Below are 57,671 nucleotides of genomic sequence, written 5' to 3'. Positions count from 1 at the left end.
CACCAGCGGTCCCAGGCGCAAGCATTTTTCAGTGCTGGAAAGAGGGCGGATATTGCTGGTGCCAGTAGCCGAAGTGCTGTTCTTGAAGGCAGAACAAAAATACGTGACCCTGCATACAGCGCAACGTGAATATCTGCTGGAAGAGTCGCTGACTTCGATAGAGGTGGAATTGGGAGACTTGCTGGTCAGGGTGCACAGGAATGCCCTGGTCGCACGTAGCGCCATTAATGGCGTAGAGCGGGCAGTGCAAGTGGTGGATGCTGACAATAATCAGGAAAAAGTATCTGACTCCTGGCAAATCATTGTCAGTGGATGCGCTGAACGTTTGCCAATTTCACGCAGGCAGTGGCCAGTTATTAAAGCCCTGGTGCGGGTTTGATTTGTGTTTTTGTGTTTTTGTGTGCTCAGTTGCGTTCAGTTGCGCTCAGCGCCAGACAGGCAAGCCGGTCAGGTCTGTGTTGTCATCGTGTACCCAGGCTGGCAGACCGGTGCGGTCGGTGGGCCCGAGTACATCCAGAAGATCAAGCTGTTCCTGTTTTTTACCGCGCGGACGTGGGGCAGGTACTGGTTTTCTGGTTTCTGGCAATAAAAATGCTGGTTCGCCAAAGCCGGGTAATTCCAGGGTAGCGTGATCTTTATTGTCTTTCATCAGTTGAGCTTGATCAATGTTGATGTGTGGCGATGCCTGGTAAAGCTTAAGCAAAAAAGCAAAATAAACCGCCTCTGACAATTGCTTGCCAGAAGAAAAATAGTGCCCGGTAAATTTGTGCGAATGCACCAGAACAAAGAAACTTGGTTGCGGGGGCAGGATTTGAACCTACGACCTTCGGGTTATGAGCCCGACGAGCTGCCAGACTGCTCCACCCCGCGTCTGAAGGAGGCGAATTGTACATGGCGAAGGCGCGATATACAATCATTTATAGAAATATTTTTATATCGGTCTTAAATTGACGGCCCGGCGACACTGCAATTTGCCATTCTTCACAATACAAATGTGGCAAATAGTGCTGCTGATGCAACCCGCGCAATAAATTGCATGCATAATGGAAGCATAGAGAAGCACGCTGATGCTGCTTTGCAGGCATCAGCCGGAAATTATTTTCAGGAGTGAAAAAGCAGTTATGGAATTCGAAGTTATCGACACGCAAATTTCGCCAGGCGGCCGTATGGAAGTTTTGTCCAAGGCTGAGGTCGTGCAATTGCTCGACAATAGTCATGGCGGTTTGTACCAGGTGTTTCGTAGTTGTGCACTGGCGGTCTTGAATTGCGGCAGTGGCCTCGACGATGGCAAGGAATTGCTGGAGCGTTACAAGAGCTTTGACATCAGCATCATCCAGCGCGAACGCGGCATCAAGCTTGATGTCAAGGGCGCGCCAGCCAGTGCTTTTGTGGATGGCGTGATGATCAAAGGCATACAGGAACACTTGTTTGCCGTATTACGCGATATCCTGTTCATCAAGGCCGCGATCGAAGATGACCGCAAGTTTGATCTGGCGACCACAGAAGGTATCAGTGATGCGGTTTTTCACGTCATGCGTAACGCCAATCTGCTCAAGCCTCAGGTCAATCCGAATATGGTGGTGTGCTGGGGCGGGCATTCGATTTCCAGCGAAGAATATGACTACACCAAGCATGTAGGGTATCAACTGGGTTTGCGTGGCATGGATATCTGCACAGGGTGCGGCCCAGGTGCCATGAAAGGCCCGATGAAGGGCGCCACCATAGGTCATGCCAAACAAAGGATTACCACAGGCCGTTATCTGGGCATTACTGAACCGGGCATTATCGCCGCCGAAGCGCCGAATCCCATCGTCAACGACCTGGTGATCTTGCCGGATATAGAAAAACGTCTTGAAGCTTTTGTGCGCATGGGCCATGCCGTCATCGTCTTCCCTGGTGGGGCAGGCACGGCAGAAGAAATTTTGTACTTGCTGGGTATCTTGCTGCATCCTGATAATGCAGAGTTGCCTTTCCCCCTGATCTTTACCGGGCCGGAAAGTGCGGCAGATTACTTCCGTCAGATCGATCAGTTCATTGCCGCAACGCTGGGTCCTGAGGCACAGCAGAACTACAAGATCATCGTCAATGACCCTGTGCGCGTAGCGCAGGAAGTGCAGGCTGGTATCAAGGGAGTGCGTGAATTCCGCAAAGCCAAGGGCGATGCGTATTATTTCAACTGGTTGTTGAAGATAGATGCAGAGTTCCAGAAGCCGTTTGAGCCCACGCATGAGAACATGCGCAACCTGGCCTTGCACAAGAAGCAGGATACGCATCTGCTGGCAGCAAATCTGCGTCGTGCTTTTTCAGGCGTGGTGGCGGGCAACGTCAAAAATCAGGGCATACGTGCAATAGAAAAACATGGACATTTTGAAATTCGCGGCGATAGTGAAATAATGGCATCAATGGATACCTTGCTGACATCTTTTGTTGCTCAGAATCGCATGAAATTGCCTGGTAAGGCTTATACCCCTTGCTACCGTGTAATAAAGTAATTGCGTTGCAGTAAAACCGTAGGATAATGTTGCAATCCTGTTCCATCACGATGAGGAAAACAGACATGAGTTCCGTACAACAAGAAGTCGATGAACGTACCAACCTGACAGCGTCCAACAAGTTTGAATTGTTGCTGTTCCGTCTGGGGACAGATGGCAACAGCGACAGGTCTGAATTGTTTGGCATTAATGTTTTCAAGGTGCGAGAGATAGTCGCCATGCCAACGATTACCGGTATGGCGGGCGCGATGCCCCACATGCTGGGCGTGGTCAATTTGCGTGGACAGATTATTCCTGTCATCGACTTGCCTTCGGTGGTCGGGCTCAAACCGAAAACTGGCCTGAACATCATGCTGGTCACTGAATATGCGCGCACCACCCAGGGTTTTGCGGTTGAATCGGTAGAAGAAATCGTGCGCCTGGACTGGAACCAGGTCTTGTCGGCTGAAAGCAGTGCAGCGGGTGGCATGGTCACCAGTATCGCCCGTCTTGATGGTGATACTGAAGATACACGTTTGGCTCAGGTGCTGGACGTGGAGCAAATTTTGCGTCAGATCACGCCGTCTGATACCAAGGATGTCGATCCAGACACCATCGGTGCCAAGCTGCAGATGATTCCTGGCTCCGCCATTCTGGCAGCAGATGATTCGGCAGTTGCCCGCGGTTTGATTGAGCAGGCGCTAACAGCCATGGGTGCTCAGTTCATCATGACCAAGACTGGCAAGGAAGCCTGGGAGAAATTACAATCCCTTGCGACTGCAGCCCAGGCTGAAGGCAAGGGCGTGCGCGACAAGGTATCCATGGTGCTGACTGATCTGGAAATGCCGGAAATGGATGGCTTTACCCTGACACGTAAGATCAAGAACGATGACCGCTTCAAGTTTTTGCCGGTGGTGATTCATTCATCGTTGTCAGGTGCAACCAATGAAGACCATATCAAGACCGTGGGTGCCGACGCCTATGTTGCCAAATTCGTGGCTGAAGAACTGGCGGCAACAATACGGTCTGTATTGGCAAAATAAAATACCGCCGTAGAAACTGAAAACTGAAGCTTGTAAAAAAGGGTGCAATTATTTCATTAATTGCACCCTTTTTGTATCTGGCCTGGCCGCGCTTATCTGGCTTGTGCCGGAACACGTTCCCAGCCACCAGGACAAGACTTGATCGCCGGGTAAAAGCCGTCTGGCTGATGGCAATACAGCCAATCCTTGCCCGCCGTAGATTGCCGGGCAGGATTGGGCTGGCTGATGATATTGCCGTCATCAACATAGCTTTGAGTATAGGTCGTATATGTAGGGTAATTGTCCGTATAAACCACATTGCCGGTGCTGACGACAGGCGTCACATAGGTGACGGCTGGGGCGATGACCACACTGGGGTAATAACGCCAGGAATAATCGTAAGGATAGTAGGCAGACACATAGCTATGCCGGTTGCCATAATTGAAATATAGCGGCGGAATGGAAACGCCTATGCTTACCCTGGGATGGAAATGATGGCCGCCAGGGCGAGCCCATGCCGAGCCGGATAGTGCCAGCAGAGCCAGCGTGACAGCAAATATTCTGAGTGATTTCATGGTATTTCCGCAATAAAATATTTGTTTGATGCCTATTTATCAGTTTAGGTCGAAATCTGGAAACTTATTGAGAAAAATTTACTCTTTAGGATTCGCGGCGATTCACTACGCCAGACCTGGTTTGCAAGCATTTTAACCAGAATAAATAAAACAATAGCGCGTTATCTTAAGGGGAATTATGAAATTCGTGATTAAAAAATGTGCAGCCTTGTGCGCTCTTGCCTTGATGGCCAATCTGCCAGTGTATGCTGTCGAAGCCGTCATGGCTGATGCACCTGAAGCTGCCAAACCTAGCATACGCGAACAATACACCAAATATGAATACCAGATTCCCATGCGTGATGGTACACGGCTTTTTACCGTGGTGTATGTTCCCAAAGATAGCAGCAAGTCTTATCCCTTCCTGATGACCCGTTCACCCTATGGCAGCGGCGTCTATGAGGGTGGGCAGTCGCACTATGGCGTGGATTTCTACCCGCAATCACTCGGTCCATCCAAGGAATTCGACCAAAGTGGCTATATCTTCGTCAAGCAAGACGTGCGTGGCCGTTATATGTCTGAGGGCGTCTGGCAAGAAATGACGCCGCATATCAAGGCCAGCAGGCTGGCGGGCGAGGGTGTCGAAAGCCAGGACATGCATGACACCGTCGAATGGCTGTTGAAAAACGTCAAGGGCAATAACGGCAAGGTCGGCATCTGGGGTATTTCCTACCCTGGCTTTTATGCCTCGGCCAGTATTATAGACTCACATCCGGCGATCAAGGCCGCTTCACCGCAGGCCCCCGTCACCGATCTGTTCATGGGGGATGATTCCTATCACGGCGGTGCCTTCATGCTGGCAGCCAATTTTGGGTTCTTTTCCAATTTTACGGTAGAAAAAAATCCTACGACCTTGCCCAAACGATGGGAAGAGTTTGATTTTGGCACCTCCGATGGCTATCAATATTTTCTCAAGTATAAAACCCTGAAAAACATTACTGCCCAACTATCAGATAAACAGCGTGAATTGCTGATGCCTACCATTGAGCATAGCACCTATGATGAATTTTGGAAGAGCCGCAATATCGCCGCGCATCTGAAGAACATCAAGGCAGCCGTGTTGACTGTTGGTGGCTGGTATGACGCAGAAGATCCTCAAGGCCCATTCACGACGTATCACAGCATCAAAAATAATAACAAGGGTTATTACAATGGCCTGGTCATGGGGCCCTGGTCGCATGGCGGCTGGGCGGGTGCCGAGGGTAAATCATTGGGGAATGTGAGTTTCGATGTCAAAACGGGCGACTATTACCGCAAGAATATCGTTTTCCCTTTCTTTGAACAGCATTTGAAGGGCGCCACTGGCAAGGCTTTGCCGGAAGTGACCGTATTTGAAACCGGCACCAATGTCTGGCGTGAATACCCAAGCTGGCCACCGCAACAGGCACAAAAACGCACCCTGTATTTTGGCAAGGATGGTAGCTTGAGCTGGAAGGAGCCGCAGGCAGAATTCAATACCTTTGACGAATATGTCAGCGACCCCAACAAGCCCGTGCCTTTTATCTCTTACGTCGCCACTGGTGCGCCGCGCGAATATGTGGTCTCTGACCAGCGCTTTGCTTCCACACGGCCAGATGTGCTGGTTTATCAGACTGAACCTCTGGAAGAAGACGTGACTATCGTCGGGCCAGTCAATCCCAAATTGTTTGTGTCAACCTCTGGAACGGATGCTGATTGGGTCGTCAAACTGATTGATGTTTATCCATCGGCTTATCCGGATAAACAGGTGGTGCGCGAACGTGCCAATGATGTGCCGCCACCTTCTGTCGCCATGGCTGGTTATCAGCAACTGGTCAGGGGCGAGCCTTTGCGGGGCAAGTTCCGCAACAGCTTTGAAAAACCTGAACCTTTTGTACCTGGCAAAGTGGCGGCCATCAGCTATAACATGCCGGATATCCAGCACACCTTCCGCCGAGGTCATCGGATCATGGTACAGGTGCAAAGTAGCTGGTTCCCGCTGGTGGATTTGAATCCGCAAAAATTCATGGATATTCCCAAGGCCAATCCCGAAGACTTCCAGAAGGCCACACAAAGAGTATATCGCTCACCCGGACAATATTCAGGTATAGCCGTGCAAGTAATGCCGTAAAAATCAAGAGACAGGGGCAAAAAAATGAAAACAAAAAATATCTTCAAACGCAGCGTGCTGGCCAGCCTGGTTAGCGTGGCATGTATGGGTAATGCAGTATTTGCTCAGACCGCGACTTCAAACCAGCTTGTACTCGAATCCATGACCATGGATAAAAAGGCGGATCCCTGCACAGATTTCTTCCAGTATTCAAATGGCGAATGGCTGAAGGCCAATCCCATTCCTTCCGACCGTGCACGTTTCAGTGCTTATGACGAAGTGACTGAACGAAATCTGACAGCTTTGAAACTCATTGCAGAAACAGCCGCAAAAGGCGAGGGCAAGAGCAAGGCAGCACAACTGGTCGGTGCTTTTTATGCCAGTGGCATGAATGAAGCGCAGATAGAAAAAGAAGGTATCAAACCGCTGGAGCCGCAGTTTGCGCAAATCAATGGCATCAAGGATAGTACGCAATTGCTGGCTGTGATCGCTGGTTTGCACAAGCAAGGTGTCTCACCTTTGTTTGGCTTTACTGTAGATCAGGATGCCAAAAACACGACCCGCTACATTCCGCAAATCATGCAGGGTGGCCTGGGCTTGCCAGACCGCGATTATTACCTGAAGACCGATACCAAGACCAAGGATATCCGTAACAAGTACGTCGCCTATGTCACTCAGATTTTTACTTTGCTCGGTGATACTACTGACCAGGCAAAGAAAAATGCTGCCGTCGTGATGGCGTTGGAAACCAGACTGGCCAAGGCATCCTTGACCAAGGTTGAATTGCGCGACCCGCAAGCCAGCTACCACTTGTCTGACTTGAATGCCTTGCAAAAGACAGACAAGAAAACTGCCTGGTCCACCTATTTCAATGAACTGGGACTGGCACAACCTGGACAATTCAATCTTGCCCATCCAAAATTCATTGTAGAAGCAGGGCGCATGGTCAATGCCGTCAGTCTTGATCAATGGAAAACTTATTTGCGCTGGCAATTGGCAAACGCGCGTGCGAAGGATTTGAGTTCAGCCTTCGTCAATGCCAGCTTTGATTTTTATGGCAAGACCCTGGCAGGCACCAAGGAATTGCAACCACGCTGGAAGCGTGTTCTGGGGTCTATTGATGCCATGGCAGGCGAAGCCATGGGTGAATTGTATGTCGCCAAATTCTTTGGTCCTGAAGCCAAGGCAGGCGTACTGGAAATGGTGGATAACATCAAACTGGCTATGCGTGAAAGTATAGGTAAGCTGGAATGGATGTCAGACACGACCAAACAGCAAGCCTATAAAAAGCTTGATACCATCCTGGTGAAAATAGGTTACCCCGATGTATGGCGTGATTACAGCAGCCTGCAAATCGATACAGGTCCCTATGCTGCCAACATGGCACGCGCCGCTGAATTGGAATTCAAACGCAATCTGGCCAAGCTGGGCAAGCCGATAGACAGGAATGAATGGGGCATGACGCCACAAACCGTGAATGCCTATTACAACCCCACCATGAATGAAATGGTGTTCCCGGCAGGCATACTGCAACCGCCTCTGTACCATGTGAATGCTGACCCTGCCGCCAACTACGGTAATACCGGTGCAACTATAGGCCATGAACTGACGCATGCCTTTGATGATGAAGGTCGCCAATTTGATGCCCAGGGCAATCTCAAAAGCTGGTGGACCAAGGACGATGAGAAAAAATTCCTGGTCCGCGTCAAAGCCATAGAAAAGCAATTTGATGAGTTTAATCCTATCGACAAATTGCACATCAATGGCAAGCTGACTGCTGGTGAAAATATTGCTGATCTTGGCGGTATGAAGATTGCCCTGCAGGCTTTGCACAAATCGCTGGAGCGCAAGCCTCAGGCCAGGGAAATTGATGGCCTGACGGTGGATCAGCGCTTCTTTGTCGCCAATGCGCAAAGCTTCCGCAGTCTTATCCGTGATGAAATGTTGCGTATGAAACTGGCAACTGATCCTCATTCACCAGACAAATATCGTGTCATTGCGCCATTGGCAAATATGTCGGAATTTTCTGATGCTTTCCAGTGCAAGGGTGATCGTTCGCCCCTGCGCCCAACAGCGACGCGGGTAAATATCTGGTAACAGCGTATACTATGGCTTGAAATGCAGTAGTGGATGCAGGCTAAAGGGGCACTGGATGCAAATCTGGCAATCCCAGGCCTGCCAATATTTCTTGTCATCAGAGTGCATGCCAGCATGTACTCTATGCACTCCAGATATGTAGGGCTATATGGAAACCAAAGTTGTCGAATTTGAACGTCCACAGATGGATGTGGGTAGTAGCTGTACCGCCAATGCCTGGGCGCGCATTCCTGATGCGCCTTCAGCAATAGAAAAGCTGGAACTCAAAGCCAGAATACGCCAGCTCTTGAAAGAAAAGCAGGCTGTACTGGTAGCGCATTATTATGTCGATGCCGAATTGCAAGACCTGGCAGAAGAAACCGGTGGCTGTGTTTCTGACTCGCTGGAAATGGCGCGCTTTGGCCGCGATCATCCCGCCAAGACTCTGGTTGTGGCCGGCGTCAAGTTCATGGGCGAAACAGCCAAAATACTCAGTCCAGAAAAAACCATTTTAATGCCTGACCTGGATGCGACCTGCTCGCTGGACCTAGGTTGCCCGGCAGATGAGTTTGCGGCTTTTTGCGATGCCCATCCTGACCGCACCGTAGTCGTGTATGCCAATACCAGCGCAGCGGTCAAGGCAAGAGCTGACTGGATGGTGACGTCCAGCATCGGCCTGGATATAGTCGCGCACTTGCATGCACAAGGCAAAAAAATACTCTGGGCACCCGATAAACATCTGGGTGGTTATATACAGAAGCAGACAGGTGCAGACATGTTGCTATGGCAGGGTTCCTGCCTGGTACACGATGAATTCAAGGGCATAGAGCTGGATGTACTCAAGGCTGAGCACCCCAATGCCAAAGTCCTGGTTCATCCTGAATCACCAGCTGCTGTCGTGGCATTGGCTGACGTAGTTGGCTCGACTTCGCAAATGATCCATGCAGCACAAACGCTGGATGCAGATGAATTCATCGTCGCTACCGACAATGGCATCCTGCACAAAATGCAAATGGCAGCGCCGACCAAACGCTTCATCGTTGCTCCAACTGCGGGTAATAGCGCGACTTGCAAGAGCTGTGCACACTGCCCATGGATGGCCATGAACGGTTTGCGCAATCTGGTACAGGTACTGGAAAACGGCAATAATGAAATCCAGGTTGATCCGGCAGTAGGGCAAAAGGCCAAAGTATGTATAGATCGCATGCTGGATTTTGCGGCAGCCAAAAAAGCCAATGTGCGCCCTTCAGGTGATCTGGCGAAAGAGGCCAAACTATTCTCCGGCATAGGCCCGGCCTGAGAACCTGTTACGATCTTACTGCTCGAGCGTGATCGGGGCTCATGCGCTGCTCAAAATGCTCATGTACTAGAAGTACATTCCGCTTTTTGCGCTGCGTTTTTGTTACCCTGACCCCGCTGACGCACGCTCGCTACAGATCGTAAGCAGGTTCTGAATGCTGCGCAAGCTCCACCCAATTACACACGAGGTTATCTGGACATGTCTGGTAATTTAAAGAATACGCAATTCCCTTTTGATGCAGATTTACAAAAAGCTCTTGAACGCAATATCAGCGATGCACTGGCTGAAGATGTCGGTGCTGCTGACCTGACTGGCTTGCTGGTGCCTGCAGATGAAGTCGTGCAGGCACAAGTCATTGTGCGTGAAGATGCCGTTCTGTGTGGTGCTCCATGGTTCGACGCCGTTATGACGGCACTGGATGCTACCATCGTCGTGGATTGGCAATATGCCGAAGGCGAGCAGATGAAGGCAAATACTGTCGTCTGCAAAATCAAGGCACCTGCCAGAGCCTTGCTGACAGCCGAACGTTCTGCGCTGAATTTCCTGCAATTGCTATCTGCTGTCGCGACCGCCACCAGCAAATATGTCTCCATCATCGCAGGCACAAAAGCAGCCATACTCGATACCCGCAAAACCTTGCCCGGCCTGCGTCTGGCGCAAAAATATGCGGTGCGCGTGGGTGGTGGCAAGAACCAGCGCCTTGCCTTGTATGACGGTATTCTTATTAAGGAAAACCATATCGCGGCAGCAGGTGGCGTGGCTGAGGCCATGCAAAAAGCCCTGAGCCTGAATGCCTGCGTGAGCATACAGATAGAAGTCGAAACCCTGGAACAATTAAAGACAGCACTGGACGCTGGTGCTACCTCCATCCTGCTTGATAATTTTAATACCGGCATGATGCGTGAAGCAGTAGCTATCACGGCAGGCCGTGCCTTGCTGGAAGCCTCTGGCGGTATAGATCATGCATCGGTGCGAGCGATTTCCGAGACAGGAGTCGATAGGATATCCATAGGCAGCCTGACCAAGGATATCAAGGCGACGGATTATTCTTTGCGGATAGTTTAATTCCTGCATGTCATATGCTGTTTGAAAACCAAAACTTTACATCCAGGTTGAAGAAGCCAGTCAGCCTGGATGAGCATGTTTTTCGCTACTGTGAGTTTTCAGATATTCAATTTGAAGGGGGAGACATCTCATCTGCTTTTCTGGCTTGCAGCTTTACCGGCTGCGGATGGTACTGGGGTTTGTTCAATACCTGCATCCTTGTTGATGTGAAGTTCATCAATTGTATTTTTCGGGGAACGACATTTTCTGGGGCCAGGTTTGTTAACTGCGAATTTGAAAACTGCGAATTCTTGAAGGACAATCTTGGCAGAAATTGTACATTCGATGAGGTGAGCTGGTTTGCTTGCGCGCAGGAAAATTGCACGGGATTGGAGAGTGAATTTCGTACAAGGGATAAAGATCGAAGTTATACCCCTTAATTTTGACCTGCTTGTAAGTAAATCACTAATCCTGAAGTCATAATTTCTGATCGCGATGAAATGATTTATTCTGTGTACCTCAAAACCAGAACATGCTGTAATTCATTATTTCGTTCACTCACTGTTTTTATCCAGACCACAGCTTTTTCACCATAGAGCCTGAGCAGTAATTCTGCCATGCTGCTCATCTGGACTGGGTTCAAGGCTGCTTCCCGGATGAGTGCCAGATAAGATGCACCAATGCCTATGAGCTTGTAGCCGTAATTCTCCCGGAGTTGCTTGCATAAAGCATGGTTCTCAAAGGGGTTGAGGTCTGAATCAAAATAGCCGTTAGGGAAGGCAGCCAGACTATCTTCGGGTTGATTGACGATGGCCCTGAACGCATAAATGGTATCGTCAATGATGGATAGCCAGTTTTCTTGTGCCAGCAGTAGTTCTGCCAGAGATTCATCATTCAGTAGCAGGTTTTTTTCTTGAAAAATCTGTTCCAGTGAGGTTACTCTGCAATGTTTTAAAAAATTTGCGTACCGGATAAAAAACTCAGATGCCGTGCTCAGGTAGCCGACATGCTCGCCATCTTCAAAGCATGCCGCATCAAGCGCACTCAAGTCATAGCCTTCTGTCTCGTCGAGATCGTGAGAACCTGAGCTATGCATGGACGTGTATTGTGCCTGACCGAGGTCATCCAATGTCAGCAGCAAATGTGAGTCAGGAAATTTGCTGCTTAATTCTTTCCAGTCCTGGATTAATTCTTCCTGATTTGCAAATTTATCCGCTACGTATACTTCGCACAAATACTCAAACTTTGTATCTGATAAAGGCTCAAATCTCATTTTCTGCGTGTTCAAAATGGCGGATAAATTTTTTGCTTGCTAGAGTAATCCCGCATTCCGTTTTGCAAACCAGCGCATCAAAAAGGGAATGGCGCAAATCATGCCGAATAGCATAAACAGGCCGGCGCCACCCAATTTCAGCTTGTCACTCAGGCTAAGTCCGAAGGCCAGTAGTGCGACAAACAGCCAGATTCGTAGCACTTGCATGATCTCCAGAGGAATATCTGCTTCGACTACTTCAAAACTGGAACTGCTTTCTTCTATGAAGCGATAACTGGCCAATGGAACAATGGGAATATAGACCAATACCACCCACTTGGTAGTGATGAAGGACTGATCCGGATGAAATTTGCATTTGCCGTAAAAAGTCGTGCCTATGCCATTGATAGTTCTTGCCATGATGTCGTGTATGAAAAGTGATTCGGATTGTAGGAGTAATCAGGGCCAGGTAGCTAAGCTGGCGAGCGATCAATGCATCGGCCAGCGCCTGATTATCCCGCATCAACCATCTGTACGTAAAGCCGCAATTGGATCCAATGCTGCGGCCTGTCGTGCCGGGAATACACCAAAACCCAGCCCGACTGCTATGCAGGAACTGACCGCAATCAACAGGCTCAGCGGTGACCAGGCAACAGACCAGCCCGCCAGCGCGGCGATGCTGTATGCGGCTATTGCGCCCAGCAATACGCCGAGCAAGGCGCCGCTGAACGCAATCACCAGGGCTTCTGCCAGGAACTGTTCTATGACATCACGCCTGCGTGCACCCAGTGCGCGCTTGAGGCCGATTTCGCGGCGGCGTTCCAGTACATTGGCCAGCATAATATTCATGATGCCTATGCCGCCCACCAACAGGGAGACCGCAGCGATGGAACTCATGACGATGGTAAAGATGCGCTGGGTTTGCTGGTTCTGGCGATACAGACCCATGGGTACGATGAGGTTGGTGTCATCAGCACCGGCATGCCTTTGCTCTATGAGGTTTTGCAGCACACGGGCCGCAATATCAGGTGCTGTCTGGCCGTCCAGGCGCAGACTCATGCTATCGACCTCGTTTTCCAGCGCAGTGAAACGGAAACGGGCGCGCCCGGCGAGCCAGGGGACGAACAGGCGCTCGTCATCCAGGCCCAGTTTGACGCCTTCGAATTCGGATTTGGAGAGGGCGCGGTCAGCCAGCACGCCAACTACTTCAAGCCAGGCGTGATTGAGCTTGATGTGCTCGCCAACAGGCTTTTTGTCACCAAAGAGTTGATGGGCAAGGCGCGGGCCTATCACGCAGACAGGGGCGAGGGTGGCATCATCCTGCTGGCTTAACCAGCGCCCCTGGCCGATTTGCAGGCCACCGAGTTCGGCATACGAATCAGATACGGCAAAGGCGCGGGCAGGGACGACATTGCTGCCGCTGACCAGTTGATCTACCTTGATCTCTTTTTTTAGTGCCACTGCCTTGGCGCCAGGTACAACGGACAATGCAGCATCTGCGTCAGCAGCCGACAAGCCCAGTGAGCGTGTACGTATTTCTTTGAGTCGTTTGTCGTCAATATTCTTGCTGTCTATGATGACATTGTCCAGGCCCAGTTCGGCGACCAGGCGCAAAGCTTCGCGGCGGCTGCCTTCACCCACGGCCAGCATGGCAACGATGGCTGCCACACCAAAAATCATGCCTAACAGGGTCAGGCCAGTACGCAGCTTGCGCCTTTGCAGCTCATTGACTGCTTCCAGTATCAGGGCGCGGTTCATGAATGGGTATCCTTGCTTTTTTCTTTGTCTTTTACTTCTGGCAACAGGACTACCTGATTGCCCTGGCTGATACCTGATTTGATTTCACTGCGCACCGGGCCACGCTGCCCCAGTACTACCGCCTGGCGCTTGAGTTGGTCGCCATCCTTGATATATGCAGCAAAATTACTCCCGTCCTGTATCAGGGCGATATTCGGTACCGTCATTGCTTTGGCCTGGTTGATGAGGCTGACCGTGCCTATCAATGCCTGGCCAGGTTTGAGTGCCAGGCTTTGTGCCTGCGCCTTATTGAAAGCGGCTTCGAAGGTGATGAATTTGACTGGCGACTCCCGTGAAGTGACGCTGGCGCTATTGCCAACCTTGGTAATGCTCAATTCAATTTCCTGGCCGTTACCAGCCAGACGTACCTTGACTGGCAGACCTACTTTCAAGCCAAAGGTGCGGCCTTCTTCTATATTGAAACTGGCGACCAGTTGATCAAGGTCTGGCAGTGAGCCAAATTCTTCCCTGGGGCGGAAGCTTGAGCCAACCAGAGGTTTGGCACCATCCCAGTTTGCCTGCAACAAAAATACGCCATCGTGCGGGGCCAGCAATTCCAGTGCATCCAGGTTCTTCTTGTGCTGGCTGGCATTCAGGCTGACACTTTCTTTCTGCGAGCTTAATACTGCCTGCTCTGCTGCACTGCGTGCCTGTACCTGCCCGGTTTTCCAATTCAGGTAGCCGCGTTTGTTCTTCAGAAATCCGCTGTCCTGCAATTCATCCAGTATTTTATTGCGTGAGAAAATAGCCAGATCGGCGTTGGCATAGCGTTCGCTGAGTCGCAAATCTGTCTGTACTTTGGCGCTGTCCGCAGACAGGGCAGAGCGGCTGCTGGCATCACTGGCCTGTATGGTCTCTGCGGCCAGTTCCTTGCGCAATAATTCCATTTCTGCCTGCGATAATTCCATGCGTGACTTTGGGGCATCAAAGAGAGCAATGACCTGGTCTTTTTTTACCAGGCTGCCTTCTGGCAGCATCTTTATCAGGGTGCGCGAATCCCAGCCCTGGCCAGGCACAGTCAGCGGGGTTTTGTTGGCGGCAATGATTTCGCCATCGACGACAATATTCTCTTGCCAGTTTCTGGGCAAGAAGGTTTCAGTTGCATGCTGGGTTTGTTCAGTCTTGTTGCCGCAGCCTGTGCTGCTGAGCGCCAGTGTTGCACAGATGAGGAGTAGCCTTGATTTCATTTATTTGCTGTTCCTGTCGTCGCCGTCTCTATTCCCGATGAGGCTAAAATTGCCTGCACTGCCGCACCGGGTTTGAGCCCTTTGGGCATCTGATCAAATTCCAGCTCTATATCCCGCACGATGATGGGTTGTGAGCTTGATTTGCTATGGAATACGTTGCCAAGTCCGGTAACGCGCGCAGGCACCGTCATATTGGCACCAGGTATGGTGATGCGGGCACTTTGGCCAACTTTGATCGTAGTCGATTGGGCTTCGGGCACTTTGGCAGAAACAAATAATTTGTCTGGGTCTGCCACACTGGCGATGGATAAGCCCATCCAGACCTGGCTGCCAGCAGCAAATTTCTCGCCCTCGAAATTGCTTTTGTAGATCATCATGCCTGGTTTGCTTGCTGTCACAGTCAGGGCTTTTTGCCCTTTGTTCAGTACGTCGATTTTCCCTTGCAGCATGGCGATTTCTGTTTCTAATCCCGTTTTTTCTGCCTTACGGGCACGTGCCTGGGTAATGCGCATACGCAGGGACATGGCAGCCAAGTCGCTATTCAGAGATTTCTCTATCACCAGCTTGTCATAGTCAACACGCCGTATCAATTCTTTGGGCATGGTGGCTTTGCGTGCAGCTTTCTCCGCATTGCTTTGTGCTTCTGCTACAGCCAGATCCGCAGCTTTTTCTGCTTCTGTCTGTTCCAGCTTCAGTTTTTCCAATGCCCTCAGTTTCTCATTGAGCTGGCTTTTTTGACTGGCAAGCTGGTTGGGAACTTCTGCTGCCTGGAACATGGCAAGCATGTCACCTGTTTTGACGGCGCTGCCCTCGGGTGCGATCTGTGCCAAGGTATATTGCCAGATGTAGGGGATGGATGGTGGCCCTATGGACGTGATACTGCGTGACTGTATTTCACCTTCCAGTGTCAACTCCTTGCTTTGGGAGGCAGATTTTTCGCTGTTTTTCTTACTGGCCTGAGCAGGTTCAATCAGCACGCTCATACCAGGTATCAGTTTGAGATTTGACTGCGCTGGTAATTTGATATCGACACGAAAATATCTGCCATAACCCCATATGTTGTGTTCTTCAGGTGCGTTGGAAATACTGTCTATATTGGCCATTACTTCAGTGCCGGGCAGGGCATCAAATCTCAGACCGACAGTTTGCCCTTCCTTCAAATAAATCCTGTCTGCTTCCAGGGCCCATGCCCTGACTTCCATTTGGCCTGAGCCTATGACCTGTCCCGCATTATTGCCGGGAAAAGCGCTTGAACCTTCTTCGAGACGCTCACTACGCCAGTTGCTGTAACCATGAACGACATAGCCATCCTGGCTGGCTCTGACCTCAGAGCGGGTCAATTGCGTTTTGAGGTAATTGATGTTGATCTCTTGTTTTTTTAACTCAAGGTCAGCATCCGATTTTTTCCTGTTGATGGAGGCATAAGCATCGTCAAATGCCAGTTGTTTGACTTGCAGATCACGTTCTGATCTTTCTTTTTCTGCCTGATATTTATCAAATTCCAGCGCAGCAATTTGGGTTTTGGGTAGAGCAGCATCAACCAGGGACTTGGCTAATGCAGCTTTGGCTGTGAGCAGATTTTTTTCCGCATCCAGTGCAGTGACCTCAAGTTTGGCCAGTTCGGCATCGGCTTTTGCCCGGGTTTGTTGCATGCTGATTTCCAGTTGCTCCAGGTTGGACGCATTTGGCGTTTCTATGCGCAACACCAGGTCGCCTTTTTTGACCTGGCTACCCTCGGCAACGAAATTGCGTAAGACTACTGGTGAAGAATTGGATGGCGGTACCAGGATGGCTTGCGAGTCTTTTGCAATGACTTCACCAGTTAATAATACCGGGCGGTTTTTTGCAGGCCAGCTAGTGTTGGCTGTGTTGACAGCGTTGGACGGTGTTGCCGACGAAGCCGGTGCAAGTGCAGGTATGCTGGCGCATGCAGTGAATATGCAGACGCTGAGCTTCGATAAGCTTACGTGTTTGGATAAACTGTGTTTCATGCTGTTATCTCCGCGACCTTGCCGTCAGCCAGGTGTATGGTTCTTTGCGCCCTGGCAGCAACTGCAGGGTCATGCGTGACCAGCACCAGGGTTTGTCCACCTGCATGCAATTCACCCAACAAGCCAAGCACATCGGCAGCGCTTTTGGAATCGAGATTGCCGGTAGGTTCATCAGCCAGCAGCAAGGCGGGCTGATTCAACAGGGCGCGGGCGATGGCAGCACGCTGCAACTGGCCACCAGACAATTCACCTGGCTTGTGATCGATACGTTGTGCCAGGCCTATGCGTTCGAGCAGCTGGCGGGCGCGAGTTTCGGCCTGCGCATCAGGCGAATTGCTATAGCGCTGAGGGAGCAGTACATTTTCCAGCACGCTAAGACGTGGTAATAAATGAAAAGACTGAAAAACAAAGCCTATGCTGCGATTGCGTATGTCTGAGGCTGCATCGTCATTCATGGCGCTGATCTCTTCCTGATTCAGTAGATAGCGACCATGATCGGGGCGGTCAAGCGCACCGAGTACATTCAATAGGGTGGACTTGCCAGAACCTGAGGGACCCATGATGGCAACGAACTCACCACTGGCAATATGTAAATCGATACCATCAAGCGCCCGGATTTCATTGCCGCCTTGCTTGTAGGTCTTGCGTATCTGACTGAGTTTTATCATGCCAATTTTTTTCTGGTTTTAGTGAGGCTGCGCCGGAAAAAATTGGTGCTGATATTGCCCGGCAAGCAAGCTGGGTAGTATCACTGTGATAATTTATTTTGTCAAATGGCTACGAAAAAAATAGATGGAAAATTTGATTCTTGTTACTGCTTATTTGACGGCGTATGAACTGCTTATTTTACTGCTTATCTTCCTGATCAATGTGAATAAACCAATCAAGATGCCAGCATCGTGAACAATGCTGGCGGAAGTACTTATTTTTTACGCTTGGGTGACAAGACGGTAGGCAGAGCTTTGGGCAAAGTGTCAGGATAATCGCGGCTGAAATGCAGGCCACGGCTTTCGCGGCGCGATAATGCGCTGTTGACGATCAGTGAGGCGACTTCCACCAGATTGCGCAGTTCCAGTAAATTATTCGAGATGCGGAAGTTGGCATAGTATTCGTCTATCTCTTCCTTCAGCAGGCGTATGCGATGCTTGGCGCGCTCCAGGCGTTTGGTGGTGCGGACGATACCAACATAATTCCACATGAAACGACGCAGCTCATCCCAGTTGTTGGCGATGACGACTTCTTCATCTGCATCTGAAACACGGCTTTCATCCCAGTCGGGCAGGGCAATGACGCTGACACGTTCCTGGGCTTCTATATGTTTGGCTGTTGCTCGGCCTACGACCAGGCATTCCAGCAGTGAATTACTGGCGAGGCGATTGGCACCATGCAAGCCGGTGTAGGCGGTTTCGCCAACGGCATATAGGCCGGGTAAATCAGTGCGGCCATCCGTATCTGTCACGATGCCTCCACAAGTGAAATGCACGGCGGGCACGACTGGTATGGCTTGTTTGGTGATGTCTATACCGAGCTCAAGGCAGCGCGCATAAATAGTAGGGAAATGTTCTTTCAAGAATTCTGGCGTCTGATGGCTGATGTCAAGTTCAACAAAATCCAGGCCACGTTTTTTCATTTCAAAGTCAATTGCACGGGCGACCACATCACGTGGTGCCAGTTCCATGCGGTCATCATGGCTAGTCATGAAGCGTTTGCCGGCAGAAGCGCCGGCCTCGGCTGGCAGTTTCAGAATGCCGCCTTCGCCACGCACTGCTTCAGTGATCAAGAATGATTTGGCAAATGGGTGGTATAGGCAGGTAGGGTGAAACTGTATGAATTCCATATTGCCGATGCGGCAGCCAGCACGCCAGGCCATGGCGATACCATCACCAGTAGCAGTGTCGGGATTGGTAGTATATAGATAAACTTTACCAGCACCGCCAGTTGCCATCACTGTGTGTTGCGCGGCAAAAGTATCTACCTTGCCAGTTTTTACGTCCTGCACATACAGACCCAGGCAGCGTGGAGTCGGCGAGGTGTCACCGATCTTGGCCGAGGTAATGACATCAATTGCATAGTGATGCTCAAATAGCGTGATGTTGGGATGGTTGCGTACTTTCTGTTCCAGCGTGACTTGCACTGCATGGCCGGTGGCATCTGCCGCATGAATAATGCGGCGCTGGCTGTGGCCACCTTCGCGTGTCAGATGAAAGCCCAATTCTGCATCTTCATCGCGGGTGAAGGGAACGCCTTGTTCTATCAGCCAGTCTATGGCTTCGCGGCCATGTTCTATGATGTAGCGGGTGGCACCTTCATCACACAGGCCACCGCCTGCGATCAGGGTGTCTGAAATATGTTGTTCATGACTGTCATGGGAATCCAGTACGGCAGCGATGCCGCCTTGTGCCCAGTTGCTGGCACCGTCAAGTAATTCACGCTTGGAAATGATGGCGACTTTGCGTGTTTGCGCCAGATGCAGGGCGACAGATAAGCCAGCCAGTCCACTACCTACGATTGCTACGTCAAAATTCTTCATTGTCTTCCGTGTGTGTCTTTATTTGTTTTCGGTTGATCCCGCTTACGGTAGCTCGTCATCTTTTTGCTTGATCCCTTACGGCTTCCTATAACTTAAAGCCATACCAAATGGTGAATCAGGAATGGTCTTGCTGTGTGCGTCGGGCTGTGACAGACATCTTATGATGCCTCGCTTTTTGATGTGGGCTTGTCACATTCTAATTCAGGATGCAAAAGAGGGTGGCTTTTCCATATAGCAAAAATGCGCAGCTACCTGATTTTTTGCACAGTAGCTGTCAGCTTGAAAGGTGGAAAAAACGAATAAGCAAATCACAAATCAGCAAACTTGTCCTTAAAGCTTGCAAACCGCTTGACATAAGGCTTTGCGGCTTGCTCTAATACCGGATGCAGATTTCCTGCTTGCCGTGATAGATGGACGACCAATAAAATAATCGAATACATCATCGCGAAATTCAAATTTTTGTGAGGGGGCTATAAGTGAATAAGACTGAGTTGATCGATCATATTGCGAAAACAGCGGATATTTCCAAAGCGGCTTCGTCCCGTGCGCTGGATGCTGTGATCGGTGCCGTAAAAACCACATTGAAAAAAAATGGCACGGTAACACTGGTTGGTTTTGGTACCTTCTCAGTTGCCAAACGTGCTGCCAGGGCGGGTCGTAATCCTAAGACTGGCGAGCCAATCAAGATCAAATCTGCCAAGGTTCCTAAATTTAAACCTGGCAAAGCATTGAAAGATGCGGTAAACTAACGCACTTTCGTGGCTCAGGACATGGGTCGCGGGGTTTGTTTGTATGCGTGGGGCGCTTAGCTCAGTTGGTAGAGCGGAGCCCTTACAAGGCTTAGGTCGGGAGTTCGAGCCTCTCAGCGCCCACCAGTAGCAAGCAAGCTGTAGTGCCAGGAAGTACAAAAGAAACAAAAGGAGTGGTAGTTCAGTTGGTTAGAATACCGGCCTGTCACGCCGGGGGTCGCGGGTTCGAGCCCCGTCCGCTCCGCCAGAAAATCGAGAAGGCGAACGAAAGTTCGCCTTTTTTTGTATTCGTCAAATTGTTATTGTGATACTTAGCCACGTGATTGGTTGAACATGTTTGAATTTATTCGTACCCATCAGCGCTTAATGCAAATTTTGCTAGCTGTTCTTATCTTGCCGTCATTTGTTCTGTTCGGTAATACTGATGCTTTGCGTTCTATAGGCAAAGAGGCAGGTATCGCAACTGTTGCGGGAGCATCGATTACCCAGGGTGAGTTTGATCAGGCCCTGCGTGACCAACTGGACCGCATGCGTCAGATGTATGGACCACAGTTTGACGCAAAAATGCTCAATACACCTGAAGCAAGGCAAAGTATTCTCGATGAGCTGATTGCTCGCAAGGCGATGGCTGGCGAGATTGCTGTAAAAAAACTGGCTATTTCAGACGCTACTTTGCAAGACAATATTGCCAAGATGCCTGGTCTGGTCAAAGACGGCAAATTTGACAATGCAGAATATACCCGCCTGCTGGCACAGCAAGGCATGACGCCTGCCATGTTTGAGCAACGTTTGCGCCAGGATATGGTATTGCAACAATTGCTTGGCCCAATCCAGGCAAGTGCATTTGTTCCCAAGACGGTGGCAGAGCGTCTTTCTGCCATCAATGAGCAAGAGCGTGAAGTGCAGATGTTGATGTTCAAGCCGGAAGACTTTGCGGCGCGCGTCAAAGTGACGGATGAAATGCTGAAGGCCTATTATGAAAAAAATGCGGCCCAGTTTGAAATTCCCGAGCAAATCAATGCTGAATATGTCGTGTTGAATAGTGAAGTGCTGGCAGAGCAGATCACAGTAGCGGACGCGGATGTCCAAGCTTACTATAAGGCCAATGAGAAATCCTATACGACAGAAGAGCAGCGTCGTGCCAGCCATATCCTGATTGCTGCAGGCAAAGACAGTAGTGATGCTGACAAAGCCAAGGCAAAGGCCAAGGCTGCAGACATACTGGCACAATTGCGCAAGAAGCCTGAAGATTTCGCCAAGCTGGCAAAGGAAAATTCTGAAGACCCGGGTTCTAAAGAAAAGGGCGGTGATCTGGATTTCTTTGGCAAGGGCATGATGGTGCCGCAGTTTGATGAAAGTGTATTCAAGCTCAAACAAGGTGAAATCAGTGAACTGGTGCAGTCCGACTATGGTTTTCATATCATCACTTTGACTGCTATCAGACCTGCCGGCGTAAAAACCCTGGATGAAGTCAAGGCGCAAATTGCAGCAGACATCAAAAAGCAAAAAGCAGCCAAGGCGTATACTGAGGCGGCAGAGACTTTTGGCAATGTCTTGTATGAGCAGGGTGAGAGTCTGAAGCCTGCGGCAGAAAAGCTGAAGTTGAAGATTCAGACAGTGAATGGCTTGACGCGTAACAGCAAGCCTGGGGTGCCAGCAACAGTAGAAACCAATAATCCTAAATTCCTGAAGGCGATCTTCTCTGATGATGTGGTCAAGAAAAAACACAACACAGAGGCGGTAGAGGTTGCCCCAAATACCTTGATTGCTGGCCGTATCCTTGAATACAAGCCTGCATCCAAGCGTCCGTTTGAAGAAGTGAAGGCTGCAATTCAGGCGCAGGTCACTGCGACGGAAGCCGCAGCCCTGGCTGAAAAAGAGGGTATAGCCAAGCTGGCAGCACTGAAAACGGCTGATTCTACGACTGGATTTGCAGAAGCCAAAGTAGTATCACGTTTAAAAAATCAGGACATCCCTGCTGTGGCTCTGGTAGATCTGATGCGCGCTGATGTACAGAAGTTGCCTGCCTTTGTCGGCACGCATCTGGGCAATGCTGGCTATGTTATTTTCCGTATAGGCAAGGTAACTGCTGGTACGCCGGATGCAGCGCGTCGTGCTTCAGAAGCGCAACAACTGACAAGTATGCAGTCTGCTCAAAATCTGTATTCTTATATTGAATTGTTGAAGCAAAAGTCGAAAGTGACTGTCAATAAAGCAGCGGTAACAGCGCCGGTAACAGCCGCGCCGTAATCGAGCTGATTACAACTAGGGTGCGCATTAAGTTATGTAGTCAGCCGCGCAGTTAAAAAAGACATCCTCAGGGATGTCTTTTTTTTTGTGTTTTTGAAAAATTAGTTTTGCTGATTCCTGGACATGTTGTCTTTCACCAGCAATTGCATTGAAACTGGCTGCGTTTGATTTGTATCAATGTAGCTGGGCAAGGTGATTGTTATTCTGGCGGTGTATTTTTACAACAGAGTGAGATCATGACAATAACTAAAGAAAACACATACAACTACCGGGTTGTACGGCAATTTTCTGTCATGGCAGTGGTTTGGGGTATCGTCGGCATGCTCGTGGGCGTGGTGATTGCAACCCAGCTTGCCTGGCCAGAATTTCTTGGGGGGATACCGTGGCTCAGCTATGGACGCTTGCGTCCCTTGCATACCAATGCCGTGATTTTTGCCTTTGGTGGTTGCGCCTTGTTTGCAACTTCCTATTATGTCGTCCAGCGCACATCGAATGTGAGACTGTTTGCAGAAGGTCTTGCTGAATTCACTTTCTGGGGCTGGCAACTGGTCATCGTGGCAGCCGCCATCAGTTTGCCATTGGGTTTTACCCAAGGCAAAGAATATGCTGAGCTGGAATGGCCAATTGACTTGCTCATCGCTGTCGTATGGGTGTCGTATGCCATCGTATTTTTTGGCACGCTGGTAAAGCGCAAGGTGGAGCACATTTATGTTGCCAACTGGTTTTATGGTGCCTTCATCATCGCAGTAGCAGTTTTGCATATCGTGAATAGTGCGGCCATTCCCGTGTCTTTCATGAAGTCTTATTCTGCGTATGCTGGTGTGCAGGATGCGATGGTGCAATGGTGGTATGGGCATAATGCCGTGGGCTTCTTTTTGACGGCGGGCTTCCTGGGCATGATGTATTACTTCATCCCAAAACAAATCGAGCGCCCAGTTTATTCTTATCGTCTGTCCATCGTCCACTTCTGGGCCCTGATCTTCACTTACATGTGGGCGGGTCCGCATCACCTGCACTACACTGCCTTGCCTGACTGGGCGCAATCCATAGGCATGTTGTTCTCACTGATTTTGCTGGCTCCATCCTGGGGTGGCATGGTCAATGGCATCATGACGCTGTCCGGAGCATGGAGCAAGTTGCGCTCTGATCCTATCCTGCGTTTCCTGATCGTGTCGCTGTCTTTCTACGGCATGTCTACGTTCGAAGGTCCAATGATGGCGATCAAGACCGTGAATGCCTTGTCGCACTACACAGACTGGACTGTAGGTCACGTGCACTCTGGCGCTTTGGGCTGGGTGGGTTTCATTACTATCGGCAGCCTTTACTATCTGATTCCGCGACTGTTTGGTCAGACTCAGATGTATAGCAAACGTCTGATTGAAGTGCACTTCTGGGTCGCGACGATAGGCGTGGTTCTGTACATCGCATCCATGTGGATAGCTGGTGTCATGCAGGGCCTGATGTGGCGCGCAGTCAATGAGGATGGCACGCTGACTTACTCTTTTGTTGAAAGCGTCAAGGCAACCTATCCGTATTACGTGATACGCATGCTGGGCGGCTTGCTGTACCTGAGTGGCATGCTGGTAATGGCATATAACGTCGCGAAGACCCTGATGGCTGCCAAGCCTGTCAATAATGCGATCCCGGTTTTGCCTGCAGCCGCAGCGCATGCATAAATCCAAGGAGAATTTGAATGCGTAATTTTACTCATGACCTGATAGAACGGAATGTCGGCCTGTTGCTGGTACTGGTGCTGCTGACCATCAGTGTTGGTGGCCTGGTTGAAATCGTTCCACTGTTCTTTCAAAAATCAACGACGCAGGCAGTGCAGGGCATGCAGCCTTACTCGGCATTGCAACTGGCGGGCCGTGACATTTATCTCAGAGAAGGCTGCTATGGCTGCCATTCGCAAATGATACGTCCTTTCCGTGCCGAGACTGAGCGCTATGGTCACTATTCTGTCGCGGGTGAGTCTGTGTATGACCATCCTTTCCAGTGGGGTAGCAAGCGCACTGGCCCTGACCTTGCAAGGGTGGGCGGGCGCTATAGCGATACCTGGCACAGAGACCATCTGAATGACCCGCGTTCTGTTGTTGTTGAGTCGAATATGCCCGCCTATCCATGGCTGGCGAAGGCCCAGCTCGTGCCTGATGATATCACGCCAAAGCTCAAGGCGATGAAAACTCTGGGCGTGCCATACAGCGATGAGCAAATCAAGGCAGGGCCTGCCGAGCTGGCTAACAAAACTGAGCTCGATGCGGTGATCGCATATTTGCAAGTGTTGGGCACTGCGGTCAAAAACAAGAATTGATTGAAGAAAAAGCCAGCGCCAGACAGTGCCTGAATGGACTGGTTTTTCGGGGAGAAGAAAATGAATTTCACAATACTGAGCAGCATCGTGACGGTCATCAGCCTCATCGTATTTCTTGGCATTATTTACTGGGCTTTCAGTGCCGGTAATAAAGAAAAATTTGAAAAGATGGCACGCTTGCCAATTGATAATGAGAATGGGAAATAGCCATGGCTGACTTTTTTAATGAATGGTGGAGTACTGGTATTGCCATCGTCACGGCCCTGTCCATGCTGGCCTGTGTTTTACTGTTGTGGTCGCAATCCAAGGTCAAGGTCAAAGTCGGTAGCGACGGTAAACCTCTGCCCGCAGAAACCACTGGCCATGTCTGGGATGGCGACTTGATGGAGCAAAACAATCCGCTGCCAAAATGGTGGATGTGGCTGTTTTACCTGACAGTAGTATATAGCGTCGGTTATCTGGTTGTTTACCCGGGCTTTGGTAAATGGCAGGGTACTTTTGGCTGGAGTCAAAAAGGTGCCTATGAGAAGGAAATGAGAGATGGTGAAGCGCAGTATGGTCCCATCTTTAATAAATTCCTTGCCATGGATATCAAGGCGGTTGCCAAAGATGCGCAAGCACATGAGATTGGTCAGCGCCTGTTCCTGAACACTTGCGCGCAATGTCATGGTTCTGATGCACAAGGCGGCAAGGGTTATCCTAACCTGACTGACACTGACTGGTTGTATGGCGGTGATCCGCAAACTATCCTGACTACCATACGCGAAGGTCGTCATGGTCAGATGCCACCGATGGGCGCCGCACTTGGCACTGACGATGATGTCAGGAATGTTGCCAACTATGTGTTGAGTTTGTCCAGTTCTGCACATGATCCTATCAAGGCAGCCTTGGGTAAATCCAAATTTGCCGCTTGTGCTGCCTGTCATGGTGGTGATGGCAAGGGCAACCAGGCCTTGGGTGCACCAAACCTGACAGACAAGGTCTGGTTGTATGGCGGTGGCATTGAAAATGTCATGGAAACCATCAACAAAGGCCGCAATAACCAGATGCCAGCTCACAAGGCAATTTTGACCGAAGGCAAAATACATTTGCTGGCAGCCTATGTCTGGAGCTTGTCAAATAATTCTGCTACTGCGCAGGTAAGTGATGCGGATGTCAGTGCTGTCAAGCAAATTGCCGCCAGCGCTGCTGAAGCTGCACCAGGTAAATAATTAGTTGAAAACCATGAATGTGCCAATCAAACTGAGGGAGGGGAAATGATCATACAGCACGCTCCGCCTGCACTGATTGGCGCTGTCATTTTGTCTTACTAAGAAAAACAGAATCAAGATGAAACACATACCCATAATCCCAGTGCCCATAGAAGAAACTGAACTGGCGCTTTTTGAAGAACGTCGGAAAATTTATCCGCGTTCACAAATTGGCTGGTTCTCTTCCTGGCGCTGGGTGCTGGTGTTTTTTACCCAGGCTTTGTTTTATGGCACAGCCTGGCTGAACTGGAATGACAGGCAAGCAGTTTTATTTGACCTGGTTGCCCGTAAATTTTATATTTTTGGCCTGGTTTTGTGGCCCCAGGATTTTATTTATCTGGCGGTATTGCTGGTCATTTCAGCCTTGAGTTTGTTCTTGTTTACTGCCATCGCAGGTAGGTTATTTTGCGGTTATGCATGCCCGCAAACTGTATACACCGAAATTTTCCTGTGGATAGAACACAAGATAGAAGGTGAGCGCAACGCAAGAATGAAGCTGGATGCCTCACCTATGTCAGCGCGCAAATTCTCGCTCAAGTTCATCAAGCATTTCATCTGGATAGTACTGGCATTGTGGACAGGTTTTACCTTTGTCGGTTATTTCACTCCCATACGTGAGCTGGCGATAGAGGTGGGTAGTTTTACGCTAGGTCCATGGGAGACTTTCTGGTTTCTATTCTACGGTTTTGCCACCTATGGCAATGCAGGTTGGATGCGTGAGCAAGTCTGCAAATACATGTGTCCTTATGCGCGCTTCCAGAGCGCGATGTTTGATAAGGACACGTTGATTGTTACTTACGATACCGCCCGTGGAGATCCACGTGGCTCAAGGAATAAGAAGACTGATCACAAATCCCAGGGCATGGGGGATTGTGTGGATTGCGGCATCTGTGTGCAGGTTTGTCCTACGGGCATTGATATCCGCCAGGGTCTGCAATATGAATGCATCGCCTGTGGGGCCTGTATTGATGGTTGTGATCAGGTCATGGACAAGATGGGCTATGAGCGTGGCTTGATACGCTATACCACTGAACATGCCTTGACTAAAAAGCTGGATGACAAAGCCATGTGGAAACGGGTATTCCGTATGCGTACCCTGATTTATGGTGGCTTGTTGGGCTGTATCATTTTGGTGGCGGCTGTATCCCTTGCAATGCACACTCCCTTGAAAGTTGATGTCATCAAAGACCGTGGCATGCCTAAAATAACTGAAGCGGGTGCAATTGAAAATGTCTATCGTCTGCAAGTCATGAACACCCAGGAATCGGCGCGACATTACAGTGTGGCAGTAGAAGGCGCCGCCGGCGCGGTTATCGTCAACCCTGCGAATCTGGAAGTTGGCTCTGCGAGCACAAAAGCGTTTCCGGTCAGGGTCAGGGTGCCAGCCAATGTATTGGCAAGCGGCTCCAACCGCATACGTTTTATCGTCAAGGATATTGAAACACCAGAAGTAACGGTGACTGAAAAAGCCGTGTTCACTGTTCCACGTTAGGAGAATAAAATGGAAGCCAGTCTGATGCCCCCAAAATCCAGGCGCGATACCTGGTACAAAGAACCCTGGTTACTGCTGGTGGCAGGCGGTCCGGCCTTTGTGGTTTGTGCCAGTCTGTATACTGGCTACATTGCCATGCATGGTGCCGACAAGGTCGTCGCCGAAGATTATTATAAGCAAGGTCTGATGATCAACAAGGATATACAGCGCGACGCCAAGGCCAGGGAGTTGCAACTGAATGCCTATATCAATGCAGACTTCGCCAAAGGCAAGATCGTATTGCAAGTCAGTGGCAAGGGCGATTTGCCCGAAACCATACAACTGAGACTCGCCAGTGCGGCAGTTGGCGGTAATTCGGTCAGCGAGGTGATACGTCGCTTACCGATGAAGCGAACGGCCACCGGTCAATATGAAGGTGACCTCAAACTGATGCCAAATGCCGGAGAGCAAGCTGTAAAACTGTTTCATATCAAACTGGAGACCACAGACTGGCGTCTGACCGGTGACTGGTTTGATCCAGGACAAAAACCAGTACAGCTGAATGCAGCAAAATAAGTTCAATCCCTGAATTTTGCTGACCTGAGGCTGGACAATCACTAGAAGGGGACAGGATTTGGAAAATAGCACTCTCACATCACGTAAACCACAATTGCGTTCTATGTTGATGATCGTTTTGTGGCCAGCGTTTTTGATGGCCTGTGCGGCAACCGGCTTGTTCTTTAGCCTGGTTGACCCGATGGAATTGATTGTGCTGGACAGGCGCCTGCAAATGCATGAAACAGGTGTTTATACCATAGGCTTTTTTGCTTTCTGGTTACTGGGAATTCTGTCTAGTGGTCTGACGGCCTTGCTTGTGCAAAAAGCACATTGAGACCCATCATGAAAATGAACGAACCGGCTGCATTTCCAGCAATAGAAATTCCCGAGGCGCTGATACGCCGTTTCGACAGCCTGGGCCCCCGTTATACGTCTTATCCCACGGCAGACAGATTTGCAGAAACTTTCACGGCAGAGTCTTACATAGGCTATCTGGAAGAGCGCAGCCGTCTGCTGAACAAACCACCACTGTCGCTATATATACATATCCCGTTTTGCGCTTCACTGTGTTATTACTGCGCCTGCAATAAAGTCATCACCAAAGACCATGGGCGTTCGGCCAAGTATCTGGAATACCTGAGCAAGGAATTGAAGTTGGTGACAGCCCATTTGCATGCGCGTGAAACCCTGAGCCAACTGCATCTCGGTGGGGGTACGCCGACCTTTCTCAGCCATGCTGAGTTGCGCCAGTTGATGGACCTGCTGCGCGAGCAATTTGACTTCACTGATGATGCCGAAATCTCCATAGAGATAGATCCACGCACTGTTACTACAGAAACCCTGCAATTACTGGCAGAGCTGGGTTTCAACCGCACCAGTCTCGGTGTGCAGGATTTCAATGAGGAAGTACAAAAGGCAGTGCACCGCATACAGCCTTACGAAATGGTGGCTGCTACAGTTGCAGATAGCCGGGCCTGCGGTTTTCAATCTATCAATTTTGATTTGATCTATGGTTTGCCGAAACAGAATCTGGAAAGTTTTTCGCAGACGCTGGACCAGGTCATTGCACTGTCTCCTGCCCGCATTGCGCTTTACAATTATGCACACCTGCCCACGCGCTTCAAACCTCAGCGCCGGATCGCCGAAGCGGATCTGCCGTCTGCGGAGCAGCGTCTGCAAATTTTCCTGATGTCGATACGGCGCTTGCTGGCTGAGGGTTACGTGTATATAGGCCTCGATCATTTTGCCAAACCGGACGACAGTCTGGCACTGGCGACTCTGGATGGCAGCCTGCACCGGAACTTCCAGGGTTACACGACGCGCGCAGACTGCGATCTCATCGCTCTTGGTTTGTCGGCGATAGGCAAGGTGGGTGCATCTTATAGTCAGAACCTGCGCACCCTGGATGAATACTATGCCAGTCTGGATAAAGGTATATTACCTGTAGAAAAAGGTTATCACCTGGATGTGGATGATATCTTGCGTCGCCAGGTCATCATGAGCCTGATGTGCAGCAATACCCTGAATTTCAAATTCCTTGAAATGCAATATGGCATTTCTTTTCCTGACTATTTTGCTGACGAACTGCAGAGGCTGCAAGACTATGAGCAAGAAGGCATAGTGTTGGTCAATGAAAGTAGTATCAGTATCCCGCCCAAGGGCCGCTTGTTCGTGCGCGCACTGGCGATGGTTTTTGACCGCTATCTGTCGCAGCAATCAGGCGCCAGATATTCCAAACTGATCTGAGATGCTGACCCTTCCTTTGGTCTTTGCTGCAATGACAGCTGGTGCCGTAGGAGGGGTGCATTGCGCTGGCATGTGTGGTGGCATCTCTATGCTACTGACACAGTCCGGGCAAAAGTCTTACGAGAGCGGTGGCAGGATCATTCCTATTGCCTTGGCAGGGCAGCGGGCGGCAAAACAGGCGTCTTTTAGTTTGCCAGTCAGTTTGCAATATCAAGTCATGTTGCAAGGCGGGCGCATTTTTACCTATATGATTGCTGGTGCTGCACTTGGCGGCCTTGGTGCCGCCGGCATATTGTTCAAGCCTTACCTGCCAGTGCAGCAAATCATGTTTGTCATTGGTAACCTGATGTTGATATTACTTGGTTTGCGTATATTGGGGTTGTTGCCACGCCTGGCTATTGTGCAAAACCTGCTGGCAGAGTTGCATGCGAGATTGACTGGCAGACTGCCTTCATTGCGCCAGGTGGCGCGACATCCATTTTTTGTGGGCATGGGCTGGGGATGTCTGCCTTGCGGTCTTTTGTACGGCGTTGCACCGTTCGCCTTATTGTCTGGCGATGCCTGGTCTGGTGCTGTGCTGATGCTGGTGTTTGGCCTGTTTGCCTTGCCACATTTATTGTTGACCCAGACTGTCATGCAACAGGCGCAAAATAAAACCATCATGCGTGGCTTGCGCTACCTGGGCGCAGCAATTCTGTTGGGAATAGGTGGATTTGGACTTTGGTATTTTGATATGAAGGATATGCCATCCTTCCTGTGTTTGGTACCAGCGGCTTAGCTGGCAGGTCCTGCTCAGGCCTTGATGTCGATCAGCGTGCCGAGTAACGCATCTTGCGTTTTGATAATTTTCGCAGACAGGTCAAAGCCTGCCTTGAATTGTATCGATTGCACAATTTCGCTGCTCAGATCAGTGCCGCTCTGTTCTTGTGAAGCCAGACTGCTGCCTTCTTTACTGATATTGGCAATCACACCACCAGCAGGCTGCTCTTGAAAACTGACCTGCTGTGGAATAAAACCTGCCGTACTGGCATTTGCCACATTATGTCCCGAGCTGTCGAGCGCACGAGCGTAAGCCTGGATTCCTGAAAGGCCGCTATTGAGTGCTGAGACTGACATTAAAATGCTCCTGCCGCGATACGATTTTCCGTAAGCTTATACTGGATTCGCCCTGTCTGCACGCATCTTCTGTTTGCTTAACATATTTGCTTGATGTATTTGCCTTAATTTATTGAATTAACTTAATGGCAAATTTATTTTCAGTTGGGTTCCTTCGCCCGGCTGGCTATCAACCAGGAAGTTGCCGTGCATGGCTTTGACGCGCTCACGCATGCCTACCAGGCCAAAGGAACGTGATTTGCGCATCTCATCGGCTTCTATACCTTTGCCATTGTCGGCAATGCGGAAGCTCAGTGTGTCAGGGGTGCGCTCGAAAGAAATTTGCACCTCTGTGGCACCTGCATGCCTGACTACGTTGGTCAGTGATTCCTGGACGATACGGAAGATCGCAGTGCTGCGAGCATCGTCAAGTGCCAGTTGTTCTTCGTTTGCCTGCAAGTCGCAGGCAATACCATGGCGCTGGGAAAAATCTTTTTGCAAAGTCTGCAGCGCAAAATATAGTCCTCCTTCATCCAGTGCACGTGGCCTGAGGTCGGTGGCTATGCGTCTCAGCGTGGTAATTGAAGTCAGCAATAATTGATCCATGCTGTTGATGGTTTGCTGGGTCTTGCCTGTCAAGACACTGTCTCTTTGCAGCAGTGATAAATCCATACGCAGCGCGGCCAGTAACTGACCCAGGTCATCATGCAGTTCACGGGCAATATGCTTACGTTCTTCTTCGCGTATGCTTTGCAGGGCTGCTGATAACTGCGTCAATTCATCGTGATAAAGCGCCATTTTTTCTTTGGCGACCTTGCGTTCGGTAATGTCGCGGAAGATCACAGTATAAAAACGCTTGCCATTTTCTATCTGGCTGGAAATTGAAGCTTCGATGGGAAATTCATCGCCATTGGCTTTGACGCCAGTGACATAAAAATCATCAAAGTTGCCCCCCATTTTCCTGCGGGTTTCGCCAGTTTCACCAAATTGCTGTACATGTTTGCCATGTACCTTGCGGTGGCGCTCTGGTAATACAAGATCAAGTGAAGCCCCCATCAGATCATCGACTTCGTAACCAAAAGTGGCAGCGGCCGCAGGATTGACGAGGATGATGGATTGCGATTCGTTGATGGTGATAATGCCGTCTATGGCGGTATCTATCATACGGCTCAGGCGCTCACGCTCCATGCTGAGTTCGGCTGCGGAGTTGGCCAGGTTCTGGCTGGTTTCTGCCAGACTGGCATACGGGGTATGGATGTTCACCGAGACCATGCCGCGATAAATGGCAATGGCAGCCAGCAACTGAAACACATGGCCGATCGCTACGAAGACATCATTGCCGTCCGTATAGATGGCAAAATACACCTCTGAAGTGGCCAGCAGGGTAGCCGCAAGAAACAGGGGCGCACGTTCTATCTGCAAGCGCTCACCTTGCTTGCCAGGCCCGGCAGACTCTGAAATGGCCTTGCCCCGTTTGTTCAATTGATAGGCGGTGAACAGATTGATGGCGATCAGACCTGCTTCACACGCTATTTTAAAAGAAGTTTGCCCTTCACCCTGGATATAGGTTAGCGGCAGCAGATGCGGTAGTGCAAACACCATTATCATCCACCCGGCTGTGGCTATCAATCCTGCAATCAAGACTAAATAAGCTTGGGTTGGGCTGACTTCTGAGCTCTCAGGTGCCAATGCCAAGCCCAGCAGTGTAGTGGCAATGAATGAGCGTGACAACAGCCAGAACAACAGGGATTTATGCATGTCTGCCGCATCAGGAAAGCCAGGCATGCCCTGAAAGCTGATCGCATGCATGAAACCGAGAATGGCAGTACACAAAAATGCCACGGCGAGGATGACACTGCTCTTTTTTCTGGCGCCGCCAAAGGCATTCCAGCAAACAATGAATACCGATGTGAAAATCACAATGGTGATGGTTTCCAGTACAGTATGTACCGGCAAGGGGGCTGGCATCTGTATGGTGGACAGGGTTGCGTGGTTCAACCATAAAACGATTGATAACAGGGCCAGCAAACCTGCTGTCCATCGTGCTTTTACCATGCCAGGATTATCATGTGCCATATGGTTTAGTTTTATTTAATTTAGACCAGTATTCTAATTCGTAAATGCCCGGTTAAAGCTTGGTCGAATTGCTACAAAAAAGAAAATGGCACTCCTTTTTGCAAGGAGTGCCATTTGCCAGGCCTCAGATTCTGATGAGCAGCCTAGTGCGACATCAGCACTGGCAACGTCATGCTTTGCAAGATGGTTCGGGTGACACCGCCCATGATCATTTCACGGAAGCGTGAATGACCGTAGCCACCCATGACCAGCAAATCATTGTCCTGATCGTGTGATAGTGACAGCAGCGCATTGCCTATGTCAGTCGAAGTTTTATGCACGCCAACTTCTACCTTGATGCCATGTCTTGCCAGGTACAGGGCAATATCGGCACCTGGTTGCTCACCATGGCTGTCTGGTACGGCCTTGGGATTGAAAATCGCCACATGTACAAGCTCTGCGCGGCGCAGCAAGGGAATTGCATCGGTGATGGCACGGGTGGATTCACGGCTGGCATCCCAGGCAATCAAGGGGCGTTTTGCAACTGAAGTGATGTCGCCAACATAAGGAACGATCAGGACAGGGCGGCCTGAATTCATGATCAGATACTCAGGAAAGTCGGGCAAAACCGAAGGTGAGGGTTCGTCACGGTTGGTCTGGCCTATGACCACCAGATCGCTATACCTGGCTTGAAGGCCAACGCCACCACCGGCTTCATCATTGGCGATCATGCTTTCATAGGAATTGACGCCTAAAGCCTGGGCTTGTCGGTTAAAGTTGGCAACAGCTTTTTCTGCGCGTTCGTGCAAATAACTGAGGTGTATGCTCAGATTGGGATCGTTGGTGCTGATATTGCCATCCTGATAGATAAAACGGGAGACACCGGTGACGGCGGTTCCTGTCAGATGCGCTTCGTCAGCCTTGGCAATTTCTGCCGCAACACGGATACGGAAGTTGGAACGTTCAGATTCATCAACATGAACCAGTATGGTTTTGTACGGCATGTTTTACTCCTTGATGTGCAATCCGGGAAAGAAAACAAATACAAGTTCAGCAATCTTTTTGCCTTGGCAAACATGGCAAAAAGATGATGCTACTTGTTAAAGCTTACACTAATTTAAGGTAACAGCAACTTCTTTGCCCCATTGCGGCAGTAAATTCTTACCAACTAAAGCCGACACTTTTTCGCTGACCTTGATACGTGCCTTGGCTGGAGGCAGGCGACGCAGAGTTTTCAGTGCGGGCACATCGTTCAGGGCGATCTGACGCTGATCTACGCTGATCAGCCCCATTTCATTGAAGGCTGACAAGGTACGGCTAACAGTTTCCAAAGTCAGGCCCAGGTAGCTGCCTATTTCATGACGGGTCATGCGTAGATTGAAGGACTTGCCAGAGTAACCCAACTGGCTGAATCGTTCGCCGAGTGTCGTCAGGAAGCGGGCAACCTTGGCTTCTGCACTCAGGGCGCTGAGCATGCCTATCATGATCTGTTCACGTACCAGTTCGCGGCTCATGACGCTGAACATGGCTTGCTCTAGTTCTACATAGGTGCGGCCCAATGCAGAGAATGTCTTATAGGGCAGCAATATGATGTCACAGTCGGACAGGGCCACTGCTTCCGAAGCGTGGTGCTGGTTGTGTATGCCATCTATGCCGAGCAAATCGCCTTTCATGGGGAAGCTCAAGACTTGTTCGTTACCGTATTCGTCAAGCAGCACCGTTTTTAAAAAACCTGAATTGACAATGTAAAGAGTATCAAAATCCTGGCCTATGGTATGGATTCTCTGACCAGCTTTGAAGCGCACATGCTGAAACAGTACTTCTTCATCTGCTGACGCGGCTGGGGTAGGGATGCGCAAGAGTTCGCATACTTCACGCAGATTGGACCAAAGATTGCCATGACAACGCCAGCCAGCCTCATTGGAAATGGCCGGGAAGGCAGTTTTGCTGGCAACTGAAGGCAGGCTGCTGTTACTGGTAATGAAGGCTGCAGTAGTCATGATATTTCCCTTATAAGGTAAGGACATTGATTAATTGATTTGATGATTTGAATCTGGTTGCTGCCAGCGCAGCAGATAATCTTGTAACAGGCTAAAGTCCGTCGATTTATCAAGGAAGCCATCTGCACCAGCCCGCATTGCATGCAGACGGTTGTCTTCGGTCACATGATTTGTCAGTACTACGACTTTAATTCCGGGCTTGCTTTGCTTGATATTTTTCAATAATTGCAGTCCATTACCATCAGCAAGTTGTATGTCGAGTATCAAAGCGTCTGTATCATTGCCTAGCAGTGCCTGATAGGCGCTAACCATATCGCTTGCCACTCCCAGTACATGCATGCCAGGCACTTCTTCGACTATCCGTATCAGGCGGTTCTGAATCAGGACTGAATCTTCAAGGATGTACAGGTTCATTTGTCAATGCTGTGCTTGTTTGCTTAGGCTCTATTATCGTCAGCATTGGCTTTGATTTAAATCAGGAGATGCTGATTTGAACTGTCAGATTTGGCGCTGCCGGGGTAGGAATATTCCTAGAAAGCAATTTGCATGACGTGATACAGCGCCACTATCCCGCCTGGGATGGTGGTGCTGTATCAGAGGTAATTCAGATGTACTGCGGAAGAATGCGGAGGGATGGGCTGCTTACGCCTGTGGCTGCAGGAGATGGTGGGCAATGGCGTACTGCACCAGGTCGGACAAATTACTCATGTTCATCTTTTGCATGATACGGGTCTTGTGCGTGCTGACAGTCTTCACGCTCAGATGCAGGAGTTCACCGATTTCGGTAATCGACTTGCCTTTCACCAGATGAGTGAACACTTCAAATTCACGGTCAGACAGGCTGGTGTGCGGCTGGCTGTCATCCGCAGGCATGGCGCTCATGGCCAGTTGCTCTGCCACTTCTATGCTGATGTATGGGCGGCCAGAAGCAACTTTGCGCAAGGCGGTGACCAATTGTGTACCTGCACTTTCCTTGGTCAGATAACCACGTGCACCAGCGCGTATGGCGCGCACCGCATACTGTTCTTCTTCATGCATGGTCAGTATCAGTATGGGCAGTTTGGGGAATTCATCCTTGATCTGCCGTATCAGATCAACGCCGCTACGGCCAGGCATGGACAAATCCATCAGCAAGACGTCAAATTCAGTAGTCCGTACTTTTTCCAGGGTATCGAAACCATCTACTGCCTCGGCAACTACCTGTATGTCTTCTATGCCATCAAGTATGCGTTTCAATCCTTCACGCATGATGGTGTGGTCGTCAGCAATCAGGATACGGGTCATCGTTGTTGTACAAAGCGTTAGTCATGTTGAAGCTTGTCAGGTGTTGTGCCTGAGCAAGGTGAAACGCTATTGTACTGCAAGCCCCCGCTGGCGCGGGCTTAGTGATCGTCTTCAGTGATGCTTGATACGATGTACCAGTACAGGTATCAGACACAATGACAAGACTTTGGTGGTGACACTGCCGAGTATGAATTGGCCCAGACCGCTGCGGCCATGTGAACCCATGAAGATCAGGTCGCAGGCATATTCTTGCGCAGTGTGGACGATTTCCTTCGCGGTGGAATCGTTGAATTGTATGACTTCCTGATAAGCCAGACCAGCGGCAGCGGCGCCTTCCCTTAAAGGTTGCAGATAACTCTCTGCCAGGGTCTGCATGGCAGCCTGATATTCTTCTTCGGTCGGTCCGTTAGGCGGGAGTATATCTACATACAGCGGATACTGATAATTGCCCGCAACAAAAACAGCAACCACTTCTGCCTGTAATTGCTTGGCAAATTCCAGTCCTGCCGCAACGCAGGCATGTGACAATTCAGAGCCGTCAGTGGGTAACAAGATTCTGGAGTACATATCCTGTGCCTTTCATCGTTGAGCTTGTAACAAGTATGCTTCTTGATTGTTGCACCAGCTTTGATTTCAAACAAGCTATTTGATGAATTATTCAGCAATCATTGCACACTTTTTGCACACCCTATTGCATTACTATTGCGCACTCAAGTGCTGTTTGAGAAACAGCAGCATTTCTTTGTAGGCAAGTTCTTTGGCTGCCGGGTTGCTGCCCGTCGTCACCCCTTGTCCGGGATGCACGCCATTCGGCACATCCATGCGTTTGCGCACTGGCAGGTCTGGGGCATCAAAATCATGATAACTATCGGCAAAGACGCTGACCTTGACAGGCGAAGGCGCGAGCATTTTTTCAAAGCTCACGCAAGGGGCCGCAGGTGTCCAGTCATCTTCTGCGCCTATAAGGATCAACAAAGGTGACGCCAGGCGATAAGCAGGACGTGCTTTCAGGTAGCCCTGGCAGCCTGGGTAAAACGCCACGGCCGCCTTGGGGTAAAGATCATCCTTGCCTGCCGCTTTATGGGCAGTATTCAGGGAGTTCAGCGTGGTAGAACCACCATTCGACCAGCCGAGAAGGGCTATGTTTTTTGCATCAACAGTAGCTTGCTTGCCTACCCATTGCAAGGCGGCTTGCACATCCAGACGGCGGTTGTTGGTGCTGATATCGCGGTTTTTGTAGGCGCTGCTACAGATGCTATTTGTGCCGCGCGGGCGAAAACTGTCAGGCATCAACACGTTGTAGCCGTTCTCCTGCAATAGCCTGGCCATATTGTGATGTCTGGCATTCAGTTCCTGCTCATGTCCCTTGCGGGAGCTATACAAGCCACCACAACCATGCAGGGCAATGACGGTTGGCGCAGTGGCAGCATTGCCCCTGGCATGGAACCAGAAGGCCTCAAGCTGAACAGTCTGGCCGTCTTGCAAGTCCAGGCTGGGGAAGCTGATTTTCTCAGGAGCCTCACCAGCCATTGTCATGGAGCTGGCCAGCAGCAGGCTGATTAATAATGCGTATCGTGGAGACATTTAAATCAGTGCCTCCAACAAAGGTATCAACTCCGCTGAGCTACACCAAGTCAATTGCAAATCATGGCATTCATGCCATATGGCGAATTCGCGCAAAGTTTTTGCCAGGTCAGCCGCCAGGGCTTGAGAAACGCGTACGCCCGGTTCGAGATGCAGGGCCTTGATTTCCAGTATGCCTTCCTTGCGATGGGCTTTGGCGTCCATGCGCCCAATCAGGGCACCCTTGCGCAAGATCGGCAGGGTGAAATAGCCATAACGCCGTTTTGGCGCTGGCGTATAGCATTCAAGTTTATAGTCAAAATCAAACAGGTCTATCGCGCGTTTTCTGTCCCACACCACCGGGTCAAAAGGTGAAAGGATACGGGTGGCGGTAGCTTTCAGTTTGTTTTCGCCTGCCTGTTCCAGCAAATCGAGGCGATCGGGATGCGCATAAAACAGGGCCTCGTGCTGATCAACCGTAACAGGTATCAATAAGCCTTCTTTGACCAGTTGTGTTGTCTGGTTGCTGGCATCGGGTTTGCCCATGCGGAAATAATCGCTGATCCAGTTTGCCTTGCAAATACCAAGCGCACGGACGGATTGCAAGATCTGGGTGCGCTCGCAATGCAGGATAGGTTTCAGATGTTTTTTGTCATTCCATTTGGGATGTACACGTTCGCGTAAATCATAAATGCGCTGGAAATTATGGCGTTTGGCAACCATCAGTTCGCCAGTCGTGAACAACACTTCCAGTGAGCGTTTTTCCGGCTTCCATTCCCACCAGCCACCACTTTTGCCATCGGTGCGTTCAAAGTCTGCCGAACGGCTGGCACCATTTGCATGAATATGCTGGCGCACGGTTTCTACCTGCGCAGCATTTTCCTTGAGCCACTTGTGATTGTATTTCCAGCCCAGACCCTGTGGTGACACCATCTGATGCCGGTATAGACCGTAGTCTTCTATCGGTAAGAAGCAGGCTTCATGAGACCAGTATTCAAACAGATGGCCTTCTTCCAGCAATTCATGCAGCCATGCATGTGGATAATTACCCAGGCGGCTCCACAGCACCAGGTAAGGGCTGCGCGCAACCACGCTGATAGTGTCAATCTGCAATGCCTTCATATTGCGTATGCAGGCCAGCACATCCTGTTTGCCAGCTTTGCGCGGCGAAGGATTTAACAAGCCCTGTGCGGCCAGATGCAGGGCGCGAGCGGAACTGAGTGTCAGATGGAAATCAGTTGCGCTCATAAAATTTTCGCCCAGGATAACAGAGAGAACCGGGGCGAATCCCCCCCCGCAGATCAGAAGTGTTTCAAGCCGATTGCTGCCCTGACTTCATCAGTCGTTTGTGCAGAGATTTCACGTGCCTTGCGTGTGCCTTCTTTCAGTATTTGCAAAACCTGGCCACGGTCTTTGGCAAATTCTTCGCGGCGTTCACGTATCGGTTTCAACATGTCCTGCAAGATACCTTCCAGACGCGCCTTGACGATGCTGTCGCCCAGACCGCCACGGACATAATGGTCTTTCATTTCTTGCAGGCCGGCCTTGTCTTCATCGAAGGCATCGAGGTACATAAAGGCAACATTGCCTTCCAGGTGACCAGGGTCAGCCACGCGCAGATGCAGCGGGTCGGTATAGACATTGCGCACTGCAGCCTTGATTTCGGCGGGTGAAAAATTCAGGTTGATGACATTGCCCAGTGATTTGCTCATCTTGGCCTTGCCATCAACACCAGGCAGGCGGCCAATTTCAGGCACCAGTGCCTGGCATTCCACCAAAATCTCTTTATTTGCCAGACGGTTGAAGCGACGGACGATTTCATTGGTCTGTTCTATCATCGGTATTTGGTCTTCACCGACCGGCACCAGGCTGGCCTTGAAGGCGCTGATATCTGCTGCCTGGCTGACAGGGTATGTCAGGAAGCCGGCAGGAATATCGCGCTCAAAATTGCGCAGGGTGATTTCTTGTTTAATCGTCGGATTGCGTTCAAGGCGCGCTACCGTGACCAGATTGAGGTAGTAGAAAGTTAATTCTGTCAGTTCAGGAATTTGCGACTGGATCAGGATAGTTGATTTGGCCGGATCGATACCAACAGCCAGGTAATCAAGCGCCACTTCCATGACATTGTCATGAACCTTGGCCGGGTTTTCCATATTGTCGGTCAGGGCCTGGGCATCAGCCAGCATGATGTATTGTTCATACTGGTTCTGGAATTTGACGCGGTTGCGCAGGCTGCCTACAAAGTGGCCAAGGTGCAGGGGGCCGGTAGGGCGGTCGCCTGTCAGTATCAGGTGTTTTTTATCTTCGGTACCAGGGAGCATGCTAAATCCAGTTGGGTGATGCGGTGAAAAATAGCTAGTATACGTAAAAAAGCCGCTGAATCATGAGCGGCATGACGTATATCAAGGCGTGTTCTAGGGCTATGATGCCGTTTTCAGGCTGACTATGTCAAGTTTGACCAGGTTTGATGTGCTTCTATCCCCATTTCGCCGCTGCATTTAATTTAATTCACGCAAAACTATCATCTTGTCATCTGAATTACTTATAAAGTCATTTCCTGCAATGATAAAATCGTGCCTGGTTTTTGTATCCAGCTTTTACAGTTGAAAGTAGCCTTATTTTGACATCTTCAAGTTCTAAAAAATTGATTATTGCCTCACGCGAAAGCCGTTTGGCAATGTGGCAAGCCGAACATGTGCGTGACCGCCTGGCTGCACTGTACCCTGATTGGCAGATAGAGATTTTGGGCATGACGACCCGTGGTGACCAGATACTGGACCGCGCTCTGTCCAAAGTGGGAGGCAAAGGCCTGTTCGTCAAGGAGTTGGAGGTCGCCATGGCAGAAGGCCGCGCTGACCTGGCCGTGCACTCTCTCAAGGACGTACCCATGGATTTGCCCGAAGGCTTTACCCTGGCGGCAATTCTGGAACGTGAAGATCCGCGCGATGCCTTTGTTTCGAATGACTATGCTGGTCTGGACAGTTTGCCTGAGGGAGCAGTAGTCGGTACCAGCAGCTTGCGCCGTCAGGCCCTGATTTCCGCCCGTTACCCGCATCTGGTGATACGCCCGCTACGCGGCAATCTTGATACCCGCTTGCGCAAACTTGATAATGGCGAATACGCTGCCATCATCCTGGCTGCAGCGGGTCTCAAACGTCTTGGTGTACCTGAACGCATACGCGCCTGCCTGGCCCCTGAAGAAAGCTTGCCGGCAGCAGGGCAGGGCGCAATGGCAATAGAAATACCCGATAACCGGCCAGAGTTGCGAGCCATGCTGGCGGCCCTGAATCATACTGAGACTGCGCAGGCAGTAACGGCGGAGCGTACAGTATCCAAGGCCTTTGGTGGTAGTTGCCAAATACCGCTGGCAGCTTTTGCGACTGTCAGCCAGGGCCAGATGCAGATCCGGGCTATGGTTGCCACGCCGGATGGCACACGCATCGCCATGGCCGAAGTTGCTGGTGCCGCTGATCAGCCGCATGCACTGGGCCTGAAATTGGCACAAGCGCTATCTGCGCAGGATGCAGAAGCCATACTTGCAGTGTGCAAAGCTGAGATCACTGAGTGATATAGCCAAGACATGCAGAATCAAAAGGTCATACTGACGCGCCCACTCGCACAGGCTCAGGATTTTGCCAGGCAGGTGATAGCCATGGGGCGTGAGGTGGAACATTTCCCTTTGCTGGAGATAGCAGCACTGGAAGACAATACCGCCTTGATTGCACAATTAGGTCAGTTGCAAGACTATGCTCTGATAGCCTTTGTCAGCCCAAATGCCATAGAGGCTTTTTTCCGGCATCTGACGAACTTGCCAGAGAAGCTGACTTTTGCGGTCATGGGTGAAGGCAGCCGGGCAAAACTGGCCGAATATGGCGTGAACGACCAGACCTCGACCATTTTGCGCCCACGTAATCAATTGAAGACAGATTCTGAAACTCTGCTTGCCGAGTTGAATCTTGATGCGCTGCGCGGTCAGAAAGTATTGATCATCCGGGGTGAATCAGGCCGGGAATTATTGGCCGATGCCTTGCGTGCGTATGGTGTGGAAGTGGTGCAGGTAGCTGCTTATCGCAGGGTCAAACCAATATTGAATGATGAAAAAGAAAAGCATTTAACACAATTGCTTGAAACCGGGAATGACTGGGTCATCACCAGTTCTGAGGCTTTGCGCAATTTGTGTGACTATGTAGAGGCGTTGAAATTAAATAGTGGCGTGGCAAAAATGCAACGACAACATTTGCTGGTGCCACACAGCCGTATCGAAGAAACCGCACAATCTCTGGGGTTTCTGCACATAACCTTAACAGCTTCTGGCGACGAACAACTGCTTGTCGCGTTACAATCTCGTCTATGAGTGAACAGCAATCAAATCCCGACGCCGTCGTGACGGCAAATCCTGTCGATGCCCAGGTGCGACAGACCGCCCCAACTTTACCTGCAGAAGCGGCCAGGGAACCAGGCTGGGCCAGTCCGGCCTATCTGGTATCCGGTGTGCTCGCAGTTTTACTGGCAGCTAACTGGTGGTCATCGCAAAACCAGATCAGTGGTTTGCGTGAAGAAGTCGCCAAGAGACTGCAAACTGCCGATACCAATAGCAGTGAAACCAAATTGTTGGCGCGCAATGTGCAAGAGACTGCCAAGGAAATCCAGTCCAAGGTCATTCTGCTGGAAGGCAAACAGTCTGAGGCGCAAAGCCAGCAACTGGCTCTTGAACAGTTGTATCAGGACTTGTCCAAGAATCGCGATGACTGGGCACTGGCCGAGATTGAGCAGGTATTGGCAACGGCGAGCCAGCAATTGCAACTGGCCGGTAATGTGCAAGGTGCCCTGATTGCTTTACAAAATGCTGATGGCCGCCTGGCTAAATCGGACAAGCCGCAATTTATTTCCATACGCCGTGCGATTGCCAAAGACATCGAAAGACTGAAGTCTTTGCCTGCCCTGGATTTGCCTGGTGTCGCATTGCGCCTGGATAGTGTGATTGCCCAGATTGACCATATCCCATTATGGTCGGATGAAAAATCTGTGGTATCAGCAACACCACCAAAAGCGCCATTGCGCGTTTTGCCAAAATCTTCAGTCACTGCAAAAACAGAAAAGAAGACTGTCGATGATGTTGAAGAAATTACCTGGAGCATGCGCCTGCAAGATGGCTGGCAGAGTTTTTCCAGCGAAATGTGGAATGAAGTCAAACAGTTGATACGCGTGCGTAATGTAGAAACGCCGGATGTGCTGTTGCTGACACCATCTCAATCCTATTTCGCCCGCGAAAACCTGAAGCTGCGTCTGTTGAATGCGAGGCTGGCACTGTTGTCCAGGAATGAGAGTATCTTCAGGAGCGACATGATTGCTGCACAGGATGCCATCGGCAAGTATTTTGATACCCGCGCCAAGCAGACGCAGACTGTGCAAGCCTTGTTGCGTCAGGTGCAGGGTAGTAATCTGTCGATAGAAATGCCGACGTTGGGCGAGAGTCTGAATGCGGTACGTAACTATAAAGTGAAGCCATAAGAGTATGCGTATCTTTATCCGGCTTCTGATTCTTTTTGCGCTCGCTGTTGGCCTGGCCGTGGGCGCACGTTATAACCCTGGGAATGTGGTTCTGTTCTTTCCGCCTTACCGGATAGACTTGTCACTGAACTTCTTCCTGTTCCTGTTGCTGCTTACTTTTGTCGTTATTTATCTGGTTATACGCGCCATCGTCACCACCAGAAAAATGCCACGCAAAGTTGCCCTGTACCGTCAAAACAAGCGTGAAAAAGACAGCAACAAGGCCTTGCGTGAAGCCTTGAAGGCCTTGTTTGAAGGTCGCTTTGGTCATGCCGAAAAAGCCGCCATGCGCGCCACTGATTTGCCAGACAATGCTGGCGTTGCTTCACTCATCGGCGCGCGTGCGGCCCATCACATGAGCCAGTATGAGCGGCGTGATTCATGGTTTGCCGGTCTTGAGCAGGATGGCGCATACAAGGTTGCCCGCTTGGTGAGCATGACAGAATTGCTGGTCGATCAGCATCAGGCTGGCAAGGCACTGGAAGCAGTGCGTGAACTGAATGCTAATGGTACACGCCATATTCAGGTCTTGCGTTGGGCCTTGAAAGCCAATCAGCAGGCACAGAAGTGGCAGGAAGTATTGAAGCTGGTGCGCACACTGGACAAGCACCGCGCCCTGCATCCGGCGCTGTCGCAACGTTTGCGTGAGCTGGCTTATGAAGACTTGCTGAAGAACCAGGGGCATGATGCCGAATCCCTGCGCAGGGTCTGGTATGAAATCCCTCAGGCAGAGCGCAAATCGGCTTTTATCGCTAGCACTGCCGCAACCGCGTTCAACTCGCACGGCTTGTTTGACGATGCCCGTGGCATAGTCGAAAAAGCATTGGCAGAAGAATGGGATGATCGCCTCATGCGCGCTTACCGTGATGCCGCAGCATCAGAGGGATCTGCTGCCTTGTTATCACAAATTGAACATTGTGAAAAATGGTCAGAGCAGCATCCGACGGACCCAGAACTGGCACTGACGCTTGGTACACTATGCTTGCGTCAGAAATTATGGGGCAAGGCACAAAGGCATATGGAGCAAGCTCTGTCCGATGCAGTAGATCCGCGCACTGTGCGCGAAGGCAATCTGAAGCTGGCGCAGTTGCATGAGGCGCTGGGTCAGGCAGAAGAAGCTGCCAGCCATTATCGCCAATGTGCGATGGCAACCATGTTATAAGGATGCGGATTGTATAAACAGGCTGAAAGTTAAATTGTCATGCTGCCCTGTTGCGGCGCACAATTTTGCCTTGAAAAACTATATAATCCTGTTCAAACCATTTCTTCTATTGATACTTATACAGAAAGTGCAAGATGAGCTTGAATAAAGTACCAGCAGGTCGTGATCTGCCAAATGACTTCAACGTTATTATCGAAATCCCTATGAATGGCGATCCGATCAAGTATGAAGTCGATAAAGATACTGGCGCCCTTTTTGTCGATCGTTTCATGGGTACTGCCATGCATTATCCTTGCAACTATGGCTATGTCCCACAAACTCTGGCTGGTGATGGCGACCCGGTTGACGTATTGGTAATCACTCCTTTCCCGCTGATCCCTGGCGTGGTAGTGCGTTGCCGTCCTATCGGCATCCTGAAAATGACAGATGAAGCCGGTAACGATGCCAAAGTATTGGCTGTACCAGTAGATAAAATCCTGCCTATCTACACACACTGGCAAAAACCAGAAGACCTGAACGAATTGCGTCTGCGCCAGATCCAGCATTTCTTTGAACACTACAAAGATCTGGAAAAAGGCAAATGGGTTAAAGTTGAAGGTTGGGGCGGTCCTGACGATGCCAGGGCAGAAATTTTGGCCGGTGTAGAAAGTTTCAAAAAAGCTGAAGCCGAAGCTTAAGAGCTAGCAATCAAAAGGTAGTAACTAAGAGCTTTAGAATTAAAAAAAGGTGCGATTTGATCGCACCTTTTTTGTTTTTTACTGACTCATTCCGCGTGCATCACCACCATGCTCATATCCTGTGTATCAGATAAGCTGCCACACCGACGACGGCAGCGATCAGCGCGGCCCAACTCAACCAGGAACCAACGTGCGGACTATCGTCATTGGAATAGTCGCTGGTATCACTACCTTGCTTCTGACGCTTGCGCTTCAGTTTTCTGTCGCGCTCAAGAAATTTCTCTAATGCCAAAGACATTTCAGCGGCACTTTCATAACGTGCTGCAGGGTCTTTCTGCATCGCCTTCATGACAATTTTGGATAATGAATCCGGTATGCCAGGGCGAATTTCTGAGGGATATTTCGCTACTTTATTTACAATCTGTTGCAATAATTTGTCAACATCTTGCGACTGAAATGGCTTTTGGCCAGTCAGCATTTCATACATGACCGTGCCCAGCGAATACACATCCGTCAAGGCATTGACAGGTTTGCCATTAGCCTGCTCTGGTGACATGTAGTTGGGTGTGCCCAGAATATTATTGTTGAACAGGGTGTGGGCTTGTTCCCTGGTTTCATCCAATACGCGATTTGGTGCGCGGGCGATACCAAAATCCACCACCTTGGGTTGCTGGTTGGGTAAAACAAAGATATTCGCAGGCTTGATGTCGCGGTGTATCACGCCATTGCTATGGGCGTAGGCAAGAGCCTCGGCAATTTTTTGTATGATATTCGCGGTCTCTATGATGTCGAATTGCTTGCCGTCTGCCAGGATATGTCGCAAATCCTTGCCCTGCAGAAATTCCATCGCGATAAATGTCGTACCACCCTCACTGGAAGCATCGAATATCGTCACGATATTTGGGTGGGATAACCTGCCAGCTGCGCGTGCCTCATTGATAAATTGCTGCTCGCGTTGCTTCTTGTCGGCAGCATTATTGCCTGCACTAAATATTTTAATGGCAACATCCCGGTCTATGACAGGATCGTGTCCCAGATACACGGCACCATTTGATCCCATGCCCAGACGCTCGCTAAGGTAAAAGCGTCCGACGCGTTTGCTTGGCAATGCAGCAGGTGGTGCATTCGGTGTCGAGAGAAAGTTATTTTGCATGGCGACAGGATGCCTTGAACGAAGCAAAATTTCAAGTAGCGCTTACTCCATTGTGTTTCAGCGCTTTATATGGTGTGTGTTGATGTAACTCATCTAAATATAGCTCAATATCTTGTGTTTCACGTACAAGGAAATTTGATACTGCGTCAAAAAATTCTGGATGACTCAAGTAATGTGCCGACCAGGTCGTGGTTGGCAGAAAACCACGTGCCATTTTGTGCTCGCCTTGTGCCCCACCTTCGAAAATCGCAATTTTTTCCTGTATGCAAAAATCGATGGATTGGTAATAAGCGGTTTCAAAATGCAGGCAGGGATGTGTTTCCAGGCAACCCCAATAGCGGCCATACACGCGCTGCTGATCATGAATGAGTAGGGATGCAGCGATCTTATTGCCGTCTCGCAATGCAATAACAAGATGGATGTTTTCTGGCATGGCACGACCTATGCGCAAGAAAAAATCCAGATTCAAATATGGCGTTGAGTGATGTTCTTCATAAGTCTGGTCATAACAGCTTTTGAAAAAGCGCCAATCGTCTTCTTGTATGTCTTTGCCGCGCACATGCTGGAACTGTATGCCGGCATCCTGCACTTTCCTGCGCTCAGCACGAATATTTTTGCGTTTTTTCTTGTCCAGTGTATCCAGAAAATCATCAAAACATTGGTAGCCCTGGTTTTTCCAGTGAAATTGCACGCCTTTGCGCAAAAGATAGCCTTCTTCACTGAGCATGCGCGCCTGATCTTCCGGCAAGAACAGCAAATGGCTGGAAGAATATTCACCGGCATCTCGTAGCTCCTGCAGGGCAGCGATCAATGCCCCTTGTGCTGCCGTATTGCGTGCCAGCAGGCGGCTGCCCGTGATGGGAGAGAAAGGGATGGCGGACAACAGCTTGGGATAATAGTCATGGCCATGCCGCTCAAACGCCCTGGCCCATGCCCAGTCAAACACATACTCGCCATAGGAATGGCTTTTTTCATACAGTGGCATCGCAGCTTCAAGCTGCTCTCCATCCCAGATGGTAATAAAGCAGCTTTGCCAGCCAGTTTTTTCAGTGGCAGAACCTGACTCTTCCATGGCGCTCAAGAATGCATACGATAGAAATGGATTGGCAAGCGTCTGATCTGCAATCAGGCTATCCCATGATGATTGCGCTATCTCGCTCAGTGAAGTGACGATACGCATGCGATAATGTGGGGCTGGAGATTCAGATTTCATTTTCGATTTAATACAGATTTGCAAATATGACCGTAAAAGTTGCCATTGCCCAGATGAATAGCGTTGTCGGTGATCTTGCCGGCAATGCTGCCCAGATCGCAGAATATGCCCGCCGTGCCGCAGAGCAGGGAGCAGACATACTCGTCACACCGGAATTGTCCCTGGTAGGTTATCCACCAGAGGATTTATTGCTGCGCCACGCGTTTTATCATGATACCGCTGTCGCACTCGATACCTTAAAGAAACAGCTTACGCTATTTCCCGGCATTGCGGTTTTGGTCGGTCATCCGGGTGAGGCCGATGGTAAACGGTATAATGCTGTTTCTGTGCTGCAAGGTGGTGTGGTATTAGCAAGTTATTTTAAGCGTGATTTGCCAAATGATATGGTGTTTGATGAAAAACGCTATTTTTCATCAGGTAATCAGGCTTGTGTATTCACTATCAAGGGCGTGAATTTCGGCATCAATATCTGTGAAGATACCTGGCTGCCAGATGCGCCCGCAAAAGCCAGGCAGGCGGGCGCAGAAGTGCTGCTGGTGCCAAACGGTTCACCCTATCACATGGGCAAGCAGCATCAGCGCTACGATGTCATGCGCGCCAATGTGATCTCTCAGGGCTTGTCCCTGGTGTATGCCAATCTGGTCGGTGGCCAGGACGAATTGATTTTTGATGGTAATTCATTTGTCATGGATGTCCAGGGTCAGATTTGCGCTCAAATGAAGCATTGCGAAGCTGATTTGCAAGTAGTCGAATTTGACGGCGCGCAGCCTTTGAATGCTCGCGTGGAAGCGGCCTTATCGCTGGAAGCCGAGGTTTATCAGGCACTGGTCATGGGCGTACGTGATTATGTAGGCAAGAACGGTTTCCCCAGTGTTTTGCTGGGTTTGTCTGGCGGGGTTGATTCTGCCCTGGTGCTGGCAATTGCAGTCGATGCGCTTGGTGCAGAGAAGGTCAGGGCGATCATGATGCCTTCGCCTTATACTGCCGATATTTCGTGGCAGGATTCGCGTGATATGGTGGCACGCATAGGTGTGCGCTACGATGAAATCGCCATCAGCGATTGCTTCAGCGCATTCCGTTCTACCCTGAGCCAGGAATTTGCTGGCTTGAAGGAAGATACCACCGAAGAAAATATACAGGCCAGGATACGTGGCACACTGTTGATGGCCTTGTCGAACAAATATGGTTCCATCGTTTTGACGACGGGTAACAAGAGTGAAATGGCAGTTGGTTATTGTACTTTGTACGGTGACATGGCAGGTGGCTTTGCCGTTATCAAGGATATTGCCAAAACCCTGGTATATCGCCTGTGTGCCTATCGCAATACCCTGTCAGCCGTAATACCCGAGCGGATACTGACGAGGGCGCCATCAGCTGAATTGCGACCTGATCAAAAAGACCAGGATTCTTTGCCGCCCTATGACATCCTGGACGGCATCATGGCCATGTATATGGAAGAAAACAAGGCGCGTGCCGAGATAGTTGCGGCAGGCTATGCGGCAGAGGATGTGGAACGCATCACGCGCCTGATCAAAATTAATGAGTACAAGCGGCGTCAAGCGCCCATAGGTATCAGGATTACCCATCGCGCTTTTGGGCGTGACTGGCGTTATCCTATTACTTCGAAGTTCAGAGACTAGTTTGATCCGTATTAATTATATTAATCGTATTAACCGTAACAATTTAAGGAGAGGGAAATGAAACAGATTACCGCTATCATCAAACCATTCAAACTCGACGAAGTGCGTGAGGCACTGGCAGACGTTGGTGTGACAGGATTGACTGTGGTCGAGGTAAAAGGTTTTGGCCGTCAAAAGGGGCATACGGAACTGTATCGTGGCGCTGAGTATGTGGTCGATTTCTTGCCCAAGATCAAGGTGGAAGTCGTAGTAGATGACAAGATTGCCGACAATGTAGTCGATGCAATTATTAAAGCAGCCCATACCGGCAAGATCGGTGATGGGAAGATTTTTGTACAAAATGTGGAGCAGGTAATACGTATTCGCACTGGCGAGACGGGTCCTGATGCGGTTTAAATATGACGATGTTTAAGAAGTTTGCAGTAAATGAATTTGTTGGTGTTTCAAAAGTAAGAGCAAAAACAAAAATAGGGGTGGCACTGGTGTTGATGGCGATGGCAAATGCCCAAGCCGAAACCGGTGTCACAGATAGAAAAATTTTATTGGGGCAGTCAGCTGCATTTTCCGGCCCTGCAGCACAACTTGGCTTGCAGCTCAATTCAGGTGCCAAGACTTATTTTGATCAGGTCAATGCTGCTGGTGGTGTATATGGCCGCAAGATTGAAATCATACAAAAAGATGATAAGTATGAGGCAGATCTGGCGGCTACCAATACCAAGGCCCTGATTGAAAACGATGGTGTATTTGCTTTATTTGGCTATGTAGGTACAGCCACCAGTAATGCAGCCTTACCCATTTTCACGCAAGCAAAAGTCCCTTTCTTCGCACCTTATACCGGTGCACAATCCCTGAGAGAACCTCTCAACCGTCAGATTTTCAATATCCGGGCAAGTTATAACGACGAGACTGAATATCTGGTCGATCGTCTGGCTAATCTGGGAACAAAAAATATCGCCGTCTTTTACCAGAACGATGCTTATGGCAAGGCAGGTCTGGCTGGTGTGGAGCTGGCGATGAAGAAAAGGAATTTGCGTATAGCCGAGATGGCAACAGTGGAAAGGAATAGCACTGATGTCTCAGCTGCTGTTGCCAAGCTCTTGCCAAAACGGCCAGATGCCATCATACAGATCAGCACCTATGCGGCGAGTAGTGCGCTGGTCAAAGAAATGCACAAGGCTGCCTATACAGGCATGTTTTACAATGTGTCTTTTGTCGGTAGCCAGGCTCTGGCAGATGCGCTGGATAAAGATGGCGTTGGTGTCGTGATTTCACAGGTGGTTCCATTTCCATGGTCACCGTCAATACCTGTGGTTGCCGAATACACGAAAAGTATGGAGAAGGCCGGAAATAAAAATCTGAATTTTTCCAGCTTCGAAGGTTATCTGGCTGCCAAAGTATTTGTGGAAGGCTTGAAACGCGCCGGCTCAGGTCTCACCAGAGAAAAACTGGTGTCTGCACTGGAAAGTATCAACCGCAGCAGTTATGACGCTGGTGGTTTTGATGTGAGTTTTTCGCCTTCGAATCATAACGGTTCAAAATATGTTGATATGACCGTTATTTCGAAGGACAAGAAGTTCCGCAATTAAGTTTGTTGCGCCTGAGCCCCGGTTCGTCGGGGGCTCAGGCTGCATAGCCATCGTCAAGATTTCAATAGCACGATCAAGGCACCAGAGCCACCGTCAGCTGCAGTCGCCTGGCTGAATGCCAATACTTCATCTTTCTGTATCAACCAGTTCCTGACTTTTTGCTTCAGTACAGGTTCCTTGTTGACAGAGCCCAGACCTTTGCCATGAATGATGCGCACGCAACGTGTGCCATTGCGCATGCACTTGCGCAAAAATTCTCCCAGACTGTCCCTGGCTTCATCGCGGCGCAAACCATGCAGGTCAAGTTGTGCCTGTATGACCCAGTGGCCCTTGCGCAGCTTCCTGACAACATCCTGACCTACGCCTGACCTGGTATAGCTCAGGTTTTCATCGGTTTCCAGCAGGGAGTCAGCGTCAAACTCATCCGACAAAGATTCCTGTAGCGCTGCCTGTTCATCTGCAATGTGTTGAAATGGCAGGGGTTCAAGGCGAGTCGGGGCAGGGTGATGTTTCACCGCGGTTTTTAAAACCTCTACCTTGCCTACGCTGCAGCGAAAAATATTCGCCTCTTCTCTGGCTTTCTTTTCCCGTTCCAGACGTTCTGCCTCTGCACGTTGTCGGCTTTCTTCTTGTTGCTTTAATTGCTGACTGAGTGACTTCAGGTCAGCAAGGTTTTTAAAAGACGACATGCTTTCCATCCTTGGCGTTTGACTTATTCTTCCAGGAAGCGCTGTGCATCCAAAGCTGCCATGCAACCAGTACCAGCACTGGTAATCGCCTGGCGATAGATATGATCCTGTACGTCACCAGCGGCAAACACACCTGGTACATTGGTCGCTGTTGCCATGCCCTCGGTGCCGGTACGGGTTTTGATATAGCCATTCTTCATGTCGAGCTGGCCATCAAAAATGCTGGTATTTGGTTTGTGGCCAATCGCGATAAATACGCCATGCAGGGTGATAGGGGTAACTGTTCCATCTGCTGCCTTGACATTAATGCCTGTCACGCCAGAGTCATCACCAATGACTTCATCCAGCGTATGGTTCCATTTGACTTCGATCTTGCCTTCAGCAACCTTGGCCATCAGACGGTCAATCAAGATTGCCTCTGCACGGAATTTGTCGCGACGGTGGATGACGGTGACCTTGCTGGCGATATTCGACAGGTAGAGGGCTTCTTCCACCGCTGTATTACCACCACCAACGACAGCCACTTCCTTGCCGCGGTAAAAGAAACCATCGCAAGTGGCACAGGCAGACACGCCTTTGCCCATGAAAGCCTGTTCAGATGGCAGACCCAGGTATTGGGCGGACGCACCGGTAGCGATGATCAGGGAGTCGCAGGTGTATTCTGCCTGGTCGCCGATCAGGCGTATCGGTTTTTCATCAAGCTTGGCAGTGTGGATGTAATCAAAAATGATTTCTGTATTAAAGCGCTCTGCATGCTGCAAAAAACGCTGCATCAGTTCCGGGCCTTGAACGCCCATGGGGTCGGCTGGCCAGTTCTCTACATCGGTGGTAGTCATCAACTGGCCGCCTTGTTCTACACCAGTGATCAGTACAGGTTTCAGATTGGCGCGGGCAGCATACACAGCAGCGGAATAACCTGCGGGGCCAGAGCCAAGAATTAATACGCGGGCATGTTTGGGTGTGGACATAGCAGACCTGATAAAAAAGTTGATGATGAGCTGAATTGCAGATAATAGATGGCGTTTTTCATGCAAATTTCAAGTTTTTTGCTGATTTTGCATCGCTATCCTGAGGTAAGCCTGAATTATAGACTATCCTCCTAGTGGTCGTCTTCCTGCCGTGGTGCGCCAGACGGGCATATCTGTTTCAACTGTTACAGTGCACAAGTTTGGCGCATACACGGCTTCATGCTATCTTGTCAGCTTTTGATAGCTGTCCGAATGAGGTTGCTCTCTGTTTTATGACTACTGGTAACGAAGCTTATACTCGAAGCAAGAAAACTGCAGCACCTGCAGCGCCACCTAACCGCTTTCTGGTCCTGTTGATGGAAGCGAAATGGATAGCTCTGGCCGCATTTTGCATTTGCCTGATACTGATCATGGCAAGCTACTCCACGCAAGACCCGGGTTGGTCCAGGTCAGTGGATATCCCTCGCATACATAATATTGCTGGCAAATTCGGTGCCTGGCTGTCTGATGTGCTGTTTTATGTATTCGGCATTTCGGCATGGTGGTGGTGCATATTCGCCTGCCGCCAGGTGTGGATTTCCTATAGCAGTCTGTCACAGAGGGTAAAGCTCAATCCTGAACCGGAAGCGGATGTCGGTTTTTCTGAAATCCTGGTCCGTAATATTGGTTTTGGCCTGTTATTGGCTGGCAGCATGGGCCTGGAATATTTGCGCATGCACAGCCTCAAGGTGGCTTTGCCGCTGGGGCCGGGCGGGGTGCTGGGTGAGTTGATAGGCAAGACCGGTTTTGCAGCGCTTGGCTTTACCGGTGCGACCCTGGCTTTGTTGCTGATGATCGCTTTAGGTATCAGCCTCTACTTCCACGTATCCTGGCTGACCATAGCAGAGCGCATAGGCGCAGGCATAGAATGGGTATTTGTGTTTGTGCAAAACAAACATGCCGATGCAGAAGACAGGCGCGTTGGCCAGACTGCCGCCGTCAAGCGTGAAGAAGTCGTGGTGCAAGAGAGAGCCAAGATCGTCGAGGCTGCACCAGTACGCATAGAACCGCAAGTAGTTGCCGTTCAGCGTTCTGAACGTGTCGAAAAAGAAAAGCAAGTATCCCTGTTCAATGAGCTGCCGGACACCAATCTGCCGCCTTTGTCTTTGCTGGATGAGCCGCCACCAGTGCAAGAAACTGTCAGCGTACAAACCCTGGAATTCACCAGCCGCCTGATAGAAAAAAAACTCTCAGACTTTGGTGTCGATGCCAAGGTAGTGGCAGCTTACCCGGGCCCCGTGGTTACCCGCTATGAAATTGAACCTGCTACCGGTGTCAAGGGTAGCCAGATCGTTAACCTGGCGCGCGACTTGGCGCGGTCATTGTCACTGACATCCATACGTGTGGTTGAGACCATTCCAGGTAAAAATTACATGGGCCTGGAATTACCAAATCCCAAGCGCCAGATTGTACGTCTGACCGAGATTTTGGGCTCCAAAGTCTATAACGACAGCTCATCAAGCCTGACAGTGGCATTGGGCAAAGATATAGGCGGCCTGCCTATTTGTGCTGATCTTGCCAAAATGCCACATTTGCTGGTCGCGGGTACCACAGGTTCTGGTAAGTCTGTGGGTATCAATGCCACCATCCTGTCATTGCTGTACAAGTCTGACCCGAATGATGTGCGCATGATACTGATTGATCCAAAAATGCTGGAGATGTCGGTGTATGAAGGCATACCGCATTTGCTGGCACCTGTGGTCACTGATATGCGCCAGGCAGGCCATGCCCTGAACTGGGCGGTGGCAGAGATGGAGCGCCGCTACAAGCTCATGTCCAAGCTAGGTGTGCGTAATCTGGCTGGCTATAACGCCAAGATTGCCGAGGCAGCCCGTAAGGAAGTGCATATCCCAAATCCTTTCAGCCTGACGCCAGATGCACCAGAGCCCCTTGAAAAACTGCCAACCATCGTCATTATTATTGATGAGCTGGCAGATTTGATGATGGTGGTCGGCAAAAAGGTAGAGGAATTGATTGCCCGTATCGCGCAAAAAGCCCGTGCTGCAGGCTTGCACCTGATACTGGCGACGCAAAGACCATCGGTAGATGTGATCACTGGCCTGATCAAGGCGAATATTCCTACCCGTATCGCCTTCCAGGTCAGCAGCAAGATAGATTCACGCACCATTCTTGACCAGATGGGCGCAGAAGCCTTGCTGGGCATGGGTGACATGCTCTACATGCCACCGGGCACCGGTTTGCCAGTGCGTGTTCATGGTGCTTTTGTCTCGGATGAAGAAGTACATCGCGTTGTTGAATATTTGAAATCGCAGGGCGAGCCAAATTACGTAGAAGGCATACTCGAAGGTGGCACGCTGGAAGAGGGGGGCGAAGCCGGTGGTGAAAGTGCTGGCGCAGGTGGTGGCGAATCAGATGCCTTGTACGATCAGGCGGTTGCCATCGTCCTTAAAAATCGTCGCGCCTCGATCTCGCTGGTGCAGAGGCATTTACGCATAGGCTATAACCGTGCAGCCCGCTTGCTGGAACAAATGGAACAAAGTGGTGTCGTATCTACCATGCAGTCTAACGGTAACCGCGAAATCCTGGTTCCTGCCGGGAATACAGCTGAATAAAGCAACAGAATAGCAGCGACAGAATAGGATAAATCAGTGAAGAAACAATCTAACATGATGGCAAAACTGGCGGCAGGTGCCTTTGCACTTGCCTTGATACCTGCATGGGCATCTGCTACTGCGGTTGATCAGTTCAAATCCTTCGTGACGAACAATAAAAGCGCCAAGGGTGAATTTACCCAGCAGCAAGTCAAAATGGTCGATGGCAATCCCAAGATCAGCAAGACTGCAACAGGCAATTTCGTGTTCGCCCGCCCAGGCAAGTTTATCTGGTCATATGTCAAACCTTATGAGCAAGTCTTGCAGGCAGATGGCGATAAACTTTACATCTATGACAAAGACCTGAATCAGGTCACGATACGACCACTTGGTAATTCTCTGGGCTCCAGTCCCGCAGCCATTTTGTTTGGCAGTGCTGGCTCGGCTGATCTGGACAAGAACTTCAATTTCAAAGAGGTCGGTGCCAAGCAAGGGCTTGAATGGCTGGAAGCCACGCCCAAAGCCAAGGATTCACAGTTTGAAACCATAGGCATAGGCATGAAAGATGGCGTGCCTGTCGCTTTGGAATTGCACGACAATTTTGGTCAGTTTTCTACCCTGACCCTGAAGAATCTGGAAAAAAATCCTGCGCTGAAGCCTGAGCAATTCAAGTTCGTCGTGCCTGCTGGTGCAGATGTATTTCGACAGTAGTAGCAGTAGTAGCGTTCAATGAATATGTTGCACAATAATCCGCGCAAAAAGCCTGCCCCACTGGCAGAGCGCATGCGTCCAGCTACGCTGGACGACGTCATCGGTCAGCAGCACATCCTGGGCGAGGGCAAGCCTTTGCGCGTGGCTTTTCAATCTGGTGAGCCACATTCGATGATATTGTGGGGGCCGCCAGGCGTAGGCAAGACCACGCTGGCACGCCTGATGGCTGATGCCTTCCATTTCGAATTCATTGCCTTGTCGGCAGTCTTGTCAGGTATCAAGGACATACGCGAAGCAGTAGAGCGCGCACAGATATTGCAGGCGACTTCCCATCGTCGCACCATATTGTTTGTTGATGAAGTCCATCGCTTCAACAAAAGCCAGCAAGATGCTTTCTTGCCGCACGTGGAAAGTGGCTTGTTCACGTTCATCGGTGCGACCACAGAGAATCCTTCGTTTGAAGTCAATAGCGCCTTATTGTCACGTGCCTCAGTGTATGTGTTGAAATCACTGACGGATGAAGACCTGCAAGCCATGGTAGTACGCGCCTGCGAGCGTGAACTCGATGGCTTGACGCTGACACCTGAAGCCATGGCCAGCCTCGTTTCCAGTGCTGACGGCGATGGTCGCAAATTGCTGAATAATCTCGACATCGTTGCCCATGCAGCAGTCGCCAAGCATCTCGACACGGTAGACCAGGGTTTACTAGGTGAGTGTCTGGGTGACGCCTTGCGCCGCTTTGATAAGGGTGGTGATGCCTTTTATGACCAGATTTCTGCCCTGCATAAGTCGGTACGTGGCTCCAACCCTGACGCAGCCTTGTACTGGCTGGTGCGCATGCTTGATGGCGGTGCCGACCCGCGCTACATGGCCAGACGCATAGTCCGCATGGCATCTGAAGATATAGGTCTGGCTGATCCACGCGCACTGCGTATTTGTCTCGATGCGGCAGAAACCTATGAAAGACTGGGCTCGCCAGAAGGCGAACTGGCCCTGGCAGAAGCGGTAATCTACTTGGCTTGTGCAGCCAAATCAAATGCGGTTTACAAAGCCTATAACGCCGTGCGGGCCATGATCGCCAAAGACAAGTCCCGCATCGTGCCTGAGCATTTGCGCAATGCGCCGACCAAGCTCATGAAAGAACTGGGCTATGGTAAATTGTACCGCTATGCCCATGATGAGCCAGATGCCTATGCCGCAGGTGAAACCTATCTGCCTGAAGGCCTGGAAAATGAATCCTGGTACCACCCCGTACCACGCGGTCTGGAAATCAAGATAGCAGAAAAACTCGCGTATTTGCGCAGCCTGGATGATCAGGCCAAGTAATTGCAGTTTCTTCTGAATTTCAATTGTTTAAGCTTCGTTCGTTTAGATTTCATTCGTCTGAGTTTCATTCTTTTATATCTCATTGCAAATCAATAATCATAATAAGGACTTTCATGAATAAAACATTTACCGCAAGCGCAAGCCTATTGTTATTCTCACTGGCAGGCTCTGTCTATGCACAAACCGAAGAGCAACGCAGCACTTTGGCAGACCAGAAAGAAGTCGCCGTCACGATCTATAATGAAAACCTGGCCCTGATCAAGGACCAGCGCAAGCTGCCATTGAAACGCGGCGCAAGCGCACTGGCTTTCCGCGATGTCAGTGCCAAGATGCGTGCTGAAACTGCCTTGCTGCGCAGCCTGTCTTCTCCTGGCAGCTTGTCTGTCGTAGAGCAAAACTTTAATTTCGATTTGCTGACACCGCAAAAATTGCTGGAAAAATATGTAGGCCGCAATGTCAATATCATCCGCACCAACCCGGCGACTGGCGCAGAGACGACGGAATCGGCCACAGTCTTGTCCGCCAATAATGGCGTGGTGTTGAAGATAGGTGACCGCATAGAAACCGGCCTGCCAGGCCGTATCATTTATCCTGATGTGCCAGCAAATCTGCGTGACCGTCCCACCCTGGTCATGGCACTCGATAACAACGGCGCACAACAACAGGATGTGGAACTCAGTTACCTGACCGGTGGTTTGTCCTGGAAGGCAGACTATGTCGT

The 57,671-nt window shown here is 50.2% G+C and carries 54 protein-coding genes and 3 tRNA genes (2 of these 57 only partly in view); 33 read left to right on the top strand and 24 right to left on the bottom strand.

Annotated features, from left to right (window positions below):
* Positions 1–379, top strand: the final stretch of a protein-coding gene (locus ACO0LN_RS08855) for a LytR/AlgR family response regulator transcription factor (protein WP_422972867.1). It extends 419 nt beyond the left edge of the window; 379 of the gene's 798 nt are visible here — the last part of the coding sequence; its start codon lies off the left edge, out of view; the stop codon is at positions 377–379.
* A gap of 45 nt (positions 380–424) precedes the next feature.
* Here the strand turns inward: ACO0LN_RS08855 and ACO0LN_RS08850 are convergent, their stop codons facing one another.
* Entirely contained in the window at positions 425–649 is a 225-nt protein-coding gene (locus tag ACO0LN_RS08850; RefSeq protein ID WP_422972865.1) for a hypothetical protein, read from the bottom strand.
* 144 nt (positions 650–793) lie between these two features.
* A tRNA-Met gene (locus ACO0LN_RS08845) sits at positions 794–870 on the bottom strand.
* Between the two features lie 251 nt (positions 871–1,121).
* Between ACO0LN_RS08845 and ppnN the strand changes: the two genes are divergently transcribed.
* Together ppnN and ACO0LN_RS08835 are read left to right on the top strand one after the other, a co-directional pair.
* On the top strand, positions 1,122–2,492 hold the full coding sequence (gene ppnN, locus ACO0LN_RS08840) for a nucleotide 5'-monophosphate nucleosidase PpnN (RefSeq protein WP_422972863.1): 1,371 nt from the start codon (positions 1,122–1,124) through the stop codon (positions 2,490–2,492).
* Positions 2,493–2,557: 65 nt separating this feature from the next.
* Positions 2,558–3,514 (top strand): chemotaxis protein, encoded by a 957-nt coding sequence (locus tag ACO0LN_RS08835; RefSeq protein ID WP_162040961.1) that lies wholly within the window; start codon positions 2,558–2,560, stop codon positions 3,512–3,514.
* 92 nt (positions 3,515–3,606) lie between these two features.
* On the opposite strand, the gene ACO0LN_RS08830 is transcribed toward ACO0LN_RS08835, so the two are convergent.
* A complete protein-coding gene (locus tag ACO0LN_RS08830; protein ID WP_422972861.1) occupies positions 3,607–4,068 on the bottom strand; it encodes a hypothetical protein in 462 nt (153 codons plus the stop codon).
* Between the two features lie 178 nt (positions 4,069–4,246).
* On the opposite strand from ACO0LN_RS08830, the gene ACO0LN_RS08825 reads away from it, so the two are divergent.
* From ACO0LN_RS08825 to ACO0LN_RS08805, 5 genes are all read left to right on the top strand, one after another.
* Entirely contained in the window at positions 4,247–6,196 is a 1,950-nt protein-coding gene (locus tag ACO0LN_RS08825; RefSeq protein WP_422972860.1) for a CocE/NonD family hydrolase, read from the top strand.
* A 24-nt stretch (positions 6,197–6,220) separates the two neighbouring features.
* Positions 6,221–8,272, top strand: a complete 2,052-nt coding sequence (locus tag ACO0LN_RS08820) for a M13 family metallopeptidase (RefSeq protein ID WP_422972858.1) — start codon at positions 6,221–6,223, stop codon at positions 8,270–8,272.
* 148 nt (positions 8,273–8,420) lie between these two features.
* Complete coding sequence (gene nadA, locus ACO0LN_RS08815) at positions 8,421–9,551, top strand: quinolinate synthase NadA (RefSeq protein ID WP_422972856.1); 1,131 nt, start codon at positions 8,421–8,423, stop codon at positions 9,549–9,551.
* A 198-nt stretch (positions 9,552–9,749) separates the two neighbouring features.
* Positions 9,750–10,616, top strand: coding sequence for a carboxylating nicotinate-nucleotide diphosphorylase (gene nadC / locus ACO0LN_RS08810; protein ID WP_422972854.1), 867 nt, complete (start codon positions 9,750–9,752; stop codon positions 10,614–10,616).
* A 14-nt stretch (positions 10,617–10,630) separates the two neighbouring features.
* Positions 10,631–11,035, top strand: coding sequence for a pentapeptide repeat-containing protein (locus ACO0LN_RS08805; RefSeq protein ID WP_422972852.1), 405 nt, complete (start codon positions 10,631–10,633; stop codon positions 11,033–11,035).
* Between the two features lie 65 nt (positions 11,036–11,100).
* Here the strand turns inward: ACO0LN_RS08805 and ACO0LN_RS08800 are convergent, their stop codons facing one another.
* The 7 genes from ACO0LN_RS08800 to nadB form a co-directional block, all read right to left on the bottom strand.
* Positions 11,101–11,829, bottom strand: coding sequence for a hypothetical protein (locus ACO0LN_RS08800; RefSeq protein ID WP_422972850.1), 729 nt, complete (start codon positions 11,827–11,829; stop codon positions 11,101–11,103).
* Positions 11,830–11,907: 78 nt separating this feature from the next.
* A complete protein-coding gene (locus ACO0LN_RS08795) occupies positions 11,908–12,267 on the bottom strand; it encodes a hypothetical protein (protein ID WP_422953082.1) in 360 nt (119 codons plus the stop codon).
* Positions 12,268–12,369: 102 nt separating this feature from the next.
* Positions 12,370–13,605, bottom strand: coding sequence for an ABC transporter permease (locus ACO0LN_RS08790; RefSeq protein ID WP_422972848.1), 1,236 nt, complete (start codon positions 13,603–13,605; stop codon positions 12,370–12,372).
* Positions 13,602–14,831, bottom strand: a complete 1,230-nt coding sequence (locus ACO0LN_RS08785) for an efflux RND transporter periplasmic adaptor subunit (protein ID WP_422972846.1) — start codon at positions 14,829–14,831, stop codon at positions 13,602–13,604. Before ACO0LN_RS08785 ends, ACO0LN_RS08790 begins: the two co-directional genes overlap by 4 nt.
* Entirely contained in the window at positions 14,828–16,822 is a 1,995-nt protein-coding gene (locus ACO0LN_RS08780) for an HlyD family efflux transporter periplasmic adaptor subunit (RefSeq protein WP_422972844.1), read from the bottom strand. Before ACO0LN_RS08780 ends, ACO0LN_RS08785 begins: the two co-directional genes overlap by 4 nt.
* Positions 16,819–17,490, bottom strand: coding sequence for an ABC transporter ATP-binding protein (locus tag ACO0LN_RS08775; RefSeq protein ID WP_422972842.1), 672 nt, complete (start codon positions 17,488–17,490; stop codon positions 16,819–16,821). The genes ACO0LN_RS08780 and ACO0LN_RS08775 overlap by 4 nt, the downstream gene beginning before the upstream one ends.
* A 254-nt stretch (positions 17,491–17,744) precedes the next feature.
* The gene (gene nadB / locus ACO0LN_RS08770; RefSeq protein ID WP_422972840.1) at positions 17,745–19,352 is read right to left on the bottom strand and encodes an L-aspartate oxidase; all 1,608 of its coding nucleotides are present in this window, start codon (positions 19,350–19,352) and stop codon (positions 17,745–17,747) included.
* A 476-nt stretch (positions 19,353–19,828) separates the two neighbouring features.
* Here nadB and ACO0LN_RS08765 point away from each other — a divergent pair, with 476 nt between their 5' ends.
* The 13 genes from ACO0LN_RS08765 (at position 19,829) to ACO0LN_RS08705 (ending at position 30,465) form a co-directional block, all read left to right on the top strand.
* The gene (locus ACO0LN_RS08765) at positions 19,829–20,101 is read left to right on the top strand and encodes an HU family DNA-binding protein (RefSeq protein ID WP_162040973.1); all 273 of its coding nucleotides are present in this window, start codon (positions 19,829–19,831) and stop codon (positions 20,099–20,101) included.
* A 50-nt stretch (positions 20,102–20,151) separates the two neighbouring features.
* Positions 20,152–20,227 (top strand) — tRNA-Val (locus tag ACO0LN_RS08760).
* 44 nt (positions 20,228–20,271) lie between these two features.
* Positions 20,272–20,348, top strand: a tRNA-Asp gene (locus ACO0LN_RS08755).
* 86 nt (positions 20,349–20,434) lie between these two features.
* On the top strand, positions 20,435–22,351 hold the full coding sequence (locus tag ACO0LN_RS08750; protein WP_422972838.1) for a SurA N-terminal domain-containing protein: 1,917 nt from the start codon (positions 20,435–20,437) through the stop codon (positions 22,349–22,351).
* Positions 22,352–22,587: 236 nt separating this feature from the next.
* A complete protein-coding gene (gene ccoN, locus ACO0LN_RS08745; protein ID WP_422972836.1) occupies positions 22,588–24,027 on the top strand; it encodes a cytochrome-c oxidase, cbb3-type subunit I in 1,440 nt (479 codons plus the stop codon).
* A gap of 17 nt (positions 24,028–24,044) precedes the next feature.
* Entirely contained in the window at positions 24,045–24,662 is a 618-nt protein-coding gene (gene ccoO, locus ACO0LN_RS08740; protein ID WP_422972834.1) for a cytochrome-c oxidase, cbb3-type subunit II, read from the top strand.
* 60 nt (positions 24,663–24,722) lie between these two features.
* Positions 24,723–24,869, top strand: a complete 147-nt coding sequence (locus tag ACO0LN_RS08735) for a cbb3-type cytochrome oxidase subunit 3 (protein ID WP_162058626.1) — start codon at positions 24,723–24,725, stop codon at positions 24,867–24,869.
* A gap of 2 nt (positions 24,870–24,871) precedes the next feature.
* Positions 24,872–25,873, top strand: coding sequence for a cytochrome-c oxidase, cbb3-type subunit III (gene ccoP, locus ACO0LN_RS08730; RefSeq protein WP_422972832.1), 1,002 nt, complete (start codon positions 24,872–24,874; stop codon positions 25,871–25,873).
* Between the two features lie 118 nt (positions 25,874–25,991).
* Positions 25,992–27,404 (top strand): cytochrome c oxidase accessory protein CcoG, encoded by a 1,413-nt coding sequence (ccoG, locus tag ACO0LN_RS08725; RefSeq protein WP_422972830.1) that lies wholly within the window; start codon positions 25,992–25,994, stop codon positions 27,402–27,404.
* Between the two features lie 9 nt (positions 27,405–27,413).
* The gene (locus ACO0LN_RS08720; RefSeq protein WP_422972828.1) at positions 27,414–27,959 is read left to right on the top strand and encodes a FixH family protein; all 546 of its coding nucleotides are present in this window, start codon (positions 27,414–27,416) and stop codon (positions 27,957–27,959) included.
* Between the two features lie 58 nt (positions 27,960–28,017).
* Complete coding sequence (locus tag ACO0LN_RS08715) at positions 28,018–28,275, top strand: hypothetical protein (RefSeq protein ID WP_232063330.1); 258 nt, start codon at positions 28,018–28,020, stop codon at positions 28,273–28,275.
* Positions 28,276–28,283: 8 nt separating this feature from the next.
* Complete coding sequence (gene hemN, locus ACO0LN_RS08710; RefSeq protein WP_422972826.1) at positions 28,284–29,687, top strand: oxygen-independent coproporphyrinogen III oxidase; 1,404 nt, start codon at positions 28,284–28,286, stop codon at positions 29,685–29,687.
* A gap of 1 nt (position 29,688) precedes the next feature.
* On the top strand, positions 29,689–30,465 hold the full coding sequence (locus ACO0LN_RS08705; RefSeq protein WP_422972824.1) for a sulfite exporter TauE/SafE family protein: 777 nt from the start codon (positions 29,689–29,691) through the stop codon (positions 30,463–30,465).
* A gap of 14 nt (positions 30,466–30,479) precedes the next feature.
* Here the strand turns inward: ACO0LN_RS08705 and ACO0LN_RS08700 are convergent, their stop codons facing one another.
* The 10 genes from ACO0LN_RS08700 to trpS form a co-directional block, all read right to left on the bottom strand.
* The gene (locus ACO0LN_RS08700; RefSeq protein WP_422972822.1) at positions 30,480–30,803 is read right to left on the bottom strand and encodes a flagellar basal body rod C-terminal domain-containing protein; all 324 of its coding nucleotides are present in this window, start codon (positions 30,801–30,803) and stop codon (positions 30,480–30,482) included.
* Between the two features lie 117 nt (positions 30,804–30,920).
* Positions 30,921–32,837 (bottom strand): MASE3 domain-containing protein, encoded by a 1,917-nt coding sequence (locus ACO0LN_RS08695; protein ID WP_422972820.1) that lies wholly within the window; start codon positions 32,835–32,837, stop codon positions 30,921–30,923.
* A gap of 164 nt (positions 32,838–33,001) precedes the next feature.
* Positions 33,002–33,841, bottom strand: a complete 840-nt coding sequence (locus tag ACO0LN_RS08690; RefSeq protein WP_422972818.1) for a universal stress protein — start codon at positions 33,839–33,841, stop codon at positions 33,002–33,004.
* A gap of 108 nt (positions 33,842–33,949) precedes the next feature.
* The gene (locus ACO0LN_RS08685; protein ID WP_422972816.1) at positions 33,950–34,837 is read right to left on the bottom strand and encodes a helix-turn-helix domain-containing protein; all 888 of its coding nucleotides are present in this window, start codon (positions 34,835–34,837) and stop codon (positions 33,950–33,952) included.
* Positions 34,838–34,867: 30 nt separating this feature from the next.
* Positions 34,868–35,251, bottom strand: a complete 384-nt coding sequence (locus ACO0LN_RS08680; RefSeq protein WP_422972814.1) for a response regulator — start codon at positions 35,249–35,251, stop codon at positions 34,868–34,870.
* A gap of 228 nt (positions 35,252–35,479) precedes the next feature.
* On the bottom strand, positions 35,480–36,121 hold the full coding sequence (locus tag ACO0LN_RS08675; protein WP_422972812.1) for a response regulator: 642 nt from the start codon (positions 36,119–36,121) through the stop codon (positions 35,480–35,482).
* 111 nt (positions 36,122–36,232) lie between these two features.
* Complete coding sequence (locus ACO0LN_RS08670) at positions 36,233–36,688, bottom strand: universal stress protein (protein ID WP_422972810.1); 456 nt, start codon at positions 36,686–36,688, stop codon at positions 36,233–36,235.
* 132 nt (positions 36,689–36,820) lie between these two features.
* Positions 36,821–37,705 carry a dienelactone hydrolase family protein gene (locus ACO0LN_RS08665; protein WP_422972808.1) on the bottom strand — a complete coding sequence of 295 codons (885 nt, stop codon included), beginning with the start codon at positions 37,703–37,705 and terminating at the stop codon, positions 36,821–36,823.
* Positions 37,706–38,932, bottom strand: a complete 1,227-nt coding sequence (locus ACO0LN_RS08660) for a winged helix-turn-helix domain-containing protein (protein WP_422972806.1) — start codon at positions 38,930–38,932, stop codon at positions 37,706–37,708.
* 53 nt (positions 38,933–38,985) lie between these two features.
* Positions 38,986–40,005, bottom strand: a complete 1,020-nt coding sequence (gene trpS, locus ACO0LN_RS08655) for a tryptophan--tRNA ligase (protein ID WP_422972805.1) — start codon at positions 40,003–40,005, stop codon at positions 38,986–38,988.
* A 299-nt stretch (positions 40,006–40,304) separates the two neighbouring features.
* Here trpS and hemC point away from each other — a divergent pair, with 299 nt between their 5' ends.
* The 5 genes from hemC to ppa all read left to right on the top strand — a co-directional run bounded on the left by hemC (position 40,305) and on the right by ppa (position 45,073).
* Positions 40,305–41,252 (top strand): hydroxymethylbilane synthase, encoded by a 948-nt coding sequence (gene hemC / locus ACO0LN_RS08650; protein ID WP_422972803.1) that lies wholly within the window; start codon positions 40,305–40,307, stop codon positions 41,250–41,252.
* A gap of 12 nt (positions 41,253–41,264) precedes the next feature.
* The gene (locus ACO0LN_RS08645; RefSeq protein ID WP_422972801.1) at positions 41,265–42,038 is read left to right on the top strand and encodes a uroporphyrinogen-III synthase; all 774 of its coding nucleotides are present in this window, start codon (positions 41,265–41,267) and stop codon (positions 42,036–42,038) included.
* Positions 42,035–43,195: a uroporphyrinogen-III C-methyltransferase gene (locus ACO0LN_RS08640; protein ID WP_422972799.1), complete on the top strand. Its 1,161-nt coding sequence runs from the start codon at positions 42,035–42,037 to the stop codon at positions 43,193–43,195. The genes ACO0LN_RS08645 and ACO0LN_RS08640 overlap by 4 nt, the downstream gene beginning before the upstream one ends.
* 4 nt (positions 43,196–43,199) lie before the next feature.
* Positions 43,200–44,396 carry a heme biosynthesis protein HemY gene (locus ACO0LN_RS08635; RefSeq protein WP_422972797.1) on the top strand — a complete coding sequence of 399 codons (1,197 nt, stop codon included), beginning with the start codon at positions 43,200–43,202 and terminating at the stop codon, positions 44,394–44,396.
* 134 nt (positions 44,397–44,530) lie between these two features.
* On the top strand, positions 44,531–45,073 hold the full coding sequence (ppa, locus tag ACO0LN_RS08630) for an inorganic diphosphatase (protein ID WP_422972795.1): 543 nt from the start codon (positions 44,531–44,533) through the stop codon (positions 45,071–45,073).
* Between the two features lie 112 nt (positions 45,074–45,185).
* On the opposite strand, the gene ACO0LN_RS08625 is transcribed toward ppa, so the two are convergent.
* Both ACO0LN_RS08625 and ACO0LN_RS08620 read right to left on the bottom strand, forming a co-directional pair.
* Positions 45,186–46,226: a serine/threonine protein kinase gene (locus ACO0LN_RS08625; RefSeq protein WP_422972793.1), complete on the bottom strand. Its 1,041-nt coding sequence runs from the start codon at positions 46,224–46,226 to the stop codon at positions 45,186–45,188.
* Positions 46,227–46,257: 31 nt separating this feature from the next.
* Positions 46,258–47,439 (bottom strand): GNAT family N-acetyltransferase, encoded by a 1,182-nt coding sequence (locus ACO0LN_RS08620; protein ID WP_422972791.1) that lies wholly within the window; start codon positions 47,437–47,439, stop codon positions 46,258–46,260.
* 26 nt (positions 47,440–47,465) lie between these two features.
* Between ACO0LN_RS08620 and ACO0LN_RS08615 the strand changes: the two genes are divergently transcribed.
* The 3 genes from ACO0LN_RS08615 to ACO0LN_RS08605 all read left to right on the top strand — a co-directional run bounded on the left by ACO0LN_RS08615 (position 47,466) and on the right by ACO0LN_RS08605 (position 50,665).
* On the top strand, positions 47,466–49,079 hold the full coding sequence (locus ACO0LN_RS08615; protein ID WP_422972789.1) for an NAD+ synthase: 1,614 nt from the start codon (positions 47,466–47,468) through the stop codon (positions 49,077–49,079).
* Positions 49,080–49,136: 57 nt separating this feature from the next.
* Positions 49,137–49,475 (top strand): P-II family nitrogen regulator, encoded by a 339-nt coding sequence (locus tag ACO0LN_RS08610; RefSeq protein ID WP_110253085.1) that lies wholly within the window; start codon positions 49,137–49,139, stop codon positions 49,473–49,475.
* Positions 49,476–49,567: 92 nt separating this feature from the next.
* Positions 49,568–50,665 carry an ABC transporter substrate-binding protein gene (locus ACO0LN_RS08605; RefSeq protein ID WP_370529129.1) on the top strand — a complete coding sequence of 366 codons (1,098 nt, stop codon included), beginning with the start codon at positions 49,568–49,570 and terminating at the stop codon, positions 50,663–50,665.
* Between the two features lie 53 nt (positions 50,666–50,718).
* Here the strand turns inward: ACO0LN_RS08605 and ACO0LN_RS08600 are convergent, their stop codons facing one another.
* Positions 50,719–51,354, bottom strand: a complete 636-nt coding sequence (locus ACO0LN_RS08600; RefSeq protein WP_422972787.1) for a Smr/MutS family protein — start codon at positions 51,352–51,354, stop codon at positions 50,719–50,721.
* Positions 51,355–51,377: 23 nt separating this feature from the next.
* Positions 51,378–52,322: a thioredoxin-disulfide reductase gene (gene trxB / locus ACO0LN_RS08595; RefSeq protein WP_422972785.1), complete on the bottom strand. Its 945-nt coding sequence runs from the start codon at positions 52,320–52,322 to the stop codon at positions 51,378–51,380.
* A gap of 272 nt (positions 52,323–52,594) precedes the next feature.
* Between trxB and ACO0LN_RS08590 the strand changes: the two genes are divergently transcribed.
* From ACO0LN_RS08590 to ACO0LN_RS08575, 4 genes are all read left to right on the top strand, one after another.
* Positions 52,595–54,934: a DNA translocase FtsK gene (locus ACO0LN_RS08590; RefSeq protein WP_422972783.1), complete on the top strand. Its 2,340-nt coding sequence runs from the start codon at positions 52,595–52,597 to the stop codon at positions 54,932–54,934.
* A 54-nt stretch (positions 54,935–54,988) separates the two neighbouring features.
* Positions 54,989–55,624, top strand: a complete 636-nt coding sequence (gene lolA / locus ACO0LN_RS08585) for an outer membrane lipoprotein chaperone LolA (protein WP_422973120.1) — start codon at positions 54,989–54,991, stop codon at positions 55,622–55,624.
* Positions 55,625–55,642: 18 nt separating this feature from the next.
* Positions 55,643–56,950 carry a replication-associated recombination protein A gene (locus tag ACO0LN_RS08580; protein ID WP_422972781.1) on the top strand — a complete coding sequence of 436 codons (1,308 nt, stop codon included), beginning with the start codon at positions 55,643–55,645 and terminating at the stop codon, positions 56,948–56,950.
* A gap of 113 nt (positions 56,951–57,063) precedes the next feature.
* Positions 57,064–57,671: the beginning of a DUF4139 domain-containing protein gene (locus ACO0LN_RS08575; protein WP_422972779.1), read on the top strand. 841 nt of this gene lie beyond the right edge of the window; only the first 608 of its 1,449 coding nucleotides appear in the window; the start codon lies at positions 57,064–57,066; the stop codon falls past the right edge of the window.

Origin of the sequence: Undibacterium sp. TC9W, from assembly GCF_049339865.1 — a bacterium.
GTDB lineage: Bacteria > Pseudomonadota > Gammaproteobacteria > Burkholderiales > Burkholderiaceae_D > Undibacterium.
This window is presented reverse-complemented; position numbering and strand designations above follow the sequence as displayed.

Bases quoted from the DNA above. Each gene is read 5' to 3' on its own strand.
- ACO0LN_RS08580 (WP_422972781.1), top strand. From the start codon at position 55,643: ATGAATATGTTGCACAATAATCCGCGCAAAAAGCCTGCCCCACTGGCA.
- ACO0LN_RS08825 (WP_422972860.1), top strand. From the start codon at position 4,247: ATGAAATTCGTGATTAAAAAATGTGCAGCCTTGTGCGCTCTTGCCTTG.
- ccoN (WP_422972836.1), top strand. From the start codon at position 22,588: ATGACAATAACTAAAGAAAACACATACAACTACCGGGTTGTACGGCAA.
- ACO0LN_RS08600 (WP_422972787.1), bottom strand. From the start codon at position 51,354: ATGTCGTCTTTTAAAAACCTTGCTGACCTGAAGTCACTCAGTCAGCAA.
- nadA (WP_422972856.1), top strand. From the start codon at position 8,421: ATGGAAACCAAAGTTGTCGAATTTGAACGTCCACAGATGGATGTGGGT.
- ppnN (WP_422972863.1), top strand. From the start codon at position 1,122: ATGGAATTCGAAGTTATCGACACGCAAATTTCGCCAGGCGGCCGTATG.
- ACO0LN_RS08685 (WP_422972816.1), bottom strand. From the start codon at position 34,837: ATGACTACTGCAGCCTTCATTACCAGTAACAGCAGCCTGCCTTCAGTT.
- ccoO (WP_422972834.1), top strand. From the start codon at position 24,045: ATGCGTAATTTTACTCATGACCTGATAGAACGGAATGTCGGCCTGTTG.
- ACO0LN_RS08830 (WP_422972861.1), bottom strand. From the start codon at position 4,068: ATGAAATCACTCAGAATATTTGCTGTCACGCTGGCTCTGCTGGCACTA.
- ACO0LN_RS08780 (WP_422972844.1), bottom strand. From the start codon at position 16,822: ATGAAACACAGTTTATCCAAACACGTAAGCTTATCGAAGCTCAGCGTC.
- trxB (WP_422972785.1), bottom strand. From the start codon at position 52,322: ATGTCCACACCCAAACATGCCCGCGTATTAATTCTTGGCTCTGGCCCC.
- ACO0LN_RS08690 (WP_422972818.1), bottom strand. From the start codon at position 33,841: ATGCCGTACAAAACCATACTGGTTCATGTTGATGAATCTGAACGTTCC.
- ACO0LN_RS08610 (WP_110253085.1), top strand. From the start codon at position 49,137: ATGAAACAGATTACCGCTATCATCAAACCATTCAAACTCGACGAAGTG.
- ACO0LN_RS08805 (WP_422972852.1), top strand. From the start codon at position 10,631: ATGCTGTTTGAAAACCAAAACTTTACATCCAGGTTGAAGAAGCCAGTC.
- ACO0LN_RS08660 (WP_422972806.1), bottom strand. From the start codon at position 38,932: ATGAGCGCAACTGATTTCCATCTGACACTCAGTTCCGCTCGCGCCCTG.
- ACO0LN_RS08635 (WP_422972797.1), top strand. From the start codon at position 43,200: ATGCGTATCTTTATCCGGCTTCTGATTCTTTTTGCGCTCGCTGTTGGC.
- hemN (WP_422972826.1), top strand. From the start codon at position 28,284: ATGAAAATGAACGAACCGGCTGCATTTCCAGCAATAGAAATTCCCGAG.
- ACO0LN_RS08850 (WP_422972865.1), bottom strand. From the start codon at position 649: ATGAAAGACAATAAAGATCACGCTACCCTGGAATTACCCGGCTTTGGC.
- ACO0LN_RS08625 (WP_422972793.1), bottom strand. From the start codon at position 46,226: ATGCAAAATAACTTTCTCTCGACACCGAATGCACCACCTGCTGCATTG.
- ACO0LN_RS08670 (WP_422972810.1), bottom strand. From the start codon at position 36,688: ATGTACTCCAGAATCTTGTTACCCACTGACGGCTCTGAATTGTCACAT.
- ACO0LN_RS08620 (WP_422972791.1), bottom strand. From the start codon at position 47,439: ATGAAATCTGAATCTCCAGCCCCACATTATCGCATGCGTATCGTCACT.
- ACO0LN_RS08705 (WP_422972824.1), top strand. From the start codon at position 29,689: ATGCTGACCCTTCCTTTGGTCTTTGCTGCAATGACAGCTGGTGCCGTA.
- ACO0LN_RS08645 (WP_422972801.1), top strand. From the start codon at position 41,265: ATGCAGAATCAAAAGGTCATACTGACGCGCCCACTCGCACAGGCTCAG.
- ACO0LN_RS08820 (WP_422972858.1), top strand. From the start codon at position 6,221: ATGAAAACAAAAAATATCTTCAAACGCAGCGTGCTGGCCAGCCTGGTT.
- ccoG (WP_422972830.1), top strand. From the start codon at position 25,992: ATGAAACACATACCCATAATCCCAGTGCCCATAGAAGAAACTGAACTG.
- ACO0LN_RS08590 (WP_422972783.1), top strand. From the start codon at position 52,595: ATGACTACTGGTAACGAAGCTTATACTCGAAGCAAGAAAACTGCAGCA.
- ACO0LN_RS08675 (WP_422972812.1), bottom strand. From the start codon at position 36,121: ATGACCCGTATCCTGATTGCTGACGACCACACCATCATGCGTGAAGGA.
- ACO0LN_RS08790 (WP_422972848.1), bottom strand. From the start codon at position 13,605: ATGAACCGCGCCCTGATACTGGAAGCAGTCAATGAGCTGCAAAGGCGC.
- ACO0LN_RS08680 (WP_422972814.1), bottom strand. From the start codon at position 35,251: ATGAACCTGTACATCCTTGAAGATTCAGTCCTGATTCAGAACCGCCTG.
- ACO0LN_RS08795 (WP_422953082.1), bottom strand. From the start codon at position 12,267: ATGGCAAGAACTATCAATGGCATAGGCACGACTTTTTACGGCAAATGC.
- ACO0LN_RS08665 (WP_422972808.1), bottom strand. From the start codon at position 37,705: ATGTCTCCACGATACGCATTATTAATCAGCCTGCTGCTGGCCAGCTCC.
- trpS (WP_422972805.1), bottom strand. From the start codon at position 40,005: ATGCTCCCTGGTACCGAAGATAAAAAACACCTGATACTGACAGGCGAC.
- ppa (WP_422972795.1), top strand. From the start codon at position 44,531: ATGAGCTTGAATAAAGTACCAGCAGGTCGTGATCTGCCAAATGACTTC.
- ACO0LN_RS08735 (WP_162058626.1), top strand. From the start codon at position 24,723: ATGAATTTCACAATACTGAGCAGCATCGTGACGGTCATCAGCCTCATC.
- lolA (WP_422973120.1), top strand. From the start codon at position 54,989: ATGATGGCAAAACTGGCGGCAGGTGCCTTTGCACTTGCCTTGATACCT.
- ACO0LN_RS08615 (WP_422972789.1), top strand. From the start codon at position 47,466: ATGACCGTAAAAGTTGCCATTGCCCAGATGAATAGCGTTGTCGGTGAT.
- ACO0LN_RS08835 (WP_162040961.1), top strand. From the start codon at position 2,558: ATGAGTTCCGTACAACAAGAAGTCGATGAACGTACCAACCTGACAGCG.
- ACO0LN_RS08605 (WP_370529129.1), top strand. From the start codon at position 49,568: ATGGCGATGGCAAATGCCCAAGCCGAAACCGGTGTCACAGATAGAAAA.
- ACO0LN_RS08750 (WP_422972838.1), top strand. From the start codon at position 20,435: ATGTTTGAATTTATTCGTACCCATCAGCGCTTAATGCAAATTTTGCTA.
- nadC (WP_422972854.1), top strand. From the start codon at position 9,750: ATGTCTGGTAATTTAAAGAATACGCAATTCCCTTTTGATGCAGATTTA.
- ACO0LN_RS08695 (WP_422972820.1), bottom strand. From the start codon at position 32,837: ATGGTAAAAGCACGATGGACAGCAGGTTTGCTGGCCCTGTTATCAATC.
- ACO0LN_RS08700 (WP_422972822.1), bottom strand. From the start codon at position 30,803: ATGTCAGTCTCAGCACTCAATAGCGGCCTTTCAGGAATCCAGGCTTAC.
- ACO0LN_RS08640 (WP_422972799.1), top strand. From the start codon at position 42,035: ATGAGTGAACAGCAATCAAATCCCGACGCCGTCGTGACGGCAAATCCT.
- ACO0LN_RS08775 (WP_422972842.1), bottom strand. From the start codon at position 17,490: ATGATAAAACTCAGTCAGATACGCAAGACCTACAAGCAAGGCGGCAAT.
- ACO0LN_RS08785 (WP_422972846.1), bottom strand. From the start codon at position 14,831: ATGAAATCAAGGCTACTCCTCATCTGTGCAACACTGGCGCTCAGCAGC.
- ACO0LN_RS08720 (WP_422972828.1), top strand. From the start codon at position 27,414: ATGGAAGCCAGTCTGATGCCCCCAAAATCCAGGCGCGATACCTGGTAC.
- nadB (WP_422972840.1), bottom strand. From the start codon at position 19,352: ATGAAGAATTTTGACGTAGCAATCGTAGGTAGTGGACTGGCTGGCTTA.
- ccoP (WP_422972832.1), top strand. From the start codon at position 24,872: ATGGCTGACTTTTTTAATGAATGGTGGAGTACTGGTATTGCCATCGTC.